The organism is Acidobacteriota bacterium (genome assembly GCA_016184105.1).
Classification (GTDB): Bacteria; Acidobacteriota; Vicinamibacteria; order Vicinamibacterales; family 2-12-FULL-66-21; genus JACPDI01.
Genome location: JACPDI010000027.1, coordinates 115,343 through 157,510, shown reverse-complemented (window position 1 = coordinate 157,510; position 42,168 = coordinate 115,343). Strand labels below are relative to the sequence as shown.

The window sequence follows — 42,168 nt, the reverse complement described above, 5'->3', positions numbered from 1 at the left end:
CGATCAGCGTCTTCCCGGTGCCGGTCGGGCCGATGAGCATGATGTTCGACTTGCTCAGCTCGACCTCGTTCCGGCCGCGCGACTGCTTGGCGATCTCGATCCGCTTGTAGTGGTTGTAGACGGCGACGGCGAGCTTCTTCTTCGTCTGCTCCTGGCCGATGACGTACTCGTCCAGGAACTTCTTGATTTCCTGCGGCGTCGGGAGCGCCGAGCGCTGGCCCGCCTTGTGCTCGAAGCGGTTGTCGTCCGCGATGATGTCGTTGCAGACCTCGACGCACTCGTCGCAGATGAAGACGGTCGGCCCGGCAATCAGCTTCCGGACGTCGTTCTGATCCTTGTTGCAGAACGAGCACCGGAGGATTTCGTTCTCGCCGTTTTTCTTGACCATGGGGCTAGTCCCTACGCCCGCTTGCGGATGACATCGTCAATGATACCGTATTCCTTCGCCTGGTCCGCCGTGAGGATGTAATCGCGCTCCGTGTCGGTTTCGATGCGCTTCAACGGCTGCCCGGTGTGCTCCGCCATGATCTGGTTCAGGCGCTCGCGCGTCCGCAGCAGCTCCTTCGCGTGGATGTCGATATCGGTCGTCTGGCCCCCCAGGCCGGTGACCCACGGCTGGTGGATCAGCACGCGCGAGTTCGGCAGCGAGAACCGCTTTCCCTTCGCCCCGCACGCCAGCAGCACCGCCGCCATCGACGCCGCCTGGCCGATGCAGTAGGTCTGCACGTCCGGCTTGATGAACTGCATCGTGTCGTAGATCGCCATGCCCGCCGTGATCGAGCCCCCCGGGCTGTTGATGTAGAACAGGATGTCCCGGTCGGGGTCCTCCGCCTCGAGGAACAGCATCTGCGCGATCACCAGGTTGGCGATCCCGTCGTCGATCGGCGTCCCGATGAAGATGATGTTGTCCTTCAACAGGCGCGAGAAGATGTCATACGCCCGTTCCCCGCGGTTGGTCTGCTCGACCACCATCGGGATCAACTGCATCCGCGAATCACTCATGCAGAACTGTCCTGACTCGTTGAGGTGCTGGGGATTGCGCAAGCGGGGGAGATCGGCTGCTACGCGTTCACAATTGTAACACGCGAGAGCAGGAAATCAATCGCCCGTTCCCGCCGCAACCCCGAGTACAGCCGCGAAAGCGCCCCTTCCTTCTCGAGCCGCGCGCGCACCGCGGTGGGCGTCCGGCCCGCCCGCTCCGCGTACCGCTCGATCTCCTGCGAGATGTCCTCCTCGGACACCGCGACGTGCTCCCGGCGCGCCACCTCGTCCAGGACCAGCGCGCTCTTGACCGCCTCGACGGCCGCGTCGCGCTGCCGCTCCCGGAATTCCTCCCAGTTGATATTGGCACGCATCGGGTCGATCTGCTGCTCGATCAGGCGCCTGACGAACTCTTCCAGCCGCCGGTCGATCTCGCGGTCGACGAGCGCCGCCGGCACCTCGCCGCCCACGCGCGAGGCGAGCTGGCGCAACAGGTCGCCGCGAACCGCGTGGTCGGCATCGTGCTCCTTGTGGTGCTGCAGGTCGTCGCGCACCCGCGCGCGGAGCGCCTCGAGCGTATCGAGCTCGCCCAGGTCCTTCGCGAACTCGTCGTCGAGCGCGGGCACGTTGCGCCGCTTGATGCCGCGCACCGTCACACCGTATTCGACCGCGGTGGCCGCCAGCTCCTTGATCGCGTAATCCTCCGGGTAGGTGAGCGAGAACGTCTTCTGCTCACCGGCATGCATGCCGATCAACTGCTCGTCGAACCCGGGCGGATTCGCCGGCGCGCCGATTTCCACGCTGATGTTCTCGTGGCGCTCCGATCTCGCCTCGCCCGCCTTCGCGGTCTCGCGGCCTTGCGTTGACTCGCCCGCTTCGGCGGGCAAAGGCCCGAGGGCCTTGCGATCGAGATCGAGCTGCACCGTGTCGCCGCTCTCGACCGCACGCCCCTCGACCGGCTCGTAGCGCGCGGCGCGCTCGCGCATCTGCTGCAGCGCCTGCTCGATCTCCTCATCGTCAATCGTCACGGACGGCCGGCGCACCGTGAGGGACCCGTAGTCGCCGGGATCGATCGGCGGCACCGTCTCGAAGGTCGCCGTGAACTTCAGCGGCTGCCCCTCTTCGACCAGCACGTCGCGGATGTCCGGCGAGTCCACCGGCTCGACGCCGCGCTCGCGCAACGCCTCGTCGACCGCGCGCGGGATCAGCCCGTGCGCCACCTCGTGCAGGATCTGCTCGCGGAAGCGCTGCCGCACGACTTTCGGCGGCACCCTGCCCTGCCGGAAGCCGGGGATCTTCGCCTGGCGCGAGTAATCGAGCGTGATGCGATCGATTTCCGCGTCAACGACGTCGCTCGGGATCTCGACGACGAGGTTCTTTTGCGTGTCTGAGATGTCAATGAACTCTGTTTTCATGTATCGGTGTCGGGGAAAAGGGGGACAGTCACACTTTTCTCACGTTTGCGCGAAGAACTCTGACGGTCCCCTTCCGCCTCCACGCCGCCGGCGCTCCAGCGCGACAGCCTTCGACTGGCCTGCCTGGCCGGAGCTCACGCTGCCGTTTCGACGTGAGCGAAGGCTGGTGCGAAAGGGGGGAGTCGAACCCCCATAGCCTTTCGGCTACCGGATCCTAAATCCGGCGCGTCTGCCAATTCCGCCACTTTCGCGGGCGGCGCTGCAAAACTATTAAGCGTAACACGGCTCCCTATTATTGAGGATGAGTGGGAGAGTAGTGGTGTCGAGGGCAGCGACCACAACATATTGCGAGCAACCAGCCCTACTGTTAACATTGTCGGACGTGGCGCCCATTCTCGGCCAGGACCCCTACCACGGCATCTTCGCGGTTACGCTGGCTCACGACGGCCGGCACCAGCTGCAGCGGCACCCGCAGCCACCAACCTCGCTGCCCGACCCCCGAACGGGGCGACAACTCGCGATCGCCACCGTGGAAGTCTCCGGGGCCGCGATCTGTCCCGCCTGCGAAGGACGCGCGCCGGGCGGGTTCATTTCCTTCGTGGCCGACGCTCGCATGGTCTACGCATGTCCGGAGTGTCGCAAGCTCGTCTGGCTTCGATCCGTCTGAGTCCCACCGCCGGGCTGTCGTGACGCGCTTCTGAAAACGCGGGCGGCGTGTATCCCGTCATGACACCTGTCTTGCGCGATCCGTGCGGTTCGGGGCAATTCGTGGCGGCGTGGTTTTTGCGGCGTTTCTTGCCTCGGCACCACACCGGCTCGACCGCCGGTGCTTCCGACAGGAGGGCAGCAAAGTCATGAAACGGATCATTCCGGCAGTTGGTATCGCGCTCGCGTTCGCGGTTGCGGCGAGCGCGCAGACCCCGGCAACACCCCAGACAGGCGATCAGACAACCAAGCCGAAATCGTCCATGGGCTCGAAGGCGATGGGCTCGAAGACGGTGACGCTCACCGGCTGCGTGAAGGAAGGGAACACGCCGAACGCGTTCGTCCTCACGAACGTCGACCTGAGCAAGATGACCGACCCGTCGACCTCCGCTTATTCGACGCCCCCACCGACACACACGGCACCACCCACACAGACGCCGCCCGAGCAGACGCCGCCACCCGCCACGGCCGGCACGTCAGGCATGGCCGTCACAGACACAGCGGCGACCGTCGTCCTGATTGGCGGCGCCGACCTCAAGCAGCACGTGGGACACCAGGTCGAGGTCACCGGCATGATGATGCACGGCAAGGACAAGAAGAGCAGAACGACCGGCACCACCGGCAGCGCCGCCGGCGAGACGACGACCGACACGACCTCGCGCCCGGGCGAAGCGGGCAGGGACAAGAACCGGCACACGCTCAACGTGCGCACCGTGAAGATGGTTTCGAGTACGTGCGGCATGTAGTCGACGAAGGTTCGCACGAAGGTTCGTACGCAGGCTCGTACGGGGGTTCGGGCGGGGAGGACCCGAAAAAAAGGAAAAAGGAGAAAGGTAAAATTTTTCCTTTTTCCTTTTTCCTTTAGAGAAACCGCATGTAAGGCCCGTCCCACCCCTGGGTGCGCCATTCATTTTCCAGCTCGCGCGAGCGGCGCGTCAGCTCCTTCGAGTCGCTGAACCACTCGACGCGCTCCGAGCCGCTCTCGTCTGTAATGACCAGCTCGTAGCGGTCCCCTTCGATCGCCTGGCGCACCTCGCAGCGCAGGTGGGTGCCGCTTCGCTCGTAGAACCAGATCATGCTGCTGGGCTCTGAGCAAATCCGAGTCCCTCGCGACCAAGGCTTCTCGAATCAACAACTTGAGCCCAACGGCGGTGAAACGTGAGCGTTACGCGCGTGTGCCGTTCCTGCACACTGACCTACGCATTCTGCAATTTACGCGCGAGGTCAGCTCGTGGCGCGCGCGGCGGCCGGTCCGCCCGTGAGGGCCGGGCCGTTGAACACACCATTGAAAAGCAGCTTGAACGTGCCACGCGGCTGCGCGCGGAAGTCGATCTGGCTGCCGTAGGTGACGACGTACCCCTTTCCCACGCGGAAGGAAACCACGTTCGCCTGGTCACGAAGAAGGTCTTCACCGAGCAGCCATCCGCTCTCGAGGATCGGGCCGCGCGCGGGATAACGCGAGACGACGTCAGTATCGATGCCGAAGCCGGGGCGGATGCGATAGGCCTGATCGGATTCGAAGAACACCGGCCACGCCGCCGGCATGCCCCACGCCACGGGGTGGGTCGTGTCGAACTCGTTGGCGAGCAGCGATCCGGGGCAGTAGAACACCGCGGTGGGTTCGATCACCCGATCGCGTAATGCGGCGGCGAGGCGCGCCGGGCTCGAGAACGCCTCCTTCATCACGCGATCGACCTCCGTGGCCGGCACGGTCTGTTGCGCGCGCCCGCCACCCCCCTGCGCCAGGAACCGGGCGCGCCGATTCGTTTCGGGCAGTGCCTTCTCGATTGGCAGATCGAGCAGCTCCCGCGCGGTGTCGGCGGCGCTGCCGATCGCGAGCAGCGTGCCTCCACCTTTCACCCACTCGCGCAGCTTGCTCCAACCCTCCTCGCCGGCGCCGAACGCCCATTCCCATTCGGCCTTGTCGTTCTTTGCCGGATCGAGCCCGCGGACGATGTTCTCGCGCGAGGTCCCCGCCGGCAGGACGATGACGTCGTACTTTGCCGCGAGGTCTCCCTTGAAATCCAACGACGACACGTACTGGTGGTTGAAGTCGTACTGCTCGAACAGCCACTTCATCCAGCCGGCAGGCATGTTGTTCGCCGCCTTGAACAGCCCGATACGCGTCTCGGGCTTGAGCCGGAGCACGCTGACGGAGAGCGGCCGGTCCACGCCCATCACGACAAGGCCGGTCTCGCGGGAAACCTCCTCGAGGATGCGCGCGGAGGCGGAGGTCGCTGGAATGATCCACGAGCCGGCGGCGAACGCTGCGCGGTCCGCCTCGAAGGGCTGCAGCGCGCGCGTGACGGCCGCGCGCGCCTTCTGCAGCTTCGCCACCGCGAGAAACGCCGCGTTCGACTCCGGTCCAATCACGAAGGCGTGCCTGGGTTTTGGGAACGCCGGCGCGCCGGCGGCAATCGCCGGCACCAGTTCGAGGTCGGCCTCGAACGGCGCGTCGATCTGGACGACATCCACCCCCATCAGCATGCCCAGCGTGTGCCCCGTCACGTCGTACGGCGGCTTCGGGGGGCCGCCGGGGAACAGGCGGAGATCCGGATACTTCTGCCGCTCCAGCATCGTCTTGGCGAACGCGCCCGACGGCTGCGCGGTGCGGACGACCCAGGATCCCGCGGAGTATTCCTTGCCGCCGGCGGTAAACGGCCTGCGCGCGCGGTGTATTTCCACGTCGGCGAAGCGGAGGAGATCGAGCAGTTCCTTCGCCTCGAACGGATCGCGCTGGGCCGCAGGGACGACGAATGCGTACGGCGCGGCCTTGCGCCCCGCCCAGTCCGCGTTGACGCGGTAGAAGTTCTCGAGCCACGTCGTCCGGTACTTCGCCATTTCGGCCATGCCGGCGAGCGCCACGGTCACGCCGTAGTCCACGATCTGGCGCAGCCGCCAGTCGCCGTGGTTGTACGGGAGCGGGAAGTTCGAGCGCGATTCCTGCGGGCCGAGCGGCTTGTCGGCGCCCGCGGGGTTCACGAACGGATCGGCAAGGTTCGCACTGGCAATCTCGGTGAGGATGCGCGGCTGGCCGTGGTAGACCATGTACTGCCGCGCGGGGGCCCACAGGTCGTACCGGGAGAGCCACTCGACGCCGGTCTTGTTCCCGGCGACGAGCGCCGCGGACATCGCGTGGCCGATCTGCGCCTGCGCCTGCGCGAGGATCGGGTGGATGTTCGGATCGTACGGGTCGTCGAACGGCGGCACGAAGATGCGCGCGCCGGTTGATCCCATCTGGTGCATGTCGTGCGTCAGCTGCGGCTTGTAGGCGTTCTGCACCTTTTCCACCATCAGCCGCGTTTCCTTCTGCGTGAACATGAACCAGTCGCGGTTGTTGTCGTGGCCGACGTACTTGTGGTACAGGTCCGGGTACACGCGATTGAACGGCGTTCCCTTTGTCTTGTACCAGTGGTCGATGACCATGACCTGGCCGTCGGGGTTCTGCGACGGCGCCAGCAGCACGACGATGTTGTCGAGAATCTCGCGTGTGGCGACGCTGGTGTCGGTGGCAAGGCGATGCGCGACTTCGGTGATCGCCTGCATGTTGCCGACTTCGGTCGCGTGGATCGTCGTGTAGAGCAGGTAGAAGGGACGCCCTTCCTGCGCGAGCTTCGCCGCGGCCTCGGGCGAGAGGCTCCGCGGGTCGGCGAGCTGCCGCGAGATTGCGACGAGCCGGTCGAGCCGGGCGAGGTTCGCGGGGGAGCTGATGGTCGCCAGCACGAACGGCTGTCCCATCGTCGTCTTGCCGAGTTCCTGCACCGTGATCCGGTCGGTCGTCGATGCCAGGTGCTGGAGGTACTCGACGACTTTCGGGTAGCGGGCGAGCTCGCCATCGGCACCGACAGGGAAGCCGAAGAACTGATCGGGGGTGCGCGGGCCGGCGGACTGGGCCGACCCGTCGAGAGTGGCGAGTGCCAGGATTGCGGTCAGGATGATCGCGCGCCGCGGACGGGACATCGGGGTCCTCCTCCGCGCGGACGGGACGAACCGCCGCGCAAAAAGCGCGGCAATTCTATCAGGATCCGGTCGTGCGCCTGTGGTCCTCAGCGCCGAGGTCAGGTCTGCCGGGGGACGATCGAGAGGGAGCGCGCCGTCTGCTCGCGGTGGTCGAGCCCGGCCGCGCGATCGAGCGCGCGCAGGGATTCGGGCAGCGGCTCGGTGAAGCGCCATTCGTCCGCGCGCCCCCCTTCGCATCGGAACGCTGCGGACCAGTCGCGCCACCACGGCGCGACGCCGCGCGCGATGGGCTCGACGATCAGCACGGCCGCACCGCGCCGCGCGCGATCGACGAGGATCGGCAGCAGGCCCGTGCGTTCGGCTTCTGTGAGCTCATTCACCGTGTAGCCCGCGACCACGCCTGTCGCCGCGGTTCGGCGGGATGAGGCGACCCACGCGCCCTGCGCGCCGAGCACATCCTGGCGGATCGTTCGATGCCGCAAGCCGAAGTGGCGGTACGTCCACGCCGCCTCTTCGAGCGCCCACCCCTGGCGGTCGACGCCGGCGATGCCGCGTGCGCCGGTCGTGACGGCAAGCGCGGCGCCGGCCGCCCCGGTCCCGCAGCCGAGATCGGTGAGGTGGTCGAGGCGAACATCGGCGAGCAGTTCCCTGGCGATTCGCTCGACCACGAGGTAGTGCAGCGGGCCGTAGAAGAGCGCGAACGCCGCGCGCTTGCCACGCCCCTCGAGGGCGGGCCCGCGGATCCGCGTGCGGCGCTGCACGTAATCGGCCGAGAGCGCGCGCAGCCCGCGTGTCACCTCGGAGAACCGCAGGTCCGCGAGATGGCGGCGCTCGAGGGCCGCCAGCCACGAGTGGAACATCGCACCCCGTAGTATCCTTTAATCACATGCACCAGAACGCATGGGAGGCGCATTATCGCGACGAGCGGGATGCCGCGTTCCTCTATCGGAGGCTTGCCGCGTCCGAGCCGGACGAGAAGCGGCGGGAGCTGTTCGTCAAGCTCGCAGACGTGGAGGATCGTCACGTCGCGCGCTGGACCGGACTGTTCCAGGACACCAACCAGCCGCTCCCCGCGTTCTCCCCTTCGGCGAAGGCGCGGCTGCTGGCATGGCTGTCCCGCCGGTTCGGATCCAATTTCGTCCTGCCGTTGATCGTCGCCGAGGAAGGACGCGAGGTGCAGGCCTACCTGGGCCTGGCCCGCGGATCCGCAAACCAGCGCACGCACGCGGCCGCCATGGAGATCGCGGCGGACTCGGCCGAGCACGCGCGCGAGCTGGCGGGGCTCCTCGGGCACGAGGACGAACCGTGGCACTCGGGCGGCGCGGGCGGGTACCTGCGGTCCGTCGTGTACGGATTCAACGACGGGCTGACGGCGAACTTCGGCCTGATCGCCGGCGTCATCGGCGCGAGCGTCGCGCCCCACATCGTGATCATCAGCGGCCTGGCCGGCGCGCTGGCCGATGCGCTGTCGATGGGATCGAGCGGCTACCTGGCCGCCAAGAGCGAAGCCGAGGTCCAGGCGCACCAGATCGAGACCGAGCGCTTCGAGATGCGGATGATGCCGGAGCTCGAAGAGGAGGAGCTGGCGCTCATCTACGAGGCGCGCGGGCTGTCGCGCGATCGCGCGGTGGAAACGGCGCACGCCGTGATGCAGGATCCGAAGCAGGCGCTTGAGACGAAGGTGCGCGAAGAGCTGAATATCCACCCCGCGGAGCTGTCGCCGCTCTTCGACGGCCTCGTCACCGGCGCGTCGACGCTCGTCGGCGCGGTCATTCCGATCGCCCCCTTCTTCACCTTCGAGTACGGCGTGGCGATCTGGGTGTCGCTCGCCATCAGCATGCTCGCGCATTTCGCCATCGGCGCGGCGCGCAGCATCTTCACCGGCCGGGGGATCTGGGCGAGCGGCCGCGACATGTTCATCGTGGGATTCGGCGTCGCGGCGGTCGGGTACATCCTCGGCGAGCTGATCACCAGGTGGTTGTGATTCGACGGCACCTGATTTCCGCGCCCGTGTTGGCCGCGATGGCCGCCGCGGCGGCCTGCGGCGGCGGCACGCCGAGCGGGCCCACCGGCACGGCGCCGCGCGTGGTCAGCATCAACCCCACGAGTGGACCGTCGTCGGGCGGGACGACCGTGACGATTTCCGGATCGAACTTCGCGTCAGGCGCCATCGTGACGATCGGCGGCACGCCGGCGACCAGCGTGGCGCTGGTGAACGAATCCACCCTCACCGCCGTCACAGGCGCGCGCGCCGCGGGCGCCGCCGACGTGATCGTGAGCGTAGGGGGGCGGAGCGGGACCCTTCCCGGCGGCTTCACGTACGTGCCGGGGCAGGCGCCGGTCATCCAGGCGATCGTGGCGAGAGGCTCGCGCGCGAACGAGCCGGAGCGGTTCGCCGACCTCGGCGAGGAGATCACCGTGACGGCGACCGTGCAGGACGGCGACACGCCGCCGGGCGGCCTCACGTACGGCTGGGCGGCCCCGTCCGGCACGTTCACGGGGACCGGCGCGAGCGTGAAGTGGCGCGCGCCGCAGACGATGACGACGCCGGGGACCGTGTCGCTGTCGCTGAGCGTCAGCGACGGGGGCTCGACGGCGACCGGCGGGGTCGTCGTGCGCGTCCACGACTCGGCGAAGGAAGTCGGCGACATGGCGAAGCTGTTCCTCGAAGACTTCTCGCGTCAGACGCTCGCGCCCGAGGAGGTCGTGCGCAACTTCCGCGACGGGTGCGGCGACGGCGGCCAGGGCAGAGCGAAAGAACTGCTCGACGTGCGCAACAACCAGCGGACGGACCGGATCAACACGTGGTCGGTGGGCGCCCCAGCGGTCACCGTCAATTTCGGCGGTGTCTGCGCGTACCGGTCGCGGCTGGGCGACGCGTGCGCTGCGGTCAGAGTGGACTGGAACACGACCTGCATCAACGAGACGCGCTTCGACGGCACGAAAGTCTGCGATCTTGGGGTGACGTATCGCGTGACGGGCATCGATCATGCGACGGCCACTTACGCCGCGGACCGCTGGTGGCTGTGCGACAGCGACTTTGAAGGAACCTCCACCAATCTCGTGACCGGCATCGTGCGTCCCGCCTGGACCTTCAAGAAGTAGGGCGTGCTACAGTGCGCGGATGCGCACCGTTGCAGCCCGCGTCACCGTTTTCCTCTTCGGTCTCGCGATCTCCGCCGCGCCCGCGGTTTCGCAGCGGCTCGACCAGCCTGTTCCGTTCGACACGGCGGTCACAAGCGGCGCCCTGTCGAACGGGCTCCGCTACTACATCCGCCACAACACCCGTCCCGAGAAGCGCGTCGTCCTGCGGCTGGCGGTGAAGGCCGGGTCGCTCGACGAGGCCGACGACCAGCAGGGGCTCGCGCACGTGCTCGAGCACATGGCCTTCAACGGGACGACGAACTTCAAGCCGGGCGAGCTGGTGAAGTACTTCGAATCGGCGGGCACGCGGCTCGGCCCGCACGTCAACGCTTACACGTCGTTCGCCGAGACCGTCTACATGCTCGAGTTGCCGACCGAGCAGGACGGGCTCGTCGCGAAGGGCCTGGTGACGCTCGCGGACTTTGCCGGAGGCATGACGCTCGACTCGGGAGAGATCGACCAGGAGCGCGGCGTCGTGCTCGAGGAATGGCGTCTCGGGCTCGGCGCGGGCTCCCGCATCCGCGACAAGCAGATCCCCGTCCTGTACCACCAGTCGCGATACGCACAGCGGTTGCCGATTGGCAAGCCAGAGATCCTCAAGACGTTCAAACCGGAACGCCTGCGCGCCTTTTACCGGCAGCACTACCGCCCCGATCGCATGGCGGTCGTCGGGGTCGGCGACATCGACGTCGCCGCGATGGAAAAGATGGTTCGCGAGACGTTCAGCGCGCTGAAGAACCCGTCGCAGCCGCTGGGAACGCGGGATGACGCGGTGCCGCTGCACGCCGGGACGCTGGTGAGCGTCGCGACCGATCCCGAGGCGCAGCGGTCGTCGGTGTCGGTGGTCCGCAAGCGCGCCGCGGATCCTGACGGCCGCGTCGTGGACTACCGGCGCGATCTCGTCGAGAGCCTGGTCGAGCAGATGATCAACGAACGCTTCCAGGACATGGCGCAGAAGCCGGACGCGAAGTTTCTCGGCGCGGGCGCGTTCGGCGACTCGCTCAGTCCGAACGCCGACGCGTTCCATCTGAGGGCGGGAGTGACCGACGGCGGCATCGAGGCGGGGCTGACGGCGCTGGCGACCGAGGCGCAGCGGCTCCGGCAGCACGGGTTCGGCGCCCCCGAGCTGGAGCGCGCGAAGAAGTGGATGCTTGCGTCGTACGAACGCGCGTTCGCCGAGCGCGACAAGACCGAGAGCGGCTCGTTCGCGGGGGAGTACGTCCGGCACTTCCTGGATGGCGAGCCGAGCCCCGGCATCGAGTACGAGGTGAAGGCGGTGCGCGAGTTCCTGCCCGGCATCACCGTCGAGGAGACCAACGCGGCGATCCGCCGGCTGCTCGGCGACGGCAGCCGCGTGCTGCTCGCCGTCTCGCCGCAGAAACCAGACCTGCAGGTGCCCACCGAGGCGCAGCTGCACGCGGCGCTGGCGGCGGGCGAGCGTGTCGCGGTCACCGCCTGGACCGAGAGCGAGACGCGCAAGAGCCTGCTCGAGACCCCGCCCGCGCCGGGCGCCGTCAAGGCGCGGCGCGAGATCCCCGAGCTGGGCGTCACGGTCGTGACCTTCTCGAACGGCGTCGACGCATGGCTGAAACCCACTGACTTCAAGAACGACCAGGTGCTCTTCACGATGTACGCCAAGGGAGGCAGCTCGCTCGCGCCGCCGGAGCGCTTCACCGAGGCGTTGCTTTCAACCTCGCACGTGATGCTGTCCGGCGTGGCCGGACTGCGCGCGACGGAGATACCGCGCGTGCTCGCCGGGAGGCTGGCGCAGGCCCTGCCGTTCGTCTCGCTGAACACGCACGGCATCTCGGGATCCAGCACGCCGGCGGAGCTGGAAACGGCGCTGCAGCTGCTCTACGCGGAGTTCACCGCGCCCGGCGACGACAGCGATGCCTTTGGGCTTCTGAAGAAACAGCTCGAGGCCGCCGTGGCGAACCGCGAGCGGAACCCGATGGCGGTTTTCGGGGAGCGGCTCGCGCAGTTGAACTCGTCGAACCACTACACTTCGCAGCCGGTGACCAGCGAGCGGGTCGCGAGGCTGGATCGCGACGCGATGGTCCGGTTCTACCGCGAGCGGTTCTCGAGCGCCGCCGACTTCACCCTCTTCGTCGTCGGCGCATTCAAGATCGACGACGTGCTGCCGCTGCTGGCGCGCTACGTGGGCGGGCTGCCCTCGGGCGGCAGGCGCGCGAGCACGTTCAAGGACCTCGGCATCCGGTTCCCGACGGGCGTGCACCGCGAAAAGGTGGAGAAGGGACGCGAGCCGAAAACGCAGACCATCCTGACCTTCTACGCCGACCCTCCGGTGGACGAACTGGAGATGGTGAAGCTCCATGCCGCGACCGACGTGCTGGAGTTGTCGCTGCGCGACCTCCTCCGCGAGCAGCTCGGCCAGACGTACACGGTTTCGGCCGGCTACAGCGATCTCCGCCCCCAGGCCGGGACGGGGCGCGTGACCGTCAGCTTCGGCGCCGCGCCGGAGAACGCGGACGCGATGATCGATCGGATCCTGCAGGAAGTGAAACGGATGCAGCGGGAGCCGGCGTCGGAGGACTACGTCAACCGCACGAAGGAGTCCTCGCGGCGCGCGCGCGAGGTCTCGGAAAAACAGAACAACTACTGGCTGGGCGGGCTGCAATCGCACCACGTGATGGAACGCGATCCGTTGCTCATGCTGAAGGCGGACGAGCGGATCGCCCGGGTGACGCCGGCGGTCGTCCAGGAGATGTTCAGGAAGTACTTCCCGCTGGATAGGTACACCGTGGTGACCCTCGTCCCGGGTCAATAAGTGGGACTGTCCCCCTTCTCGACTGACAAAAATAACTGTCTTGACAGTAAAGTTTGTCGGTGGTCGAATTGGGGGATGGCTCTCGACAACGCCGTCGCCGTCGTCCGGGACGGCTCACGGGCCGCGGCCGTCCTTCACCCGCTGCGGCTGAAGATCCTCGGCGCGCTCCGCGAGCCCGACTCCGCGTCTGGCGTTGCGCGCCGGCTGAACCTTCCCCGCCAGCGCGTCAATTACCACGTGCGCGAGCTCGCCCGCGCCGGATTCCTCTCGCGCGCCGGCGACCGGCGGCGCGGCAACATGGTGGAGCGCCGCTACGTCGCCGCCGCGCGAAGCTACGTGCTCTCACCCGATCTGCTGGGCACTCTGGGGGCCGAGGTCACGGCGTCGGGCGACAGCCTGGCCGCCGGGCACCTGATCGCGCTGCTCTCTCGCGCGCACGCCGAGGTCGGACTCGCGCTGCAGACGGGCGCCGAGACCGGCAAGCGGTTTCAGACGTTTTCCATCGGCTGCGACGTGCGCTTCGAGACCGCCGAGCAGCGCGCCTGGTTCGAGGACGCGTTGCGGCGCGCGGTGCTCGATGTCGTGGATCGCCTGGCCTCGCCGGCGGCGGATGGGGCGGGCGCCCCCGCGCCGGGGCAGCTCCACCGGCTGATTGTCGGGTGCTACGCCGCGCCGAGAAAAGTGGGACAGTCACACTTTCCCGGGCCTCAGCGACGGAAAGTGTGACTGTCCCACTTTTCTGTCTCGATCGCGGCTAACCGACGACAACGGCCGTGCCGCTGACGGCGACCATCAGCATGCCGTTCGCCTGCCCGAGCACCTCGTAGTCCACGTCGATCCCGATGACCGCGTTGGCCCCCTGCGCCTGCGCGCGGTCCTGCATCTCCTTCATGGCCACCTCACGCGCCTCGGAGAGCGCCCTCTCGTAGGTCGCCGAGCGGCCGCCGACGATATCGCGGACCGTCGCGAACATGTCGCGAAAGATGTTCGCGCCGATGATCGCTTCACCGGTCACCACGCCGATGTACCGGCTCACGGAATGCCCTTCAAGGGCGGTCGTTGTGCTGAGAATCACGAATGCCTCCCGCGCGATGCGCAGGAGGCATTGTGCCACAGCCGCGTCAGCGCCGCTGGCGGAGCAGCCGCGGCGCGAGGATGAGCGCAGCACCGCACGCGGCCAGACCGACGGTGAGCGTCGAGGGGCGCCCGTGCGGCAGGTCGTCGATCACGAGCTTGACGGCGAGCAGGGCGAGCAGCGGGTACACGAGCCACACGCCATCGCAGAGCCGCGCGAGGTGGTGCCACCGCGCGATCGCCAGCACGGCCGCGACGAGGATGACCGTGCGGGTCGCGGCGAGCCATGCGGCGTCGGCCTGCCCGCTGTTCGCGACGAGCAGGGCGACGGAGGTCCCAACCGCGGTCCACACGAACAACGCGAACAGCGCGCGGCGTGGCAGGCAGTGCGCGGGCTCGAGCCCCGCGGCGCCAGGGACCGGCCACAGCGCGCATCCCGCCGCCGCGAACAACGCAACCATGTGGAGGGCATCGGGCCGCGGCCATCCGGCGGTTGCCGCCCCGATCAGCGCGGCGGTCGACATGCCGATCAAACCGGAGCACGCCGCCGCGGCGAAGACGTACGCCACGCCGTGCAGCGTCAGGGTGACACGCGGAACCCGCCGCGCGGCCACACCGGCGGTGACGCCGAACAGCGCAAATACGACGCTGGCGCCGCGCAAGCCGAGAACCATCGGGGCGCCGACGAGCATGTAGACCAAGGCGACGGCGGCGTAGAAGAAGAAGTTGCGTGCGGGGCACCGCCGTTCGACGAACGCGAACGCGACGCCGTATCCGCCGGCGCCGAAGCCGAGGGCGAGCAGGCCGAGCGCCTGGATGTTGGCCCCGGTCGCGGAGCTGAGGTACACCGCGCCGCCGAAACCCACGCCGATCACGCCGATCGACTGCACGACCTCGAACGGGATCACCGCCCGACCGAGGAACAGCGTGCGCACCGCGAAGCTGCCAAGGTACGCGCCGAACAGCAGCACCTGCACCATGAACGCCGGGAGCACCTCGATCCCCGCGGCGCCGCGCATCGTGACTGCCACCACCATCGCGCACGCCAGTGCGCCCACCGGCCAGCGCAACGACAGCCAGTTGTGCAGGTAGCCGAGCCAGAGCGTGGCGATGCCCAACGCGATGAGGAGCACGGCGTGGCTCACGAACCCGGTCGTGGCGACCGCCAGGACGACGGAGAAGATCGACACGCTCATGGCGACGGTCCACGCCGACAGCTCGCTCTGCCTGCCCGCCGCGACCACGAGCCCGGCGGCGGCGAAGACGCCAAGCGCCGTGGCGCTGACAGGCGGCGCCATCAACTGGAACCGGAGGCTGGCTTCCCAGATGAGGGGCAGCACGATGAGGCAGGCCGCCGTCGTGTGGAACGTCGCGCTGGCGGACTCCTTCGTCCGCGCGGCCGCGACGAGCCACATGAAGGCGTACACCAGGCCCAGCGTGATCCCAACCGGGCCTGAGAGCACCTGGCTCTCGGTGAGCGCGCGCAGCAAGTACGCACCGCCGAGCACGAGGAGCGTTCGGCCGGCGAGCGCGAAGAAAGGCTGCGGGCCCGCCGCCGTCTCCACGCCGGCCGCGGCCGCTGGCGCGCCGGAGAAGGCAGGCGCGGCCGTCGCCGTGGCGCCGGCGACCGGCACCGGCGCCGCCAGCGCAGCCTCCAGCACGGCGAGCCGGCGTTCAATCGCGGCGACCGAGGTGGAGAGCTGATGGACCTCGCTCGCGAGGTGCGCAAGCTCCTGATCGATCACGCGATCAACTGCCATACCTGCTCCACCACGCGCGGCACCGCGGTTTCCACCGGCGCCGAAAGCGTCATCTGCATCGGCTGCACGTCCGCGATCGACACCGTGACGAGCTGCATGCGGGGCAGCTGCCCGAGCAGCGTCGCCGACACGATCAGATCGCGCAGCCCGATATCGTGGGCGGTCAGCGTCCGGGGAAAATCAGACGCGTACCGCGGCTCGATCACCGACACGGTCCCGGGCGGCTGCCCGTCGATGGTGGCGTCGATCATCACCACGGGATCGTGCGATGCCAGCTCCGCCAGCAGGTGAAAGCCGCCGGTTCCTCCGTCCAGCAGCGCGACGTGCGCGGGGAGGTCCTCCTGTTCCAGCCGGCGGACGACGTGCACCCCCACGCCCTCGTCGCCCATCAGCACGTTGCCGATGCCCAGGACGAGCGTCATCGCCACTCCTGCGGCTTCTTCTCGACGAACTTCCAGCCGCCGGCCATCGACGAGATGACGCCGCGTCCCTCGACGTAGTCGTGGTAGAAGACGAGATACACGTGCACCATCGTGAACAGGACGAAGAACCACATCATCACGTGGTGCCACTGGCGCACCGCGAAGTCCCCGCCCATCAGCGGCACGATCCACGCGAACAGCTGCGGCAGCCATGAATGGCTCATGGCCGCGTACATCGCGAAGCCGGTCGCCACCTGGAACAGGAACGCGAGGAACGACACGAAGTAGGTCCACCCCGCCAGCGCGTTGTGTCCGGCCGATTCGATCGGCCTCGCCTTGCCCTGCATCAGCTCGATGCGGACCACGTCGATCGCTTCGTTCACCTGGCGGACGAACAACCGGCGGTTGAGCGGAATGAAGTTGTCCCAGCGCGCGTGCTGGTTGCCCACGAAGCCCCAGTAGATGCGCGCCAGGAAGTTGAAGAAGAACACGAATGCCGCGACGAAGTGGACGAAGCGGATCCAGCCGAACAGGTAGCTGAACGACGCCTCGCCGGCCGGTTGCGGCAGGATGGGACGGCCGATGAGAAAGCCGGTGCCGATCAGCGCGACCACGCAGAGCGCGTTGACCCAGTGGTACAGCCGCACCGGGAATTCCCAGACATAGACGCGACGAAACTCAATCGCTTCCATCGTCCGCCTCCTCAGAATGCGGCGACCTGGTGGACGTAGCGCCCGTGCTCGTCGTGGAGGTGCACCGCGCAGGCGATGCACGGATCGAACGAGTGGATCGTGCGCAGGATCTCGATCGGCTGGTCCGGGTCGGCGACCGGCGTGCCGATGAGCGCGGCCTCGTAGGCGGACATCTGTCCCTTCGCGTCGCGGGGGGACGCGTTCCACGTGCTCGGCACGACGAGCTGGTAGTTGTCGATCTTCCGGTCCTTGATCACGATCCAGTGCGCGAGGGCGCCGCGCGGCGCCTCGCTCATGCCGACCCCCTTGGCCTCGGCGGGCCACTGCGCCGGGTCGAACTTCGTCATGTCCGACATGCGCGTGTCGCCGTTCTTGATGTTGACCAGCAGCTGCCCGTAGAACTCCTTCGCCCAGCGGGCGATGAGCTGCGTTTCGAGGCCGCGCGCCGCCGTCCGGCCCAGCGTCGAGAACAGCGCCGCCACCGGCACCTCCAGCTGCTTGAGCGCGCCGTCGACCGCGTCCTTCACCTCCTGGTGGCCCGACGCGTACGCGACGAGCATCCGCGAAAGCGGCCCCACTTCCATCGGGTGGTCCTTCCAGCGCGGCGTCTTCAGCCAGCTGTACTTGTTCCGCACGTCGAGGAACTCGTACGGAGGCTTGGGCCCCGTGTAGCTCAGCTTTGTCTCGCCGTCCCACGGGTGGCGCGACACCTGGTCGCCGTCGGAGTACTCGTACCAGGAGTGGGCGATGAACTCGCGGATCTGCGCGACATCCTTCGCGTCGATCGGGTAGATCTCGTTCAGATTGCGGTTGAGGATCGCGCCGCGCGGGAACTTGAACTTCGCCGGATCGGCGTAGCCGTTGGCCGGCAGGTCGCCGTACGCCAGGTAGTTCGGCAGCCCTCCTCCGATCGCGCCCCAGTCCTTATAGAAGGATGCGACCGCCATCAGGTCCGGGAGGTACACCTGCTCGACGAACTGCTGCGCATCGTCGAACAGCTTGCCCACGTAAGCCAGCCGCTCGGCGTTGATGGCGTTGGCCTCGTCCACGTTGATCGAGCACGGGGCGCCGCCCACCAGGTAGTTCGGATGCGGGTTCTTGCCGCCGAAAATCGTGTGGACCTTGACGATCTCCTTCTGCCACTCGAGCGCCTCGAGGTAGTGCGCCACGCCGAGCAGGTTCACTTCCGGCGGCAGCTTGTACGCGGCGTGTCCCCAGTAGCCCTTCGCGAAGATGCCGAGCTGCCCGGTTTCGACGAAGGCGACGAGCCGCTTCTGCAGATCGGCGAAGTAGCGCGGAGAGCTCTTCGGCCAGCTCGAGATCTTCTGCGCGATCGCGGACGTGGCGGCCGGGTCCGCCTTGAGCGCGCTGACGACGTCCACCCAGTCGAGCGCGTGCAGATGGTAGAAGTGCACGACGTGGTCCTGCAGGTACTGGGCGCAGAACATCAGGTTGCGCACCAGTTCCGCGTTGGGCGGCACGGTGATGCCGAGCGCGTCCTCCACGGTCCGGACCGAGGCGAGCGCGTGGACGGTCGTGCAGACGCCGCACGCGCGCTCGGTGAACGCCCAGGCGTCGCGCGGGTCGCGTCCTTTCAGGATCAGCTCGAAGCCGCGCACCATCGTCCCGGCGCTGTACGCGTCCACTACTTTGCCGTCCTTGACCTCCACCTCGATGCGGAGATGCCCTTCGATGCGCGTGATCGGGTCGATGACGATGCGGTTAGACATGGCTGCCTCCGGCGCCTGCCGGCGCGACCGGTTCACTCGTGTCCTTCCTGGCCGGTGATTCCTTCCGCATGTTCGTTGCGATCGCGTGGGCCGCCAGGCCGGCGGCCGTCACGACGCCCACCGTGACGCCGACGGTGTCGGCGGTCGTCTCGATGCCGAAGCCCGGGAAGGTCGCGAGGTGCTGGTAGAAGGGACCGTTGTCCCAGAAGTTCGCCTCGCTGCAGCCGATGCAGCCGTGGCCCGCCTGGATCGGGAAGCTCACGCCGTTGTTCCAGCGCGTGACACCGCAGGCGTTGTAGGTGACCGGCCCACGGCAGCCGACCTTGTAGAGGCAGTACCCGCGCCGCGCGTTCTCATCGTCGAACGACTCGACGAAGAGCCCGGCGTCGTAATTGGGCCGGCGGTAGCACGTGTCGTGGACGCGCCGCGAGTAGAACGCCTTCGGGCGGCCGAGGCCGTCGAGCTGCGGGATTCGATCGAAGGCGAGGAGGTGGACCACTGTGCCGGCCATCACCTCCGCAATGGGCGGACAGCCGGGAACGTTGATGATCGGCACGCCGGAGACCACCTCACGCACCGGCGACGCACCGGTCGGATTCGGCCGGGCCGCCTGGATGCAGCCGTTCGACGCGCAGCTGCCCCACGCGATGACCGCCTTCGCGCCCGCGGCGGCCTCGGTGACGATGTCGAGCGCGGAGCGGCCGCCGATGCAGCAGTAGACGCCGCCGTTCTCGGTCGGGATCGACCCTTCGACGAGCATCAGGTACTCGCCCTTGTACTTCGTCATCGTGTCGTGGAGCGCTTCCTCGGCCTGCTTGCCCGCGGCGGCCTGGAGGGTTTCGGTGTAGTCGAGGGAGATCTTGTCGAGGATCACGTCCGAGACGATCGGGTGCGACGAGCGGATGAACGACTCGCTGCAGCAGGTGCACTCCTGGAAGTGGAACCAGACGACCGGGAGCCTCGGCTTCGTCTCGAGCGCGTGCACGACGTCGGGCACCAGCGTGGAGGAGATCCCGGCGGCGGCCGCGAGCCAGCTGCAGAACTGCAGAAAGTCGCGGCGGGAATAGCCCTGCACCCGGGCGCCTTCCCAGATGCTCAACCTCTCGCTCATACGTCCTCCTTGTGGCCGCCGACGATCCAGCCGCGCACGACGACGTGGTCGCCAAGGTGCGGGTCGGTCAGCCGGTCGCCTGTCAGGTCTACGATGACGGGGGCGGTCGGAACGATCTTCGCGATGCAGTGCCCGCCGGCTCCCTCGAGGATCTCGACGATCTGTCCCTCGAACGACACGCGCGTAATCTCGGAGGCGAAGTCAGCCATCGCTTGCGGGCGGCATGGCACGGGCCGTGCCAGCGGGAATTCAGAGGAAATGGGGGAAAAGCGTGGTGCCGGAAATCCGCGGGTGCGGAAAACCGCAGGAGAGCGCGCGGAAATCCGCAGTCACACGCGCCGATCGACTTCCGGCCCCTGCTCGAGGCCGAACTTCTTCAGCTTGTCGCGCAGGGTCGAGAGGCTGAGGCCGAGCATCCTGGCCGCCTGCGTCCGGTTGCCGCCGCTTTCGGCGAGCGCCTGGCGGAGCATGTTCGTCTCCAGACAGAGGACGACGTCGTTGTAGGAGAGGGAGGCATCGACGAGGCAACGCGTGCAGGCGCGCACGAGCAACTCGACGGGATGGCCGTCGCGGAGCTCCGCGGGGAGGTGCTTCGGCTCCACGGTGCCGTTGGCGAACAACGCGATCTGCTGCGCAACGTTCCTCAACTCGCGCACGTTGCCCGGCCAGTTGTAGGCGAGCAGCATCCGCTCGGCGGCCTCGGAGATCGCGAACGTGCGATCGGGGACGAAGCGCTTGAGGAAGTGCTGCATGAGGAGCGGGACGTCCTCGCGCCGCTCGCGCAGCGGCGGAATGTCCACGGGGCACACGTTGATCCGGTAGTAGAGGTCCGCCCGGAACAGCTGCCGCGAGACCAGCTCCTTGAGGTCGACCTTCGACGCGGAGATCAACCGCACGTCGATCGGCAGCGTCTCGCGTCCGCCGACCCGCATCACCTGGCGCGATTCGAGGACCCGCAGCAGCTTGGCCTGCACCGCGGGCGGCACGTCGTCGATGTCATCGAGGAACAGCGTGCCCGTGTCGGCCAGCTCGAACAACCCGGGCTTCTCCGCGTGCGCGCTGGTGAATGCGCCGCGCTCGTGCCCGAACAGCTCCGCCTCCAGCAGATCGTGCGGCATCGCGGAGAGCGCGATCTTGATCAGGGGGCGGCTGGCGCGGGGGCTGGTGCGGTGGATGTAGTCGGCAAACAGCTCCTTGCCGACGCCGGTTTCGCCCACGAGCAGCACCGAGGTATCCGACTGCGCGATGGTGTCGATGCGCGAAAGGATGGCGTTCATCCTCTCGCTGCGCGTGACCACGGCAATCGAGGCGCGGAAGTCCATGGGGAAAGCGGGCTGAAACCCCGATCTTACAGGAGATCGTATTCCTTGAGCTTGCGGTACAAGTTGCGTTCGCTGATCCCGAGGATCTTCGCGGCGTTGCCGCGGTGCCCCTCGGTGCCCCGGAGCACCGCCTCGATGTGGGCGCGCTCGAGCGCCTGCAGCGTCGGCGGCGGCGTCCCGGCCGCCGGCGCCGCAGGCTGCACGGTGCGGTGCCGCACCGACGCGGGCAGATGCTCGGGCCGCACCTCGTTGTCGTCGCTGACCACCATGGCGGACTCCACGACGTGCAGCAGCTCGCGGACGTTTCCGGGCCAGTCATGCCGCTCGAGCGCGCGCAGGGCGGCGTCGCCCAGCCGCCTGCGCGAGCCGAACCGTTCGTTCAACATGCTGGCGAAGTGCCCGGCGAGCAGCGGAATGTCGGCGCGCCGCTCGCGCAGCGGGGGCACGTGCAGGGTGATCGTGCTCAGCCGGTAGAACAGGTCCTCGCGAAACAGGTTCTGCTGCACCATTGCCCGCAGGTCGCGGTTGGTCGCGGCAATCACCCGCACGTCCACGTGGATCTCCGCCGTGCCTCCGACGTGGCGGAAGGTGGACGTGTCCAGCACGCGCAGCAGCTTCACCTGCGTGGCCTGGCTGACCTCGCCGATCTCGTCGAGGAAGATCGTGCCGCCGTGCGCCACCTCGAACAGCCCCGGCTTGGCGCGGTCGGCGCCGGTGAAGGCGCCGCGCTCGTGCCCGAACAGCTCGCTCTGCAGCAGGCTTTCCTGGAGGGCCGCGCACTCGACCACGACGAAGGGCCGATCGCGGCGCGCGCTGCGCGCGTGCAGCAGCTTGGCCGCGACCTCTTTGCCCGACCCGGTCTCGCCGGTGACCAGCACCGTGGAGCTTGTCGCGGCCACCCGGCCGATCATCTCGAGCAGCCGCCGGAACTCGGGGGTCTCGCCGACGAAATTGCCGCCGACGTCGGCGGGCGTCAGCGCCCGCTCGAGCAGGCTGTTGCGCCGGCGGAGGCCCTGCCGCTCGATCGCGCGCTGGATGCGCATCTCCAGCTCGCCGAGCGGGCACGGCTTCGCGACGTAGTCGAAGGCGCCGAGCCTGATGGCCTCGATGGCGGTATCGATCGATCCGTGTCCCGTGAGCATGATGACGTCGCTCGACGGGCTCTTCTCGCGCAGGGCGGTCAGCACCTCGAGGCCGTCCATGTCGGGCAGCCGCAGATCCAGCAGCACGACCTCGGGCTCGCGATCCGCCGCGCGCGCCAGCGCTTCGGCCCCGGATGCCGCGCCCGACACCGCGAAGCCGAGGCGCTCGAGCTCGCCGGCGAGAACGGTCCGGAACGGATCGTCATCGTCCACGAGGAGGATCGACGCGGCGGGCTTCACGACGCGGAACGGAAGGCCGCGGCTGACGCCGCGGGGAACAGGATGTCGAAGGAGGAGCCCTCGCCCGGGGTGCTCGTCACGCGGATGTCACCCCCCCAGCCGCGCACGAAATTCAGCGACAGGAACAGCCCGAGGCCGGTGCCGCCCTCGCGCAGGCTGAAGAACGGCTCGAAGATCCGCTTCTGGTGCTCGGGCGCGATGCCGCAGCCATCGTCGCGCACGCTCACGCGGGGCGCGCCGCCGCCGCCGACCGTCACCACGACGCGGCCGCCAGACGCGCACGCCTGCACGGCGTTCAGGAGCACGTTGATGAGGGTGTGCTGCAGCTCCGCTTCGTCGGCACGCACGCGCGGCGCGGCGCCCGGCGACTCGACGGCGACCGCCACGTGGTGACGCCGCGCTGTCGGCTCGATCAGCCGCGCGGCGACGGCGGCGGCCTCGTGCAGATCGACCACGCCGATCGACGATCGCTGGCCGCGCGACATCCGCAGGAAATGCTGCGTGATGCCGCGGCAACGCAGCAGCTGCTCGCGGGCGATCCGCGCCGTATCGCCCACGCGGGCCCACTCGGGCCCGTCCGGCTGCGTCTGCGCGTCGCGCAGGATGCCCTCGACGCACGTGAGGACGGTGCCGAGCGGGGTGTTCAGCTCGTGCGAAAAGCCGGACGCCAGGACGCCGAGCGATGCGAGGCGATGCGACTCGGCCAGCCGCGCCTCGGCGGCGCGACGGTCGGAGATGTCGCGCCAGACCTCGACGACCTGCACGACGGTCCCCGCCGGCCCGCGAATGGGAGACGCGTGGACCTCCTCCCATCTGACGGACCCGTCGGCGGCGCGCCGCTCGCAGATGCGCACCTGCCGCTCGCTGCTCTGCAGGGTCGCCAGTGTGGGGCAGTCGGCGGCGGTGCACGCGCCCGGCGCGAAATCGCGGCAGCAACAGCCGAGCACCTCGTGCCGGCCGTGTCCCGTCCGCGCGAGGAACGCGTCGTTGGCCGCCACCACCTTGCGATTCGTGTCCAGCACGACGATGCCGTCGTCGATGCTGTTGATGACCGTTTCCACGCGCTCGCGCTCGGTGCGGACTTCGCCGAGCAGGCCGCTCATCGAATCGGCCATCGTGTTGAACTCGCTCGCGAGCCACGAAATCGTGTCGGAGCCGTCCGCCGGAACCCGGCGCTCGAGGTCGCCGCGTGCAATCTGCCGCGCGGTGATCTCGAACCGCTGCAGGCGGCGCAGCACGACGAGGCGCACCACCAGGGCGATGACGGCGATGAGCAGGAGCGCCAGGCCGCCGCTGGCCGCCACCATCCATCGCAGCTCGGCGTTCATCGTCTCGCGCAGCGCGCCGGTGTCCATGTCCAGGATCATGATGCCGTTGATCCGCCGCGACCGGTCGTGGCACTGGTAGCACGCCGCCCGGTTGTGGATCGGAATGACGGTGCGCAGCAGGGTTCCGTCGCTCGTCTCGATCACCCGGCTGGACCCGCGCTGCTCGGGCGGCAGCTGGTGACAGGCCTGGCACGTGGGGGAATCGATTCGCAGGTCGGCGGCCGGGCCGGGCGGGCGGCTCGCGTACCGGAGCACGCCGGTGCGATCGAGCAGCATGACGTTGCGCACGCGCTTTTCCTCGCCGAAGGTCCTGATCAGCGTGGCGATGAGCGTGCGGTCGTTCTCGATCATCTGGTGCTCGAGCGCGGCGCGCATCAATTCCCCCTGCGCGAGCGCCGTCGCACGCTCGTTCTCGAGCAGCGCGTCGAAATGATGGACCGAGTAGAAGTAGGCGCCGACGGCGCAGGCCACGGCCACCGCGGCGGTGATGCCGATCGCGAGAGCCGCCGTCATGCTCGTCAGGCGTGGCACGGTCGATCCTCGGCGGCCCGCTCGTGACGCGATCGCCGGCTCGATGTGCGGCGCTGTCCGGGCAGGGCCCGCATTCGTGCTGCTGAAACGTGGAATGCAGGCATAGTGGCAGACTCCCGCGGCGGCGTCAATCTGACGAAACGTCAGGCGCGTCCTGACGGAGTGGCAGATCCCGCGGCCTCCATTCATCACGGGCCCCTGGAATTGCGGGGTTTTCCATCTCAGCCGCACGGGCATGAAACCTGCTCATGCACGCCGCACGTGCCGTGCGCACGAAAAGGGGGAAGCATGGAAATGTTTCTGATGGCGCTGGCCCTCAGCCTGCTCGGTGTCACAGTCAGCGCGGTGTTGTTCGCGGCGGCGACGCGGCAGGAGCCCCGGGAGGGCGAGCCTGCGGTGGACCGCCCGGTGCTCGTGCCGCCGCGCTTCTTCGGCGATCAGCAGGAAGCGGGCGTCGGGCGGGTGCCGGCCGAGGCGCTGCTCCTCGAAATCGAGCGGCACGTCCGCCTCGAGCAGGCGGCGGCCGAATCGTTCCTCCGCGCGCCGACCGCCGAGTCGCTGCACAGTCCGACCGTCTCGCGCCTGGTGCACTGAAGGGGGCCGGCATGACGAGAACTCAGACAGAGCTGCTCGCCGGGCTGCAGGACAGCGAGGCCGAGGAGATCGAGAAGATCGGGTTCCGCACCACGCTCGTGCAGGGGAACGTGCTGTTCAAGCTGGGCACCGATGCCGACCGGCTCTTCACCATCGAGCGGGGGCGCGTCGCGCTGACGCTGCCGATGCGGGTGCTCGACCGCGAGGAGAACGTGCTGATCGAGGAACGCGGCACCGGCCAGGCGCTCGGCTGGTCCGCGCTGACGCCGCCGCACCGCTTCACGCTGACGGCGACCGCGCTCGTCGAGACGGAGGTGCTCGCGCTCCCGCGCGTCGCGCTGTTCCGGCATTTCGAGAGCCATCCCGAGGTCGGCTACGTCGTGGCCCGCAACGTGGCGTTCATCATCGGCCAGCGCCTCGAGATCTTCCAGGCGATGTGGATGCGGGAGATGCAGCGTTTCGTGAAATCGGCCTATGCGTAGAGTCCCATTCGTCCTCGTGTTCATCGCAGGCGCGCTCGCGTCCGGCTACGGCGCGGCCGGCGTTCGACCGCCGCAGGAGGAGCGGCGGCCGGCGCAGGCTGCCCCCGGCGCGCGCATCCAGGTGCCGCCGCCGCCGTTTTCCGACGGCATCTTTCCGTGCTCGGAGTGTCACAACAAGGACATGCCGCCGAACCGGACGCGCCGCGAGCTGACCGACATGCACGTGGACATCGTGCTGAAGCACGACGAGACGCACCGCTGGTGCCTCGACTGCCACGACGCCGACAACCGCGACCAGCTGCACCTGGCGAGCGGAGAGGGGGTCCCCTTCTCGGAGTCGTACCGCCTGTGCGGGCAGTGCCACGGTGAGAAGTACCGCGACTGGCGCGCCGGCGTGCACGGCCGCCGCGTGGGGCAATGGAACGGGCAGAAGGAATACCTGTTGTGCGCGCACTGCCACAACCCGCACGAGCCGCGGTTCCGCGCGCTCGAGCCGAAGCCGGCGCCGAGGCGGCCGAGCAGATCGACGGGAGTCAGGAGTCACTGACCCCTGGCCACTGACCACTGGCCACTGGCCACTGACCACTGACCACTGGCTACCGACCATGGGAGACACGATGTCGTCCGACACACCACACCCTGTCACTCGCCGGCAGTTCGCCTCCTGTACCGCGGCGGCCGCGGCCGGGTTCCTGCTGACCGCGTGCGGCCCGCGCCGGCTGCGCGAGGTGCCGAAGGCGCGGCTGCGCAGCATGCTGGACGATCTCGAGCGTGAGTACTCGAAGACCTACGGCAAGGCGGTCACGGTCTCAGACACGCCGGCGGCCGACGGCGTGGTGTTCGCCTACGCCCTCGACATCTCGCGCTGCATCGGCTGCCGGCGCTGCGTGTACGCGTGCGTCGACGAGAACAACCAGTCGCGCGACCCGCAGGTGCACTGGATCCGCGTGCTGTCGATGGACAAGGAGCGCGGGATCGATTTCGCGCACGCCGACGCGTACTACGACGCCAAGGAAGTGCCGCAGGACGGTCACTTCTACGTGCCGGTCGCGTGCCAGCAGTGCCGCAATCCTCCGTGCACCAAGGTCTGCCCGGTGGGCGCGACGTGGGCCGAGAAGGACGGGATCGTCGTCATCGACTACGACTGGTGCATCGGCTGCCGCTGCTGCATGGCGGCGTGCCCGTACGGCGCGCGCCACTTCAACTGGTCGGACGCCGGCATCCCGAACGAACAGGTCAACCCGGCGATGCACTACCTGGGCAACCGCCCGCGGCCGCGCGGCGTGGTGGAGAAGTGCACGTTCTGCATCCAGCGCGTGCGCAAGGGGCGGTACCCGGCGTGCGTCGAGGCGTGCCCGGTCGGCGCCCGCAAGTTCGGGAACCTGCTCGATCCCGAGAGCGAGATCCGCTACATCATCGAGCACAAGCGCGTGCTGGTGCTGAAGGAAGAACTGAACACCATGCCGAAGTTCTTCTACTTCTACGGAACGTGAGGTGTCCGTGAGTCCCGTGGCCCGTTTCAGCCGGTTCCTTCGGTTCGTGATTTCCAGCGCGCGGCTCGTCATGCGCGGCAACGCAGGGTACTGGGCGTGGGTGTCCCTGCTGCTCGCGCTGATTGCCTCGGGCCTCCTCGCCTATGCGGATCAGGTGACGCGGGGACTCGGCGTGACCGCGATGCGCGACCAGGTGAGCTGGGGGTTCTACATCGGGAACTTCACGTTCCTGGTCGGCGTCGCCGCCGCCGCCGTGGTGCTCGTGATCCCGGCCTACGTCTACGGGTGGAGGCCGATCCGCGAGATCGTCATCTACGGCGAGCTGCTCGCGGTCAGCGCGATCGTCATGTGCGGCCTGTTCGTGTTCGTGGACGTGGGCCGTCCCGATCGCGTCTGGCACCTCGCCCCGCTGCTGGGGCACCTCAATTTCCCGAGCTCGCTGCTGGCGTGGGACGTCCTGGTGCTCAACCTGTACTTCGTCGTGAACTTCGTCGTCGTCACGCACATCCTGTACCGCGCGTACACGGGGCGCCACTACAGCACGCGGTTCGTCGTGCCGCTGGTGCTGCTGTCGATCCCAATGGCCGTCGGCATCCATACGGTCACGGCGTTCCTGTACAACGGTCTTGCCGCACGGCCCTACTGGAACTCGTCCATCCTCGCGCCGCAGTTCCTGGCCTCCGCCTTCTGCTCCGGGCCGGCGATCCTGCTGATCGTCCTCCAGCTGCTCAGGCGTTTCACGTCGTTCGAGCTGAAGAACGAGGCGATCTGGAAGATCGCCGAGCTGATGGCGTACGCGATGTTCCTCAACCTGTTCCTCCACGGCGCGGAGGCGTTCAAGGAGTACTACTCCGACACCGAGCACCTGCTGTTCACCCGCTACTGGTACGAGGGCCTGGGCGAGCACCGCACGCTCGTGCCGTACGCCTGGGCGGCGCTGGTGTTGAACGCCGTCGCGTTCGTGCTCTTCATCGTGCCCGCCACCCGCCGCAACTGGGTGACGCTGAACGTGGGGTGCGTGGCCACCTACGCGGGCGTCTACATCGAAAAGGGCATGGGCCTGATCATCCCGGGACTGACGCCCGACACCCTGGGCGAGATCTACGTCTACTATCCCACGCTCGCCGAGCTGCGGGTCGCCGCGGGCGTGTTCGCGGTCGGCTTCCTCGTCTTCACCCTCATGCTGAAGGTGGCCGTGCCGATCTCGCTGGGTGAGTTCCAGGAAGCGGAAGTGTCCGGGGAGGGACGGCATCGGGCGGTCGCGCCGGCCCACGGGTGACGGTATACTCCCCGCGCTGGGAGGATTTCGTCTGATGCCGTTTATTTCCCGTTCACGCGTCGTTTTACCTCTTGCCTGTTTCCTCTTCACTTGCCTGAACGGCGCCGCCACCGCGCAGCCGCGCGGCGGCGCCCCGCAGGAACAGAACCCGTCTGCCGAGCCGCTGAAATTCCGGTACATGGGCCCGCCGAGCGCGGGGCGCATTTCCGCGGTCGTCGCGGTTCCCGGCAACCGGTCAATCTATTACGCCGGCGCGGCGTCCGGCGGCGTCTGGAAGTCGGTCGACGGGGGGCGCACCTTCGAGCCGATCTTTGACGAGCAGTCGGCCTCCGCCATCGGCGCGCTCGCGATCGCGCCGTCCAACCCGAATATCGTGTGGGCCGGCACCGGCGAAGCGTGGGCCATCCGGCCCAGCGACGTGATGGGCGACGGCATCTACAAGTCCGACCATGCGGGCGCAGCCTGGAAGAACATGGGGCTCCGCGAGACCGGCCGCATCGGCCGCATTGTGGTCCACCCGACGAATCCCGACATCGTGTACGCCTGCGCGCTGGGGCGAACCACCGGCCCCCAGGAAGAGCGCGGCGTCTTCCGCACGAAGAACGGCGGCGAGAGCTGGGAGCGCGTGCTCTTCGTGGACCGGGACACGGGATGTTCCGGCCTCGCGATGGATCCGGAGAACCCGGACATCCTCGTTGCCGGCACGTGGCAGGTCGTGATGCACACCTGGGGCATGTTCAGCGGCGGGCCGGGCAGCGCCATCTATCGCTCGCGCGATGGCGGGAGCACCTGGGAGAAGGTCCTGCACGACGGGCTGCCGAAACCGCCGCTCGGGAAGATCGACGTCGCGTTCGCGCCCACCAACTCCAGGCGCGTGTTCGCGCTCATTCAGACCGCGACGCAAGGGTCGCTCTGGCGCTCGGACGATGGCGGGAGCGCGTGGACCCTCGTGAGCCGCGACCGGCGCCTCATCGGGCGAGCCGGGTATTACATCCGCCTCGGCGTGTCGCCGGCCGATGAGAACGAAGTGATGGTCGCGAGCAGCACGCTGTGGCGATCGACCGACGGCGGCGCCACCTTCACGCAGGGAGGCGGCTGCGGTGACTGCCATGACATCTGGTGGGATGCCCGCAACGGCGATCACTACGTGGTCACCGGCGACGGCGGCATGGGGATCACCGCCGACCACGGGCGCACGTTCAACAGCGTGGTGCTGCCGATCGGCCAGATGTACCACGTCGCGGCCGACAACCGCGCGCCGTACTGGATCTACAGCAACCGCCAGGACGACGGCACGATGCGCGGCGCGAGCACCTCGCCCGTGCTGGTGCCGAACGTGCCGTCGTACGGCCTGATGCCTCGCACCGGCGGGCCCGGCGGCGGCGGGTTCTTCGGTGCGGGTGGTGAAGTGCCGGGCAACGTCATGCCTGGCGCCATCCCCTGGGATACGTACCTGGGGGGCTGCGAATCCGGGTTCACGATTCCCGATCCCGAAAACCCCGACGTCGTCTGGGCATCGTGCTACGGGAACAAGCTCTCGCGGTACGACGCGCGGCGCGGCACCGCACGCTCGGTGGCGCCGTGGATGATCACCTTCGACTCGCCGCCGACCGACTCGAAATACCGCTGCCACTGGACGGCGCCGGTCGCCATCGATCCGTTCGACCACAACACGGTCTACTACGGCTGCCAGGTGATCTTCCGCACGACGAACGCCGGGCAGACCTGGGCCGAGATCAGCCCGGACCTGTCCACGAAGGATCCGAAGCGGATCGTCTCGTCGGGCGGGATCATCGGTGACAACCTCGGCCAGTTTGCCGGTGAGGTGGTCTTCGCGATCGCCCCCTCGCCGCTGCAGCAGGGGCTGATCTGGGCCGGCACGAACGACGGCAAGGTCTGGAACACGCGCGACGCCGGCAGGACCTGGAACGATCTCACGAAGAACGTCACCGGCATGCCGGAGTGGGGCACGATCGCGCAGATCGCGCCGTCCCGCTTCGACGCGGGCACGGCGTACATCGCCGTCAGCTACCACATCATGGACAACCGCGATCCGTTCATCTTCAAGACGACGGATTTCGGGAAGACGTGGACGAAGATCAGCGACGGCCTGCCGAAGAATCATCCGCTCGCCTACGTGCTGTCGGTCGCCGAGAATCCGAACCGCCGGGGCATGCTGTTCGCGGGCACGGGCAACGCGTTCTACTACTCGACCGACGACGGCGCGACGTGGGCGCAATTCAAGGAAGGGCTGCCGCCCGCGCCGGTGACGTGGATTGCCGTGCAGAAGCAGCACCACGACGTCGTCGTCTCCACGTACGGGCGCGGACTTTACATCCTGCCCGACATCACGCGGCTGGAGCAGGCGGACACGGTGGACAAGACGGCCGCCGCGCACTTGTACGTGCCGCGACCCGGCTGGCGGTTCGCGAGGGCGGGCCGGGCAGACATCCTGTACTCGGTGCAGGCACCCCCGCAGCAGCCCGCGAAGATCGAAATCCTCGACGCGTCGGGAACCGTGGTGCGGACGCTGCAGCAGGCGCCGCGGGCCGGCGTGAACCGCATCACGTGGGACGGCCGCTACGAGGCGGCGCGACAGGTGGAGCTGCGCACCCTCGCGCCGGACAACCCGAACATCTGGGATGAACCGCGGTTCCGCAACCAGAAGACGCGGCCGGTCACGCACTGGGGGATCCAGAATCCCCAGCGGCAGGGGCCGCTCGCCACGCCCGGGCAGTACTCGGTGCGGCTCACGGTGAACGGCCAGGTCCTCACGCAGCCGCTGGAGCTGCTCAAGGATCCCCTCATCACGTCGAGCGCCGAGGATCTCCTGGCGTCCGCGCGGACGCAGATCCGCATCCGGAACGATCTCGACGAGACCGCGAGGATGGCGAACGAGATCGAGATCATGCGGAAGCAGATCGAGGACCAGCTCGCCGCGAACAAGGGCAAGGCCGCGGACGTGGAGCGGGCGCTCGCGGCCCTCGACAAGCGCATGCTGGGCGTCGAGCTGCAGCTCCTGTCGCGCTCGGACCTGCACAGCGACGACAAGTGGTTCGTCGAGGCCTACAAGATCTACCTGAACCTGCTGTGGCTGAGCGGCGCCGTGGGGTCGGGCGCCGGCGATGAAGCGGGGGGCGCAGACTACCGGCCCACCGATGCACAAGTGGCCGTGCTCGACCTGATTGAGAGGGACCTCGCGAAGGCCCGAGCGGACTTCACGGTGCTCGTCGAGAAGGACGTGCCCGCGTTCAATCAGAGCACGGCCGGTAAGGTGCCGCCCATCGGGGTGAGCGGGGCGATGTAACGAGGTTCTGCCGGATGGTTCTGCCGGACGGTTTCCGGCAGAACCGTCCGGCAGAACTGGCTATTTGGCGAACGCCTCCGAGAACGGCGTGATCCACACCCTTTCCGGGGCGATGTTCAGTTTCATCGCGCCGATGACCTTGTCCTCAGCAAGCAGCTCCTGCGGCTTCTCGGCATCGTACGCGATCGGCGAGAAGGCGTCGGACACGAGCGCCTGCTTCAATCCCTCCGCATCCCTGGTGATACAGACGATCGCGAGATTCCTGGCGGTCAGGTGCTTCCTGATCGCCGCGTTGACCTGGTCCACGGTGAGTGTCTCGAGCGCGCCGCGCATGTGGGCGGTGAACTCACCGATGCCGTACCACTTCGAGTCGAGCGCGTAGCCGAGCTGCTGGTCCTGTCGCGCGGTCATGACATAGACGTTTTTCATCAGGTACCCGCGCGTGGACTCGAACTCCGCGCCAGACAGGCCGCCGTCGATCAGGCGCTGCAGCTCGTGGATGGCAATACGCAGCGCCATGTGGCCGTTCACCGGCACCACCGGGCGGATCCAGATCTCGAAGATCTGCTGCTGGCGCGCGATGTTCGGGTCGGGGAAGAACTGGAACATCCCGCGCGGGAACGCCTCGATGTAGGCGTAATCGCCATAGTTCATCCCGCGCACGTTGCGGATGCGCTGGTACAGCCTCCCCGACGAGGCGCGGTGCTCGCCGAGCCACACCCGCGCGACCGAGAGCGCCGCGAAATCGGGATGGGCGCGCGTGACCTCGATCGGGAACCCGAGCGAGATCGCCGTCGCCCGCGTGTCCTTTTCCAGGATGTTCACGCTGATTCCGGCGAGCGGCTTCGCCCGCACCGCCGCGCGCGGCGCCGCCGGCCCCTCGGGCAGCCTCGCAAGCTGCGCCTGCACCGTCCGCAGCATCTCGCGCGGGACGTCGCCGCTGATGCCGAGGGTGAGATTCGCCCGCGTGTACACCTGGCGGGCGAACCGTTTCACGTCGTCGAGCGTGATGGCGTTGAGGCCGGCGACCGTGCCAAGCGAGACGTGCGCGTACGGCGTGCCCGTGAAGATATCGATCTGCAGTTGTTCCTTCCCGAGTTCCTCCTCGTTGTTCGAGCGCAGGTTCTGGGTGAGCGCGTTGAGCTGCGCCTCCTTCAGCCGCGTGAAGTCCTCCCCGCGAAGGCCCGGTTCGAGCAGCTGCGGAAGCACGATGGCGAGGAAGGTCCGCCAATTGTCCTTGTGGATGACCGCGGTGAGCGTGGACATCTCCTTGTCCACGCGCGCGTCGAACGAGCCGGCCATCGGGTACAGGGCGGCCTCGATTTCATCAACCGTCATGGACTTCGAGCCCGCCTCGGTGATCATCGCCGCGGTGAGCGCCGCCAGCCCTTCCTTCCCGGCGGGGTCGTGGGCGGAGCCGGCGCCAAACAGCAGCTTCACATTGAGCTGCGGCAAGGGGGACGTCTGCTGCACAAGCGGGATGCGAGCACCCGCCCCTGCATCTGCCGCGACCGTGATCGGCGCGATCGCGCGCTTCGGCTCCGTGGCGCCCGAAGCGGGCGCCGGCTTCGCCGCGGGGACCGCCAGCGCCAGGCCGATGCCGGCCGGCAGGGCGTCGTTCGAGAGCGTCGTGACGATCAGGCTGTTGTCCACGAAGTACTTTCCTGCGGCGGCCTGCAGGTCGGCGGGCGTGAGCGCGTCGAGCGTGCGGTAGTAGTTGTTGACCGTGTCGAACGAGCGGCGGTACGGCGCGTACGACGACACCACCGCCGCAATGCGCTCGGTGCTGTCGAGCGACCGCGCGAAGGCGTACTTGTTGGAGGACTTCGCGTCAGCCAGCCGCTCGGCCGGCATGGGCGTCGCGCGCGCCCCGGCGATGGTGGCGAGGATCTGATCCCGGACGTACACCGCGTCGGCCGCGTTCTTCACCCGCGCAAGCACGGTGAAGAGCGAGGCGTCCACGCCGGTGGGCGTGTCCGCGATGAGGGCGTCCACCTTCTGCTCGCTGACGACGAGCCGCTTGTACAGGTCTGAGGTCGGCCCGAAATACAGCGCCCCGATCATGTCCATCGCGGCGGTGTCCTTCCCGTGCTCGTCGAACGCGGGGCCCAGGAAGCCGACCGTGACCCAGGGCAGCGTCTCGGACGGCCATGGCACGTGGACGTACTGCGCGGCCGCCGCCGGCGGCTCCTTCGGGATGTCGGCCGGCGTGACGGCGCCCCCCTTCCAGCCGCCCCAGTGCTTTTCGACGAGCGGCAGGACCTGTTCGGGCGTCACATCGCCCGCGACGATCACGGTCGTGTACTGCGGGCGATACCACCGCTCGAAGAACAGCTTCGAGTACGCGTACTCATTCGGCATGTTCTCGATGTCTTTGATGAAGCCCATCGGGGTGTGCTTGTAGGTGTGGGACTGGTAATAGCGCTCGCGCTGGACCTCGAGCAGCTTCTGCAAGGGCTCGGCGCTGTTCTTGTTGTACTCGCCGAGGATCGCGCGCGCCTCGGTCTTGAAGTCAGGCTCCACGTACGACAGGTTCTGAAACAGGTCGGCGTAGAGCGCGACCATCGTGGCCAGATCCTCTTTCGCGAACGTCGCGTAATAGCGCGTGAAGTCGTCGCCCGTGCTGGCGTTCTCGCGCGCTCCCGCCTCCACCATGATCTGCCGGTATTTCTCGGGCGGCGTGTTCGGCGTGCCGCGGAACATCAGGTGCTCGAAGAAGTGCGCAAACCCGGATTTGCCCGGTTCCACCTCGTTGCGCGAACCGGTCTGGACCGGGATCTGGATGCTGACGATGTTGGGGAAGCCGGTGGGGACGACAATCACCTTCAACCCGTTGGCGAGCGTTGTTGCCGTGGCCCGGAAGGGCAGCACGTCAGGTGTCGCCCCGGGACCCCCGGAAGCGGGTCTGGCGGCGAACGTGGCGACGGCCAGTGCGAGCGCAGTGACGGCCGCCGGCCTGAAAGGTCGGCGCATGGAGGTTCCTCCTGGGTGAGATGGATGACGCCCCCCTACTATGACCTGTTTTACCGGCGGCCAGCCATAGGGCGGGGTCGCCGGATTCGCGATTTAAGTCTTCCAAGTCCGCGACTAAGTTCCCCGCCGCGGTGATCGGACCGGCGGGGATAGTCTGCCTCCAGGGAGATCGCGGCATGAAAAGTCATCCCTGAAGGGATTTATGCGAGCGCCGGCTGGCGGCGTCTTTGCACGACGGGCGGCACACTCATGTTTTACACGCTGCCTCCTGAACGGATTCGGGAGATCTGACGTTGGACGTCCCTGGCGCCTTCTCTCCGGCCTTCTGGCAGTTGCTGATGCAACTGCGTGCCTCGGCGGACGTCGCCGTGGAGATGCTCGACCAGGGCCTGGCACCGACGCTGCCGATCGACGAGCAGCGCTGGCCGGGCCTGCTCGATGAGCTCAAGGAAATCCTCGGCCGGCAAAGCGCCAAAGCCATACTGGCCGCGGGACGCGACGGGCGTTTCCTGGGTTCCCGCTACTGGCTCGGCGTGTTTCCGCTGCGTTCGCGCGGGCACGTCGAAGGGCTGCTGCTCGTCGCGCAACCCCGCACCGGGCTCGGTCCGTGGGACGAAGCCGGGGGGGAGATGCAGACCGAGCAGATGGCGCACGCGCTCCGGAGCGCCATCGAATCGGAGATCGACGCGGCGGACCGCAGCCGCGCGCAGCAGGAGAAGATGCAGCGGCTCGCCGCCTCGAGCCGGCTGGCGGCGCATCTGCATCAGGCGGAAACCGAGGAGGAGCTGTTCGACCTGCTGCTCCAGTCCGCGGCCGTCTGGCACGACCTGGACGCCAGGGTTTATCGGCGTACCCTCGCAGGCACGTACGCCCTGTACAGCCGCCTGCCGGGCGGCGACCCCGGCGCGGCCCCCTCGGAAATGCAGGACACCCTGCTGAGCGCCGCCGGACCACCGCTGTGGATCTCCTCGGTGCCGGACCTGCAGCGCCTCGGATGGAGCAACCCTCGGGGCGAGCTGCTGCTGATTCCGGTCGGGCTGACCGACCCTCCCGACTGGCTGCTCGCCCTGGCCGGGACGCTCGATTCCGACGTTGAACAGGCGTTCGCGTTTCTCGCGAGGCTTGCCGGGCGCGTGCTCGAGCAGTTCGTGGACACGCAGTCGCGCGCCCTGCAGGCGAGGCTGTCGGCGGCCACCGTCCAGGGATCGTCGGTGCCGATCGAGGTCGAAAGCGCGGTGCTCCGCGAAACGATGACGGCGGTTGGAGCCGACGCGGCGCTGCTTGCGCTGTCGGCAGGCGCAAGGGGACATGCCGTCCAGGTACTCGCCTCGATCGGGGCGGCGCAGCCGGACCCGGCGATGACGCCCGTTCCGGACGAGCCGGTGCTGTCGAACGGCCACCTGGCCATTCCTTTCGCGCTCGTCGGCGGACGCAGTGCGGTGCTGCACCTGCGCTCGTCGGCCGAGGGGTTCACGTCGGCGACGCGACGTCTCGCCGGGGCCGCCGTGGTCGTGCTGACGGCGTGGCTGAGCGGACGTGTCGAGACGGCGCCGGTGATCGACGTGCGAACGTGGGATCCGGCGCGAAACGGGGAATCCGGGCGCTGATTGATGAAAGCCATGGAGTACCACATGCGGGTTGCTGTTTCTCCGCTGGTCGGCGCGAGCAAAGCGATGATCCAGCTCCACGAGGAGATCGAGCGCATCGCGCGTTCCGACGCGAAGGTCCTCATCACGGGTGAGAGTGGTGTCGGCAAGGAACTGGTCGCGCGCGCGGTGCACCAGAGCAGCCCGCGGGCGGCGCGCAACTTCGTCGCCGTCAACTGCGCCGGCCTGCCGGAAACGCTGCTCGAATCCGAACTGTTCGGCCACGTCAAGGGGAGCTTTACCGGAGCCTACCGCGACAAGCCCGGCAAGCTCGAACTGGCGGACCGCGGCACCATCTTCCTGGACGAAGTCGGTGAGATGACTCCCCGGATGCAGGGGCTGCTCCTCCGGTTTCTCGAGACGGGCGAGCTGCAGAAGGTGGGCATCGACCGCAGCGTGTCGGTTGCCGACGTGCGGGTGATCGCGGCGACCAACCGGAACCTGGCCGACATGATCGCGCAGGGCGCCTTCCGGGAAGACCTCTTCTACCGCCTGAACGTGATCAACCTCTGGGTGCCGCCGCTCCGCGAGCGCCGCGAAGACATCCCGCCGCTCGTCGACTTCTTCCTCAAGCGCGCCCTGTCGCGCAACGGCCACGTGGTCCGCGCGGTGTCGCCCGAGGTGATGTCGGCCTTCTCGGCGTACTCCTGGCCCGGGAACGTGCGGGAGCTGGAAAACGCGGTGGAGCGCATGGTCGTGACCGGGCGGAGCGAGGTGCTCACCATCGATGACATCCCGGCCGAGATCAAGGCGGGACGCGGCGGGGAGATGCGGCCTCGCAAGGAACGACGGCGCACCGTGGCCGACGATCTCTACAAACGCCTCGTGCAGGACCAGGAGTGTTTCTGGAGCGTCGTCTACCCGTTGTACATGCGCCGCGAGATCACCCGGGACAACGTGCGCGACCTGGTGCGGAAGGGGCTCGAGGAGACCCGCGGCAACTACAAGATCGTCGCGAAGCTGTTCAACATGGACATCCGCGACTACAAGAAGTTCCTGAACTTCCTGCGGAAGCACGACTGCCAGCTGCCATTCAAGGCCTACAGGTAAGCGGGGACGCCATGCGAAGCACCGCCATTGCCTTCGTGTTCTGCGGTCTCGTCGCGCCGGGCGTTGCGGGCGCCCAGCCGACGATCGGCGAGACGCGGCCGGCCGTCGCCGCCGAGCCGCCGGTCGGGACGCCGCCGCTGCCGCCCGATTACGTGATCGGCCCTGACGATCTGCTGGCCATCGTTTTCTGGAAAGAGAGCGACATGTCGGCCGAAGTGGTGGTCCGGCCCGACGGCAAGATCGCACTGCCGCTGCTGAACGACGTGGTGGCCGCCGGGTTGACGCCGGTGGAACTGCGCGATCGGCTGGCGCAGGCGGCGAAGCGATACCTCACCGATCCGACGCCGACCGTGGTGGTCAAACAGATCAACAGCCGCAAGGTGTTCATCACCGGTCAGGTGGAAAAGCCGGGCGCGTACCCGCTCACCGGCCCGACAACCGTCGTGCAGCTCATCGCGACCGCGGGCGGGCTGAAGGAATACGCCAAGTCATCGCACATCGTCGTGATGCGTGCGGCGGCGGGGCGCCAGACCGCGAGGCGGTTCAACTACAAGGACGTGCTCAAAGGGCGCAACCTCCGTCAGAACGTCGAGCTGAAGCCCGGGGACACGGTGATCGTGCCATGACCGCACATCGCGGGGCGCGCCGCGTTCGCCTCGCCTCGGGCACTGCGGCGCTGGTGCTGTTCGCCGTCCAGGCGGCGGCCCAGAGCAGCGCGCCCGGACAGCGGGCGGCGCAGAGCCTTTTCGGCCCGGGCCGGAGCCAGACGGCGCGCGAGGTCACCCTCGACTGGTGGTCCACGCTGTTTGCCGCGTACGACGGCCGGCGGGAGCCGGCTGCGGCCGGCACCGCGCCGCGCTCGATATACTTCGTCGCCGACGAAAGCGTCACGTTCGGGCGGCGCGGCGATTCCATCTCCTTCGGCGGCTTCACGCGCGCCGAACTTCGGAAGTATCGCGGCGCAGACGAGCCGATCAAGCCGGGCGTGACGGGCCTCGCCTGGTTCGAAGCGGGCCTGGGCGCGCGCCTGAAGCTGCGCGCGCTTGGCGCCTATCGGGACACCCCGCTCCGCCTGGCCGGACTGCTCCCCGAGGATCCGGGCACGGGGCTCGGCCTGGACGCCGGGGTGGACGTCACGCCCATCGAGAGCCTCGCCCTCACGCGGCATCGCGTCGTCAGCCGCATGGGCGCCCTCGAGGCTGCGTACGACGTGACGCCGCTGACCCGGCTCACGGCGTTCGTACAGCAGCGGCGGTCCGACGCGGAGGAAGGTGCGCGCCACGACATGCGCCGCGTCGGCGCGCAAATCGCCCGCCATCTGAGCGCGCACACGCAGCTGGTGATCGGCTACGCCCTGCGGCGGCTCGATCGCCTCGACATCGCGGAGCGCACCGACAGCCACGACCTCAACGTCGGGATCGACTACCACCGCGCGTTGTCGTTCACGCGCCGTACGACGCTCGCGTTCCACACGGGGTCGGCCATCCTTCGGCGCGAGCACGGCACCTCGCTGCGGGCGATCGGCGAAGCGACGATCCGCCGGGAGTTCAGGCGATCGTGGGCGGCCGAGGGGGGCTATTCACGCCGGGTGCTGTTCCTCGAGGGTTTCGAACAGCCCGCATTTGCCGACTCGGCGACGTTCAACGTGTCGGGCCTGCTGACGCGGCGCCTCGATGTCGCGCTGTCCGCGCGGTACGCGGTGGGCGAGATCGGGCTGGCGGTGCGGAGCAATCCGTTCGACCTCGCGATGGCCACCGCGCGCCTGCGATGGTCGGTGGGCTCCCACGTCGCGCTGTTCGTGCGCGGCGGGTACTTCTACTACGAGTTTCAGGACAACGCCGGGCTGCCTCCGGGTCTCGCACGCGTGTTGAACCGGCCGACCGCGCAGGCGGGCGTGAGCCTCTGGGTGCCCTTCCTCGACAACGGACGCTGACATGCTGCCAGGACGAAGCTACACGCCCGAGGAGATCATCGGCACCCTGCGCCGCCGGTGGCTGGCGGTCGCGGTTCCCGCCGTGCTCGTCGCGCTTGGAACGCCGATCGTGACGTCGCTCCTTCCCGACGTGTACTCGGCAAGAGCCGTGATTCTCGTCGTGCCGCAGCGCGTCCCCGAGAACTACGTCCGGTCCACCGTGACCACCCGCCTCGAGGACCGGCTGCAGACGATTTCGCAGCAGATTCTCAGCCGGACGCGCCTCGAGAAGATCATCGCCGATTTCGATCTGTACGCCGAGGAACGCAAGACGGCGCTGACCGAGGACATCCTGGAACGCATGCGCAGGGACATCGACATCCGGATCGACAACGGGAGGGGGCGTCGCGACGACGGCGCGTCGTTCTCGGTGAGCTATGACGCCCCGACCGCGCTCCTCGCCATGAAGGTGACCGAGCGGCTCGGGTCGCTCTTCATCGAGGAGAACCTCCGCGATCGCGAGATCCTCGCCGAGGGCACGAACCAGTTCCTGGAAAGCCAGCTCGAGGAGGCGCGCCGCCGTCTGGTCACGCACGAGGAGAAACTGGAGGAGTACCGGCGCCGTTACGCGGGGGAGCTGCCGACGCAGCAGCAGGGGAACCTCCAGGCGATCCAGCACGCGCAGGTACAACTGCAGAACCTCGCAGAGGCGGCGGCCCGCGATCGCGACCGCCGGCTCGTGATCCAGCGGGAGATCGCGGATGTCGCCTCGCAGACCATCGTGCAGGCGAGCGCGCGGCGCGGGCGGGACGGCGAGGGGGACGAGAGCGACGGCGGGCCGATCGCAACCCCCGCCGAGCAGCTCGAGGCGGCGCGCCGGACGATGACCAGTTTGCAGGCGCGGTTGACCGCCGAGCACCCGGACGTGGTGCGGCAGGCCAGGCGCGTGCGGGAACTCGAGGCGGCGGTGGAGCGGGAAGCGGCGCGCGCGCCGCTCGGCGACGGCACGCCCGCCCGGGCGCTCACCCCTGCCGAGGCCGTGCAGCGGAACCGCGCCGCCGAACTGCGCGCCGAGGCGGACAGCCTGCAGCGCGAGCTGGAACGCAAGGCGGCCGAGGAGCTGCGGCTCCGGCGCCTGATTGAGCTGCACCAGCGCCGCGTGGACGCCTCACCCACGCGCGAGGCGGAACTCGTGGCGCTCACGCGCGACTACGACACGCTCCAGAATCTCTACACCTCGCTCCTGTCGAAGAACGAGGAGGCGAAGATCTCCGCAAACCTCGAACGGCGGCAGATCGGCGAGCAGTTCCGGCTGCTCGATGCCGCGCGCCTGCCCGAGAGGCCTGCGTCGCCGAATCGTCCCCTGCTCAACGTTCTTGGGGCACTGGTCGGCATCGGCCTCGGGCTCGGCATCGGGATCCTGCTGGAATACCGCGACAACAGCATCCGCAACGAAGACGACGTGCTCAGGGTGCTCGGGCTGCCGGTCGTGGCGGTCGTCCCGACGATGTGGACCGCGCGCGAGAAGCGGCGGCTGCGCCGGCGCCGCCTGGCGCTGTTATCGGGAACCGCCGTGGTCATGCTCGTGGCGGGCAGCGCCCTCGTGTGGCGCTTGCTCCAGCAGCCGTAGAGGGCCTGATGTACGAATCGTTCTTCGGCCTCCGCGAACGCCCGTTCGATCTGACGACGAACCCCCGGTTCCTGTTTCTGACGCCCCGTCACCGTGAGGCGCTGACGCTGGTCGAGTACGCCTTGAGCGCGCGCAAGGGCGTCTCTCTCCTGCTCGGGGACGCGGGAACCGGCAAGAGCACGATCGTGCGGGCGGCGCTTCAGCGGCAGCCCGAAGGGAGCTGCATCGCGTACCTGACGAACCCCACGCTCACGCGCCAGGACTTCTACGGCTTTCTCGCGAGCGTCTTCGGGTTGTCCGCAGCGGTCAACGGGTCGAAGGTCCGGCTCCTGATGCAGCTCGAGGCGCTGCTGGTGGAGCGCGCGGCGGCCGGGCTGCTCTCGGCCCTGTTGATCGACGAGGCGCAGAGCCTGCCGCACGCGCTGCTCGAGGAAGTGCGCCTCCTCAGCAACATGGAGACGCCGACGATGAAGCTCCTGCCCGTCGTGCTGATCGGCCAGCCGGAACTTGCCGGGCGCCTGAACGACGATTCGCTGCGGCAGTTGAAGCAGCGCGTCTCGCTGCGCTGCAGCCTGCAACCCCTCGACCTGCGCGAGACCGCGGCGTACATCACCACACGGATCCGGGTGGCGGGAGGGGACAGCGGGCAGGTGTTCTCACGCGAGGCGGTGATGGCGGTGTACGAACGCTCGCGCGGGATTCCCAGGACCATCAGCGTCATCTGCGACAGCGCGCTCATCTCCGGGTTCGCCGCGGACCAGCGGCCCGTCGGCAAGGAGATCGTGCTGGAGGTCTGCCGCGACCTCGATTTTCCAGGGGGCGCGCGCGCGGCGTCCGCCCCCGCGGCGGTCGCCGCCGGAGAATCCCGGCCGACGACGGAACTGTTCGCGCACTTCACGACGCGCCGGCGCTTTACCTTCTTCTGAGACTGCCATGAGCCGAATCGAGGACGCATTGACCCGCGCGGGCCGCCCGCCCGCGCCGCCTCCCGGCGGCGCCGAGCCGCCGCCCTGGAATTTCGAGCGCGTCGCGCCGCCGCCACCGCCCCCGCTGGAGGCGGGAGCGGGGCAGCTTCTGTCCCGCCTTGCCGACCCGCTCCTCGACAAGGTGGTGATCTCCTCCAGGATCCCCAGCGCCTCCCTGGAGCAGTTCCGCCGGCTTGGCGCGACGCTCCACCACGCCCAGACCCAGAAGGGCACGCGGGTCCTGATGGTGGCCAGCGCCCAGCCCGGCGAGGGGAAGACGCTGACGGCGACCAACCTGGCGCTCACGCTCAGTGAGTCCTACCGGCGGCGGGTGCTGCTGATCGACGCCGACTTGCGCCGGCCGACGCTGCACGAGCTGTTCGCGCTGCCCAACGTGGCGGGCCTGAGCGAAGGGCTGAACAGCGACACCGAGCAGAAGCTGACGATCACGCCGATCTCGCCGATGCTGTCCCTGCTCGCGGCCGGCGCCCC

General features: G+C 68.3%; 35 protein-coding genes, 1 tRNA gene and 1 pseudogene (2 of these 37 only partly in view). 19 read left to right on the top strand and 18 right to left on the bottom strand.

The window, feature by feature from the left end; all coding sequences use genetic code 11:
• From clpX to HYU53_10310, 4 genes and pseudogenes are all read right to left on the bottom strand, one after another.
• Positions 1-388 (bottom strand): annotated as a pseudogene (clpX, locus tag HYU53_10325) (ATP-dependent Clp protease ATP-binding subunit ClpX) (it extends 738 nt beyond the left edge of the window).
• Between the two features lie 11 nt (positions 389-399).
• The gene (gene clpP / locus HYU53_10320; GenBank protein MBI2221589.1) at positions 400-987 is read right to left on the bottom strand and encodes an ATP-dependent Clp endopeptidase proteolytic subunit ClpP; all 588 of its coding nucleotides are present in this window, start codon (positions 985-987) and stop codon (positions 400-402) included.
• A gap of 74 nt (positions 988-1,061) precedes the next feature.
• A complete protein-coding gene (tig, locus tag HYU53_10315) occupies positions 1,062-2,396 on the bottom strand; it encodes a trigger factor (GenBank protein ID MBI2221588.1) in 1,335 nt (444 codons plus the stop codon).
• Positions 2,397-2,560: 164 nt separating this feature from the next.
• A tRNA-Leu gene (locus tag HYU53_10310) sits at positions 2,561-2,647 on the bottom strand.
• A gap of 131 nt (positions 2,648-2,778) precedes the next feature.
• On the opposite strand from HYU53_10310, the gene HYU53_10305 reads away from it, so the two are divergent.
• Both HYU53_10305 and HYU53_10300 read left to right on the top strand, forming a co-directional pair.
• A complete protein-coding gene (locus tag HYU53_10305) occupies positions 2,779-3,063 on the top strand; it encodes a hypothetical protein (protein MBI2221587.1) in 285 nt (94 codons plus the stop codon).
• Between the two features lie 187 nt (positions 3,064-3,250).
• On the top strand, positions 3,251-3,847 hold the full coding sequence (locus HYU53_10300) for a hypothetical protein (GenBank protein MBI2221586.1): 597 nt from the start codon (positions 3,251-3,253) through the stop codon (positions 3,845-3,847).
• A gap of 115 nt (positions 3,848-3,962) precedes the next feature.
• Here HYU53_10300 and HYU53_10295 read toward each other — a convergent pair whose 3' ends face one another.
• From HYU53_10295 to HYU53_10285, 3 genes are all read right to left on the bottom strand, one after another.
• Positions 3,963-4,178 carry a hypothetical protein gene (locus HYU53_10295; protein ID MBI2221585.1) on the bottom strand — a complete coding sequence of 72 codons (216 nt, stop codon included), beginning with the start codon at positions 4,176-4,178 and terminating at the stop codon, positions 3,963-3,965.
• Between the two features lie 147 nt (positions 4,179-4,325).
• Positions 4,326-7,061 (bottom strand): hypothetical protein, encoded by a 2,736-nt coding sequence (locus HYU53_10290; protein ID MBI2221584.1) that lies wholly within the window; start codon positions 7,059-7,061, stop codon positions 4,326-4,328.
• A gap of 98 nt (positions 7,062-7,159) precedes the next feature.
• The gene (locus tag HYU53_10285) at positions 7,160-7,921 is read right to left on the bottom strand and encodes a hypothetical protein (GenBank protein MBI2221583.1); all 762 of its coding nucleotides are present in this window, start codon (positions 7,919-7,921) and stop codon (positions 7,160-7,162) included.
• A 26-nt stretch (positions 7,922-7,947) separates the two neighbouring features.
• Here HYU53_10285 and HYU53_10280 point away from each other — a divergent pair, with 26 nt between their 5' ends.
• The 4 genes from HYU53_10280 to HYU53_10265 all read left to right on the top strand — a co-directional run bounded on the left by HYU53_10280 (position 7,948) and on the right by HYU53_10265 (position 13,719).
• Complete coding sequence (locus HYU53_10280; GenBank protein MBI2221582.1) at positions 7,948-9,045, top strand: VIT1/CCC1 transporter family protein; 1,098 nt, start codon at positions 7,948-7,950, stop codon at positions 9,043-9,045.
• A complete protein-coding gene (locus HYU53_10275; protein MBI2221581.1) occupies positions 9,036-10,166 on the top strand; it encodes an IPT/TIG domain-containing protein in 1,131 nt (376 codons plus the stop codon). Before HYU53_10280 ends, HYU53_10275 begins: the two co-directional genes overlap by 10 nt.
• 19 nt (positions 10,167-10,185) lie before the next feature.
• Positions 10,186-12,993: an insulinase family protein gene (locus tag HYU53_10270; protein ID MBI2221580.1), complete on the top strand. Its 2,808-nt coding sequence runs from the start codon at positions 10,186-10,188 to the stop codon at positions 12,991-12,993.
• A gap of 75 nt (positions 12,994-13,068) precedes the next feature.
• On the top strand, positions 13,069-13,719 hold the full coding sequence (locus HYU53_10265; protein MBI2221579.1) for a helix-turn-helix transcriptional regulator: 651 nt from the start codon (positions 13,069-13,071) through the stop codon (positions 13,717-13,719).
• Between the two features lie 28 nt (positions 13,720-13,747).
• On the opposite strand, the gene HYU53_10260 is transcribed toward HYU53_10265, so the two are convergent.
• From HYU53_10260 to HYU53_10215, 10 genes are all read right to left on the bottom strand, one after another.
• Positions 13,748-14,068: a heavy metal-binding domain-containing protein gene (locus HYU53_10260; protein ID MBI2221578.1), complete on the bottom strand. Its 321-nt coding sequence runs from the start codon at positions 14,066-14,068 to the stop codon at positions 13,748-13,750.
• 46 nt (positions 14,069-14,114) lie between these two features.
• A complete protein-coding gene (locus tag HYU53_10255) occupies positions 14,115-15,827 on the bottom strand; it encodes a hypothetical protein (protein ID MBI2221577.1) in 1,713 nt (570 codons plus the stop codon).
• Complete coding sequence (locus tag HYU53_10250; GenBank protein MBI2221576.1) at positions 15,809-16,249, bottom strand: hydrogenase maturation protease; 441 nt, start codon at positions 16,247-16,249, stop codon at positions 15,809-15,811. Before HYU53_10250 ends, HYU53_10255 begins: the two co-directional genes overlap by 19 nt.
• Entirely contained in the window at positions 16,246-16,941 is a 696-nt protein-coding gene (cybH, locus tag HYU53_10245; protein ID MBI2221575.1) for a Ni/Fe-hydrogenase, b-type cytochrome subunit, read from the bottom strand. The genes HYU53_10250 and cybH overlap by 4 nt, the downstream gene beginning before the upstream one ends.
• 11 nt (positions 16,942-16,952) lie before the next feature.
• Positions 16,953-18,671 carry a nickel-dependent hydrogenase large subunit gene (locus tag HYU53_10240; protein MBI2221574.1) on the bottom strand — a complete coding sequence of 573 codons (1,719 nt, stop codon included), beginning with the start codon at positions 18,669-18,671 and terminating at the stop codon, positions 16,953-16,955.
• Positions 18,664-19,782, bottom strand: coding sequence for a hydrogenase small subunit (locus HYU53_10235; GenBank protein MBI2221573.1), 1,119 nt, complete (start codon positions 19,780-19,782; stop codon positions 18,664-18,666). Before HYU53_10235 ends, HYU53_10240 begins: the two co-directional genes overlap by 8 nt.
• On the bottom strand, positions 19,779-19,991 hold the full coding sequence (locus HYU53_10230; protein MBI2221572.1) for a hypothetical protein: 213 nt from the start codon (positions 19,989-19,991) through the stop codon (positions 19,779-19,781). Before HYU53_10230 ends, HYU53_10235 begins: the two co-directional genes overlap by 4 nt.
• 120 nt (positions 19,992-20,111) lie before the next feature.
• Complete coding sequence (locus tag HYU53_10225; protein MBI2221571.1) at positions 20,112-21,104, bottom strand: sigma-54-dependent Fis family transcriptional regulator; 993 nt, start codon at positions 21,102-21,104, stop codon at positions 20,112-20,114.
• A 26-nt stretch (positions 21,105-21,130) separates the two neighbouring features.
• Positions 21,131-22,486: a sigma-54-dependent Fis family transcriptional regulator gene (locus tag HYU53_10220; GenBank protein MBI2221570.1), complete on the bottom strand. Its 1,356-nt coding sequence runs from the start codon at positions 22,484-22,486 to the stop codon at positions 21,131-21,133.
• Positions 22,483-24,345, bottom strand: a complete 1,863-nt coding sequence (locus HYU53_10215) for a PAS domain-containing protein (protein MBI2221569.1) — start codon at positions 24,343-24,345, stop codon at positions 22,483-22,485. Before HYU53_10215 ends, HYU53_10220 begins: the two co-directional genes overlap by 4 nt.
• Before the next feature lie 288 nt (positions 24,346-24,633).
• On the opposite strand from HYU53_10215, the gene HYU53_10210 reads away from it, so the two are divergent.
• From HYU53_10210 to HYU53_10185, 6 genes are all read left to right on the top strand, one after another.
• Positions 24,634-24,939 (top strand): hypothetical protein, encoded by a 306-nt coding sequence (locus HYU53_10210; GenBank protein ID MBI2221568.1) that lies wholly within the window; start codon positions 24,634-24,636, stop codon positions 24,937-24,939.
• Between the two features lie 11 nt (positions 24,940-24,950).
• On the top strand, positions 24,951-25,421 hold the full coding sequence (locus tag HYU53_10205; GenBank protein ID MBI2221567.1) for a cyclic nucleotide-binding domain-containing protein: 471 nt from the start codon (positions 24,951-24,953) through the stop codon (positions 25,419-25,421).
• Entirely contained in the window at positions 25,414-25,968 is a 555-nt protein-coding gene (locus HYU53_10200; protein ID MBI2221566.1) for a hypothetical protein, read from the top strand. Before HYU53_10205 ends, HYU53_10200 begins: the two co-directional genes overlap by 8 nt.
• Positions 25,969-26,026: 58 nt before the next feature.
• A complete protein-coding gene (locus HYU53_10195) occupies positions 26,027-26,914 on the top strand; it encodes a 4Fe-4S dicluster domain-containing protein (GenBank protein ID MBI2221565.1) in 888 nt (295 codons plus the stop codon).
• 70 nt (positions 26,915-26,984) lie between these two features.
• The gene (gene nrfD, locus HYU53_10190) at positions 26,985-28,193 is read left to right on the top strand and encodes a polysulfide reductase NrfD (GenBank protein ID MBI2221564.1); all 1,209 of its coding nucleotides are present in this window, start codon (positions 26,985-26,987) and stop codon (positions 28,191-28,193) included.
• A 34-nt stretch (positions 28,194-28,227) separates the two neighbouring features.
• Entirely contained in the window at positions 28,228-31,500 is a 3,273-nt protein-coding gene (locus tag HYU53_10185; protein MBI2221563.1) for a sialidase, read from the top strand.
• Positions 31,501-31,560: 60 nt separating this feature from the next.
• On the opposite strand, the gene HYU53_10180 is transcribed toward HYU53_10185, so the two are convergent.
• Entirely contained in the window at positions 31,561-34,473 is a 2,913-nt protein-coding gene (locus tag HYU53_10180; protein ID MBI2221562.1) for an insulinase family protein, read from the bottom strand.
• A gap of 338 nt (positions 34,474-34,811) precedes the next feature.
• On the opposite strand from HYU53_10180, the gene HYU53_10175 reads away from it, so the two are divergent.
• The 7 genes in view from HYU53_10175 to HYU53_10145 are tightly spaced (at most 11 nt apart) and all read left to right on the top strand, a layout consistent with a single transcriptional unit that may run on beyond the window.
• Entirely contained in the window at positions 34,812-36,080 is a 1,269-nt protein-coding gene (locus HYU53_10175; protein ID MBI2221561.1) for a hypothetical protein, read from the top strand.
• A gap of 3 nt (positions 36,081-36,083) precedes the next feature.
• The gene (locus HYU53_10170) at positions 36,084-37,169 is read left to right on the top strand and encodes a sigma-54-dependent Fis family transcriptional regulator (GenBank protein MBI2221560.1); all 1,086 of its coding nucleotides are present in this window, start codon (positions 36,084-36,086) and stop codon (positions 37,167-37,169) included.
• An 11-nt stretch (positions 37,170-37,180) separates the two neighbouring features.
• Positions 37,181-37,795: a polysaccharide biosynthesis/export family protein gene (locus tag HYU53_10165; GenBank protein ID MBI2221559.1), complete on the top strand. Its 615-nt coding sequence runs from the start codon at positions 37,181-37,183 to the stop codon at positions 37,793-37,795.
• The gene (locus HYU53_10160) at positions 37,792-39,102 is read left to right on the top strand and encodes a hypothetical protein (protein ID MBI2221558.1); all 1,311 of its coding nucleotides are present in this window, start codon (positions 37,792-37,794) and stop codon (positions 39,100-39,102) included. Before HYU53_10165 ends, HYU53_10160 begins: the two co-directional genes overlap by 4 nt.
• A 1-nt stretch (position 39,103) precedes the next feature.
• Positions 39,104-40,711: a hypothetical protein gene (locus HYU53_10155; GenBank protein ID MBI2221557.1), complete on the top strand. Its 1,608-nt coding sequence runs from the start codon at positions 39,104-39,106 to the stop codon at positions 40,709-40,711.
• A gap of 8 nt (positions 40,712-40,719) precedes the next feature.
• Positions 40,720-41,637: an AAA family ATPase gene (locus HYU53_10150; protein MBI2221556.1), complete on the top strand. Its 918-nt coding sequence runs from the start codon at positions 40,720-40,722 to the stop codon at positions 41,635-41,637.
• Between the two features lie 7 nt (positions 41,638-41,644).
• Positions 41,645-42,168 carry the 5' portion of a CpsD/CapB family tyrosine-protein kinase gene (locus HYU53_10145; protein MBI2221555.1) on the top strand. It continues 334 nt past the right edge of the window, so the window shows 524 of its 858 coding nt (coding positions 1-524); it begins with the start codon at positions 41,645-41,647; its stop codon lies beyond the right edge, outside the window.

What these genes read in the sequence shown, in the direction of transcription:
- clpP (MBI2221589.1), bottom strand. Translation starts at nt 987, where the DNA reads ATGCAGTTGATCCCGATGGTGGTCGAGCAGACCAACCGCGGGGAACGG.
- tig (MBI2221588.1), bottom strand. Translation starts at nt 2,396, where the DNA reads ATGAAAACAGAGTTCATTGACATCTCAGACACGCAAAAGAACCTCGTC.
- HYU53_10300 (MBI2221586.1), top strand. Translation starts at nt 3,251, where the DNA reads ATGAAACGGATCATTCCGGCAGTTGGTATCGCGCTCGCGTTCGCGGTT.
- HYU53_10295 (MBI2221585.1), bottom strand. Translation starts at nt 4,178, where the DNA reads ATGATCTGGTTCTACGAGCGAAGCGGCACCCACCTGCGCTGCGAGGTG.
- HYU53_10290 (MBI2221584.1), bottom strand. Translation starts at nt 7,061, where the DNA reads ATGTCCCGTCCGCGGCGCGCGATCATCCTGACCGCAATCCTGGCACTC.
- HYU53_10285 (MBI2221583.1), bottom strand. Translation starts at nt 7,921, where the DNA reads ATGTTCCACTCGTGGCTGGCGGCCCTCGAGCGCCGCCATCTCGCGGAC.
- HYU53_10280 (MBI2221582.1), top strand. Translation starts at nt 7,948, where the DNA reads ATGCACCAGAACGCATGGGAGGCGCATTATCGCGACGAGCGGGATGCC.
- HYU53_10270 (MBI2221580.1), top strand. Translation starts at nt 10,186, where the DNA reads ATGCGCACCGTTGCAGCCCGCGTCACCGTTTTCCTCTTCGGTCTCGCG.
- HYU53_10265 (MBI2221579.1), top strand. Translation starts at nt 13,069, where the DNA reads ATGGCTCTCGACAACGCCGTCGCCGTCGTCCGGGACGGCTCACGGGCC.
- HYU53_10255 (MBI2221577.1), bottom strand. Translation starts at nt 15,827, where the DNA reads ATGGCAGTTGATCGCGTGATCGATCAGGAGCTTGCGCACCTCGCGAGC.
- HYU53_10250 (MBI2221576.1), bottom strand. Translation starts at nt 16,249, where the DNA reads ATGACGCTCGTCCTGGGCATCGGCAACGTGCTGATGGGCGACGAGGGC.
- cybH (MBI2221575.1), bottom strand. Translation starts at nt 16,941, where the DNA reads ATGGAAGCGATTGAGTTTCGTCGCGTCTATGTCTGGGAATTCCCGGTG.
- HYU53_10240 (MBI2221574.1), bottom strand. Translation starts at nt 18,671, where the DNA reads ATGTCTAACCGCATCGTCATCGACCCGATCACGCGCATCGAAGGGCAT.
- HYU53_10235 (MBI2221573.1), bottom strand. Translation starts at nt 19,782, where the DNA reads ATGAGCGAGAGGTTGAGCATCTGGGAAGGCGCCCGGGTGCAGGGCTAT.
- HYU53_10230 (MBI2221572.1), bottom strand. Translation starts at nt 19,991, where the DNA reads ATGGCTGACTTCGCCTCCGAGATTACGCGCGTGTCGTTCGAGGGACAG.
- HYU53_10225 (MBI2221571.1), bottom strand. Translation starts at nt 21,104, where the DNA reads ATGGACTTCCGCGCCTCGATTGCCGTGGTCACGCGCAGCGAGAGGATG.
- HYU53_10210 (MBI2221568.1), top strand. Translation starts at nt 24,634, where the DNA reads ATGGAAATGTTTCTGATGGCGCTGGCCCTCAGCCTGCTCGGTGTCACA.
- HYU53_10205 (MBI2221567.1), top strand. Translation starts at nt 24,951, where the DNA reads ATGACGAGAACTCAGACAGAGCTGCTCGCCGGGCTGCAGGACAGCGAG.
- HYU53_10200 (MBI2221566.1), top strand. Translation starts at nt 25,414, where the DNA reads ATGCGTAGAGTCCCATTCGTCCTCGTGTTCATCGCAGGCGCGCTCGCG.
- HYU53_10195 (MBI2221565.1), top strand. Translation starts at nt 26,027, where the DNA reads ATGGGAGACACGATGTCGTCCGACACACCACACCCTGTCACTCGCCGG.
- nrfD (MBI2221564.1), top strand. Translation starts at nt 26,985, where the DNA reads ATGCGCGGCAACGCAGGGTACTGGGCGTGGGTGTCCCTGCTGCTCGCG.
- HYU53_10185 (MBI2221563.1), top strand. Translation starts at nt 28,228, where the DNA reads ATGCCGTTTATTTCCCGTTCACGCGTCGTTTTACCTCTTGCCTGTTTC.
- HYU53_10180 (MBI2221562.1), bottom strand. Translation starts at nt 34,473, where the DNA reads ATGCGCCGACCTTTCAGGCCGGCGGCCGTCACTGCGCTCGCACTGGCC.
- HYU53_10175 (MBI2221561.1), top strand. Translation starts at nt 34,812, where the DNA reads ATGCAACTGCGTGCCTCGGCGGACGTCGCCGTGGAGATGCTCGACCAG.
- HYU53_10170 (MBI2221560.1), top strand. Translation starts at nt 36,084, where the DNA reads ATGAAAGCCATGGAGTACCACATGCGGGTTGCTGTTTCTCCGCTGGTC.
- HYU53_10165 (MBI2221559.1), top strand. Translation starts at nt 37,181, where the DNA reads ATGCGAAGCACCGCCATTGCCTTCGTGTTCTGCGGTCTCGTCGCGCCG.
- HYU53_10160 (MBI2221558.1), top strand. Translation starts at nt 37,792, where the DNA reads ATGACCGCACATCGCGGGGCGCGCCGCGTTCGCCTCGCCTCGGGCACT.
- HYU53_10155 (MBI2221557.1), top strand. Translation starts at nt 39,104, where the DNA reads ATGCTGCCAGGACGAAGCTACACGCCCGAGGAGATCATCGGCACCCTG.
- HYU53_10150 (MBI2221556.1), top strand. Translation starts at nt 40,720, where the DNA reads ATGTACGAATCGTTCTTCGGCCTCCGCGAACGCCCGTTCGATCTGACG.